This window comes from Pseudomonas sp. TE21394, assembly GCF_054057835.1.
This window is the reverse complement of the sequence record NZ_JBSRZR010000001.1, coordinates 1251721-1309016: the sequence shown is the minus strand read 5'-3', so window position 1 is coordinate 1309016 and position 57296 is coordinate 1251721. Positions and strand designations below refer to the sequence as shown.

At 64.6% G+C, this 57296-nt stretch carries 46 protein-coding genes and 3 pseudogenes (2 of these 49 only partly in view); 16 read left to right on the top strand and 33 right to left on the bottom strand.

Translation table 11 applies throughout. The annotated features are described in order from the left end of the window. Positions 1-680: pseudogene (gene eat / locus ACVWZT_RS06070) on the bottom strand (ethanolamine permease) (it extends 768 nt beyond the left edge of the window). Positions 681-878: 198 nt separating this feature from the next. Further along, on the bottom strand, positions 879-2399 hold the full coding sequence (gene exaC, locus ACVWZT_RS06065; RefSeq protein ID WP_200626194.1) for an acetaldehyde dehydrogenase ExaC: 1521 nt from the start codon (positions 2397-2399) through the stop codon (positions 879-881). 256 nt (positions 2400-2655) lie between these two features. On the opposite strand from exaC, the gene ACVWZT_RS06060 reads away from it, so the two are divergent. The 4 genes from ACVWZT_RS06060 (at position 2656) to ACVWZT_RS06045 (ending at position 6967) form a co-directional block, all read left to right on the top strand. Further along, the gene (locus tag ACVWZT_RS06060) at positions 2656-4641 is read left to right on the top strand and encodes a sigma-54-dependent Fis family transcriptional regulator (protein WP_457468595.1); all 1986 of its coding nucleotides are present in this window, start codon (positions 2656-2658) and stop codon (positions 4639-4641) included. 66 nt (positions 4642-4707) lie between these two features. Next, positions 4708-6057 (top strand): UDP-N-acetylmuramate:L-alanyl-gamma-D-glutamyl-meso-diaminopimelate ligase, encoded by a 1350-nt coding sequence (gene mpl / locus ACVWZT_RS06055; RefSeq protein WP_457468594.1) that lies wholly within the window; start codon positions 4708-4710, stop codon positions 6055-6057. Continuing rightward, positions 6054-6683, top strand: coding sequence for a flavin prenyltransferase UbiX (ubiX, locus tag ACVWZT_RS06050; RefSeq protein ID WP_296235511.1), 630 nt, complete (start codon positions 6054-6056; stop codon positions 6681-6683). Before mpl ends, ubiX begins: the two co-directional genes overlap by 4 nt. Beyond that, positions 6680-6967, top strand: a complete 288-nt coding sequence (locus ACVWZT_RS06045) for a YceK/YidQ family lipoprotein (RefSeq protein WP_296235512.1) — start codon at positions 6680-6682, stop codon at positions 6965-6967. Before ubiX ends, ACVWZT_RS06045 begins: the two co-directional genes overlap by 4 nt. Before the next feature lie 86 nt (positions 6968-7053). Here ACVWZT_RS06045 and ACVWZT_RS06040 read toward each other — a convergent pair whose 3' ends face one another. The 8 genes from ACVWZT_RS06040 to ACVWZT_RS06005 form a co-directional block, all read right to left on the bottom strand. Further along, the gene (locus ACVWZT_RS06040; protein WP_457468592.1) at positions 7054-7698 is read right to left on the bottom strand and encodes an oxidoreductase; all 645 of its coding nucleotides are present in this window, start codon (positions 7696-7698) and stop codon (positions 7054-7056) included. Between the two features lie 27 nt (positions 7699-7725). Continuing rightward, positions 7726-9459 (bottom strand): C13 family peptidase, encoded by a 1734-nt coding sequence (locus tag ACVWZT_RS06035; RefSeq protein ID WP_457468590.1) that lies wholly within the window; start codon positions 9457-9459, stop codon positions 7726-7728. Positions 9460-9598: 139 nt separating this feature from the next. Then, a complete protein-coding gene (locus ACVWZT_RS06030) occupies positions 9599-9865 on the bottom strand; it encodes a hypothetical protein (RefSeq protein WP_457468588.1) in 267 nt (88 codons plus the stop codon). 391 nt (positions 9866-10256) lie between these two features. Then, a complete protein-coding gene (locus tag ACVWZT_RS06025; RefSeq protein WP_457472031.1) occupies positions 10257-11321 on the bottom strand; it encodes a 2,3-butanediol dehydrogenase in 1065 nt (354 codons plus the stop codon). A 54-nt stretch (positions 11322-11375) separates the two neighbouring features. Then, positions 11376-12482, bottom strand: coding sequence for an acetoin dehydrogenase dihydrolipoyllysine-residue acetyltransferase subunit (locus tag ACVWZT_RS06020; RefSeq protein WP_457468587.1), 1107 nt, complete (start codon positions 12480-12482; stop codon positions 11376-11378). Next, on the bottom strand, positions 12479-13501 hold the full coding sequence (locus ACVWZT_RS06015) for an alpha-ketoacid dehydrogenase subunit beta (RefSeq protein WP_296235517.1): 1023 nt from the start codon (positions 13499-13501) through the stop codon (positions 12479-12481). The genes ACVWZT_RS06020 and ACVWZT_RS06015 overlap by 4 nt, the downstream gene beginning before the upstream one ends. Positions 13502-13534: 33 nt before the next feature. Then, on the bottom strand, positions 13535-14512 hold the full coding sequence (locus tag ACVWZT_RS06010; RefSeq protein WP_296235518.1) for a thiamine pyrophosphate-dependent dehydrogenase E1 component subunit alpha: 978 nt from the start codon (positions 14510-14512) through the stop codon (positions 13535-13537). 22 nt (positions 14513-14534) lie between these two features. Continuing rightward, positions 14535-15590 carry an ATP-NAD kinase family protein gene (locus ACVWZT_RS06005; RefSeq protein WP_296235519.1) on the bottom strand — a complete coding sequence of 352 codons (1056 nt, stop codon included), beginning with the start codon at positions 15588-15590 and terminating at the stop codon, positions 14535-14537. 282 nt (positions 15591-15872) lie between these two features. On the opposite strand from ACVWZT_RS06005, the gene ACVWZT_RS06000 reads away from it, so the two are divergent. Next, positions 15873-17732, top strand: coding sequence for a sigma-54-dependent Fis family transcriptional regulator (locus ACVWZT_RS06000; RefSeq protein WP_457468584.1), 1860 nt, complete (start codon positions 15873-15875; stop codon positions 17730-17732). A gap of 107 nt (positions 17733-17839) precedes the next feature. Here ACVWZT_RS06000 and accC read toward each other — a convergent pair whose 3' ends face one another. The 6 genes from accC to ACVWZT_RS05970 all read right to left on the bottom strand — a co-directional run bounded on the left by accC (position 17840) and on the right by ACVWZT_RS05970 (position 25790). Further along, positions 17840-19195 (bottom strand): acetyl-CoA carboxylase biotin carboxylase subunit, encoded by a 1356-nt coding sequence (gene accC, locus ACVWZT_RS05995; RefSeq protein ID WP_296235521.1) that lies wholly within the window; start codon positions 19193-19195, stop codon positions 17840-17842. A gap of 17 nt (positions 19196-19212) precedes the next feature. Next, positions 19213-19677 carry an acetyl-CoA carboxylase biotin carboxyl carrier protein gene (gene accB / locus ACVWZT_RS05990; protein WP_170028096.1) on the bottom strand — a complete coding sequence of 155 codons (465 nt, stop codon included), beginning with the start codon at positions 19675-19677 and terminating at the stop codon, positions 19213-19215. A gap of 99 nt (positions 19678-19776) precedes the next feature. Then, positions 19777-20232 carry a type II 3-dehydroquinate dehydratase gene (gene aroQ, locus ACVWZT_RS05985; RefSeq protein ID WP_003255330.1) on the bottom strand — a complete coding sequence of 152 codons (456 nt, stop codon included), beginning with the start codon at positions 20230-20232 and terminating at the stop codon, positions 19777-19779. A gap of 176 nt (positions 20233-20408) precedes the next feature. Further along, positions 20409-22181 (bottom strand): protein-disulfide reductase DsbD, encoded by a 1773-nt coding sequence (locus ACVWZT_RS05980; RefSeq protein ID WP_457468582.1) that lies wholly within the window; start codon positions 22179-22181, stop codon positions 20409-20411. A gap of 117 nt (positions 22182-22298) precedes the next feature. Further along, positions 22299-23078: a methyl-accepting chemotaxis protein gene (locus tag ACVWZT_RS05975; RefSeq protein WP_457472029.1), complete on the bottom strand. Its 780-nt coding sequence runs from the start codon at positions 23076-23078 to the stop codon at positions 22299-22301. Positions 23079-24431: 1353 nt separating this feature from the next. Next, the gene (locus ACVWZT_RS05970; protein ID WP_296235525.1) at positions 24432-25790 is read right to left on the bottom strand and encodes a diguanylate cyclase; all 1359 of its coding nucleotides are present in this window, start codon (positions 25788-25790) and stop codon (positions 24432-24434) included. A gap of 250 nt (positions 25791-26040) precedes the next feature. Here ACVWZT_RS05970 and ACVWZT_RS05965 point away from each other — a divergent pair, with 250 nt between their 5' ends. The 4 genes from ACVWZT_RS05965 to speA all read left to right on the top strand — a co-directional run bounded on the left by ACVWZT_RS05965 (position 26041) and on the right by speA (position 30293). After that, positions 26041-27108, top strand: coding sequence for a DUF2333 family protein (locus tag ACVWZT_RS05965; protein ID WP_457468581.1), 1068 nt, complete (start codon positions 26041-26043; stop codon positions 27106-27108). 2 nt (positions 27109-27110) lie between these two features. Continuing rightward, entirely contained in the window at positions 27111-27647 is a 537-nt protein-coding gene (locus ACVWZT_RS05960) for an NUDIX hydrolase (protein WP_457468579.1), read from the top strand. 209 nt (positions 27648-27856) lie between these two features. Then, the gene (locus tag ACVWZT_RS05955; RefSeq protein ID WP_457468577.1) at positions 27857-28228 is read left to right on the top strand and encodes a translation initiation factor Sui1; all 372 of its coding nucleotides are present in this window, start codon (positions 27857-27859) and stop codon (positions 28226-28228) included. A 151-nt stretch (positions 28229-28379) separates the two neighbouring features. Continuing rightward, entirely contained in the window at positions 28380-30293 is a 1914-nt protein-coding gene (gene speA / locus ACVWZT_RS05950) for an arginine decarboxylase (RefSeq protein WP_296235529.1), read from the top strand. A 58-nt stretch (positions 30294-30351) separates the two neighbouring features. Here the strand turns inward: speA and bla are convergent. Together bla and ACVWZT_RS05940 are read right to left on the bottom strand one after the other, a co-directional pair. After that, positions 30352-31218, bottom strand: a pseudogene (gene bla / locus ACVWZT_RS05945) (class A beta-lactamase); the annotation flags it as partial. Positions 31219-31320: 102 nt separating this feature from the next. Then, positions 31321-32688: an MATE family efflux transporter gene (locus tag ACVWZT_RS05940; protein ID WP_457468574.1), complete on the bottom strand. Its 1368-nt coding sequence runs from the start codon at positions 32686-32688 to the stop codon at positions 31321-31323. A gap of 182 nt (positions 32689-32870) precedes the next feature. On the opposite strand from ACVWZT_RS05940, the gene ACVWZT_RS05935 reads away from it, so the two are divergent. Then, positions 32871-37772, top strand: a complete 4902-nt coding sequence (locus ACVWZT_RS05935; protein WP_457468572.1) for an alpha-2-macroglobulin family protein — start codon at positions 32871-32873, stop codon at positions 37770-37772. Positions 37773-37936: 164 nt separating this feature from the next. Here the strand turns inward: ACVWZT_RS05935 and ACVWZT_RS05930 are convergent, their stop codons facing one another. Beyond that, the gene (locus ACVWZT_RS05930) at positions 37937-38230 is read right to left on the bottom strand and encodes a hypothetical protein (RefSeq protein WP_186678853.1); all 294 of its coding nucleotides are present in this window, start codon (positions 38228-38230) and stop codon (positions 37937-37939) included. 77 nt (positions 38231-38307) lie between these two features. Here ACVWZT_RS05930 and pbpC point away from each other — a divergent pair, with 77 nt between their 5' ends. Beyond that, entirely contained in the window at positions 38308-40662 is a 2355-nt protein-coding gene (pbpC, locus tag ACVWZT_RS05925) for a peptidoglycan glycosyltransferase PbpC (protein WP_457468570.1), read from the top strand. Positions 40663-40670: 8 nt separating this feature from the next. On the opposite strand, the gene ACVWZT_RS05920 is transcribed toward pbpC, so the two are convergent. The 8 genes from ACVWZT_RS05920 to ACVWZT_RS05885 all read right to left on the bottom strand — a co-directional run bounded on the left by ACVWZT_RS05920 (position 40671) and on the right by ACVWZT_RS05885 (position 46721). Further along, positions 40671-41444 carry a response regulator transcription factor gene (locus ACVWZT_RS05920; RefSeq protein ID WP_296235535.1) on the bottom strand — a complete coding sequence of 258 codons (774 nt, stop codon included), beginning with the start codon at positions 41442-41444 and terminating at the stop codon, positions 40671-40673. 118 nt (positions 41445-41562) lie between these two features. Then, positions 41563-42033, bottom strand: a complete 471-nt coding sequence (locus ACVWZT_RS05915; RefSeq protein WP_296235536.1) for an A24 family peptidase — start codon at positions 42031-42033, stop codon at positions 41563-41565. A 104-nt stretch (positions 42034-42137) separates the two neighbouring features. Continuing rightward, positions 42138-42707, bottom strand: coding sequence for a DUF4136 domain-containing protein (locus ACVWZT_RS05910; RefSeq protein ID WP_457468567.1), 570 nt, complete (start codon positions 42705-42707; stop codon positions 42138-42140). A gap of 19 nt (positions 42708-42726) precedes the next feature. Continuing rightward, complete coding sequence (locus ACVWZT_RS05905) at positions 42727-43362, bottom strand: DUF4136 domain-containing protein (RefSeq protein WP_457468565.1); 636 nt, start codon at positions 43360-43362, stop codon at positions 42727-42729. Positions 43363-43382: 20 nt separating this feature from the next. Beyond that, a complete protein-coding gene (locus ACVWZT_RS05900) occupies positions 43383-44132 on the bottom strand; it encodes a methyltransferase domain-containing protein (protein ID WP_296235539.1) in 750 nt (249 codons plus the stop codon). Beyond that, complete coding sequence (locus ACVWZT_RS05895) at positions 44129-44434, bottom strand: MazG-like family protein (protein ID WP_296235540.1); 306 nt, start codon at positions 44432-44434, stop codon at positions 44129-44131. Before ACVWZT_RS05895 ends, ACVWZT_RS05900 begins: the two co-directional genes overlap by 4 nt. Before the next feature lie 80 nt (positions 44435-44514). Beyond that, positions 44515-45366 (bottom strand): MaoC family dehydratase, encoded by an 852-nt coding sequence (locus ACVWZT_RS05890; RefSeq protein WP_296235541.1) that lies wholly within the window; start codon positions 45364-45366, stop codon positions 44515-44517. 2 nt (positions 45367-45368) lie between these two features. Further along, positions 45369-46721, bottom strand: coding sequence for a 3-oxoacyl-ACP reductase (locus ACVWZT_RS05885; RefSeq protein ID WP_457468562.1), 1353 nt, complete (start codon positions 46719-46721; stop codon positions 45369-45371). A gap of 117 nt (positions 46722-46838) precedes the next feature. Here ACVWZT_RS05885 and ACVWZT_RS05880 point away from each other — a divergent pair, with 117 nt between their 5' ends. Both ACVWZT_RS05880 and ACVWZT_RS05875 read left to right on the top strand, forming a co-directional pair. Beyond that, positions 46839-48116 (top strand): acetyl-CoA C-acetyltransferase, encoded by a 1278-nt coding sequence (locus ACVWZT_RS05880; RefSeq protein WP_457468560.1) that lies wholly within the window; start codon positions 46839-46841, stop codon positions 48114-48116. Between the two features lie 43 nt (positions 48117-48159). Next, positions 48160-48939 carry an AraC family transcriptional regulator gene (locus tag ACVWZT_RS05875; RefSeq protein ID WP_296235544.1) on the top strand — a complete coding sequence of 260 codons (780 nt, stop codon included), beginning with the start codon at positions 48160-48162 and terminating at the stop codon, positions 48937-48939. Positions 48940-49003: 64 nt separating this feature from the next. Here ACVWZT_RS05875 and ACVWZT_RS05870 read toward each other — a convergent pair whose 3' ends face one another. The 5 genes and pseudogenes from ACVWZT_RS05870 to ACVWZT_RS05850 all read right to left on the bottom strand — a co-directional run bounded on the left by ACVWZT_RS05870 (position 49004) and on the right by ACVWZT_RS05850 (position 54355). Next, on the bottom strand, positions 49004-49732 hold the full coding sequence (locus tag ACVWZT_RS05870) for a methyl-accepting chemotaxis protein (protein ID WP_437179865.1): 729 nt from the start codon (positions 49730-49732) through the stop codon (positions 49004-49006). Between the two features lie 129 nt (positions 49733-49861). Beyond that, a pseudogene (locus tag ACVWZT_RS05865) lies at positions 49862-50749 on the bottom strand (cache domain-containing sensor histidine kinase); the annotation flags it as partial. 359 nt (positions 50750-51108) lie between these two features. Beyond that, on the bottom strand, positions 51109-51519 hold the full coding sequence (gene cueR / locus ACVWZT_RS05860) for a Cu(I)-responsive transcriptional regulator (protein WP_296235546.1): 411 nt from the start codon (positions 51517-51519) through the stop codon (positions 51109-51111). Beyond that, positions 51516-53915, bottom strand: a complete 2400-nt coding sequence (locus tag ACVWZT_RS05855) for a heavy metal translocating P-type ATPase (RefSeq protein WP_457468557.1) — start codon at positions 53913-53915, stop codon at positions 51516-51518. Before ACVWZT_RS05855 ends, cueR begins: the two co-directional genes overlap by 4 nt. Positions 53916-53968: 53 nt before the next feature. Then, positions 53969-54355, bottom strand: coding sequence for a hypothetical protein (locus tag ACVWZT_RS05850; RefSeq protein WP_296235548.1), 387 nt, complete (start codon positions 54353-54355; stop codon positions 53969-53971). 143 nt (positions 54356-54498) lie between these two features. Here ACVWZT_RS05850 and ACVWZT_RS05845 point away from each other — a divergent pair, with 143 nt between their 5' ends. Together ACVWZT_RS05845 and ACVWZT_RS05840 are read left to right on the top strand one after the other, a co-directional pair. After that, complete coding sequence (locus ACVWZT_RS05845; RefSeq protein ID WP_296235549.1) at positions 54499-54696, top strand: heavy-metal-associated domain-containing protein; 198 nt, start codon at positions 54499-54501, stop codon at positions 54694-54696. A gap of 155 nt (positions 54697-54851) precedes the next feature. Continuing rightward, the gene (locus ACVWZT_RS05840) at positions 54852-56033 is read left to right on the top strand and encodes a multidrug effflux MFS transporter (protein WP_457468555.1); all 1182 of its coding nucleotides are present in this window, start codon (positions 54852-54854) and stop codon (positions 56031-56033) included. On the opposite strand, the gene ACVWZT_RS05835 is transcribed toward ACVWZT_RS05840, so the two are convergent. Continuing rightward, positions 55984-56181 carry a hypothetical protein gene (locus ACVWZT_RS05835; RefSeq protein ID WP_296235551.1) on the bottom strand — a complete coding sequence of 66 codons (198 nt, stop codon included), beginning with the start codon at positions 56179-56181 and terminating at the stop codon, positions 55984-55986. The two genes, ACVWZT_RS05840 and ACVWZT_RS05835, sit on opposite strands and share 50 nt — an antisense overlap. A 486-nt stretch (positions 56182-56667) precedes the next feature. Here ACVWZT_RS05835 and ACVWZT_RS05830 point away from each other — a divergent pair, with 486 nt between their 5' ends. Beyond that, on the top strand, positions 56668-57296 hold the 5' portion of the coding sequence (locus ACVWZT_RS05830) for an ArsR/SmtB family transcription factor (protein ID WP_296235552.1). The gene runs 85 nt beyond the window's last position; only the first 629 of its 714 coding nucleotides appear in the window; it begins with the start codon at positions 56668-56670; its stop codon lies off the right edge, out of view.

Below are 57296 nucleotides of genomic sequence, written 5' to 3'. Positions count from 1 at the left end.
GTAGGGAATGGCTGCCCACACGCCGACGTAGCCGAACGGCAGGAAGCTGCTGGCGCCCACGGCGTCCGTTTTTGCGATGTCGAACAGATTGGCTGCATCAAAATGGGGCACCATGCTCACCAGGAATACGGCGAGGGCAATGGCGGCGATGGCGGTGATGATGAACATCAGCTTCAGTGCCTCGCCCACGCCGAAGATGTGGATGCCGATGAACACTATGTAGAACGCCAGGTAGATCATCCAGCCGCCGACACCGAACAGTGACTGGCAATACGCGCCATGAACACCGCGATAGCGGCGGGGGCGATGGCGTATTCGATGAGGATTGCCGTGCCGGTCAGGAAGCCGCCCCACGGGCCGAAGGCGCTGCGGGCAAAGCCGTAGCCGCCGCCTGCGGTGGGGATCATCGACGACAGTTCGGCCAGCGAGAAGCACATGCACAGGTACATGGTGGCCATCAGCAGGGTGGCGAGGAACATCCCGCCCCAGCCGCCCTGCGCCAGGCCGAAGTTCCAGCCGGCGTAGTCGCCGGAGATGACATAGGCTACGCCGAGGCCGACCAGCAGCACCCAGCCGGCGGCACCTTTTTTCAGTTCACGTTGCTGGAAATAGTCCGAGCCGACCTTTTCGAAGTCGACGGAAGAACCTGCCGGAGAGCCGGCGGAATGATCGCTTGGCATAGTTTCACCTGTTGTTTTTCTTGGTGGCCGGAAGGGTTCCGGGCCGATGGTGATAGGTATTGCAGGAAGCGAGCCAGAGGCTATGGGGGCCGCTTTGCGGCCCATCGCGATGCAAGGCTGTTCCGCCAAGGGGGGCGGTACCCGCAGGCGCGGCCTCGTGTCGCGATGGACTGCGCAGCAGCCCCCAAATGCGCCGGTTTAGAAGAAGCCCAACGGATTGATGTCGTAGCTCACCAGCAGGTTCTTGGTCTGCTGGTAGTGGTCGAGCATCATCTTGTGGGTTTCACGGCCTACACCGGATTTCTTGTAGCCACCAAACGCCGCATGCGCCGGGTACAGGTGGTAGCAGTTGGTCCACACACGGCCGGCCTTGATCCCACGGCCCACGCGATAGGCACGGTTGATGTCGCGGGTCCACACGCCAGCGCCCAGGCCGAACTCGGTATCGTTGGCGATCGCCAGCGCTTCGGCTTCGTCCTTGAAAGTGGTAACGCTGACCACCGGCCCGAAGATTTCCTCCTGGAACACGCGCATGCGGTTGTTGCCCTTGAGCAGGGTCGGCTGGATGTAGTAACCGGTGGCCAGCGAGCCTTCGAGTTTTTCCACCTTGCCGCCAGTCAGCAGCTCGGCACCTTCCTCCTGGGCTATGTCGAGGTACGACAGGATCTTCTCGAACTGCTGCTGCGAAGCCTGGGCTCCAACCATGGTGTCGGTGTCCAGCGGGTCGCCACGCTTGATCTGCTGCACCTTCTTCATCACCGCTTCCATGAACTGCGGGTAGATCGACTCCTGGACCAGGGCGCGTGACGGGCAGGTGCACACTTCACCCTGGTTGAAGAACGCCAGCACCATGCCTTCGGCGGCCTTCTCGATGAAGCTCGGCTCGGCCTGCATGATGTCTTCGAAGTAGATGTTCGGCGACTTGCCGCCCAGCTCCACGGTGGATGGAATGATGTTCTCGGCGGCACATTTCATGATGTGCGAACCCACCGGGGTCGAGCCGGTGAAGGCGATCTTGGCGATACGCTTGCTGGTGGCCAGCGCCTCGCCGGCTTCGCGGCCATAACCTTGCACCACGTTGAGCACGCCTTTTGGCAACAAGTCACCGATCAGTTCCAGCAGCACGGTGATGCCCAGTGGGGTCTGCTCGGCTGGCTTGAGCACCACGCAGTTGCCAGCGGCCAGGGCCGGGGCGAGCTTCCAGGCGGCCATCAGGATCGGGAAGTTCCACGGGATGATCTGCCCGACCACGCCCAATGGCTCGTGGATGTGGTAGGCCACGGTGCCTTCGTTGATTTCGGCGGCACCGCCTTCCTGGGCACGGATGCAGCCAGCGAAGTAGCGGAAGTGGTCGACCGCCAGCGGGATGTCGGCATTCAGGGTTTCACGCACCGGCTTGCCGTTGTCCCAGGTTTCGGTGATGGCCAGCAGTTCGAGGTTCTGTTCGATACGGTCGGCGATCTTCAGCAGGACGTTGGATCGATCTTGTACCGAGGTGCGGCCCCAGGCATCTGCAGCCGCATGGGCGGCATCCAGGGCTTTTTCGATGTCTTCGGCAGTGGAACGGGGGAATTCGGCGATCGGCTGGCCGTTAACCGGCGACGTGTTGGTGAAGTACTCACCCTTTACCGGAGGAACGAACTCACCACCGATGTAGTTACCGTAGCGGCTCTTGAAAGAAACCTTCGCCCCTTCGGTACCGGGATGTGCATAACGCATGGTGTGTCTCCTTGGTTATTTATTGTTTAGGGAGTTGAAAAGCGTAGAGCAAAGGTTGGGCCAGCGTCTGTAGGAATAGGCAAATCAATGGCTTGGCCTGCTTCCCAGGGCCTGGTCAATGGGCGTTGTGCCAGTGCCGGTACAGGCAGGGGGTGACGCTTTGTGTCACTTGCGATACGTAACCGGAGCGCGCGTTGCAAAGGCTGCCAGGGTGGAGGATGCTGGCGGTACGCTCTATCTGCGGAGAACGACAATAATGCAGAGCAACCATTTCAGCCGTCATGCCCAGCAAGTCCATACCGTCGCCCATGGCCGGGCCGGGGAGGGTGGCAGTGACCCTTCCATCGCCCGCTCATGGCTGCGCTGCCTGGAGGACTACCACCTCGACCCGGCGGTGATCGAGGCGCCGCTGGTGCTCGAGCACGGGCGCCTGCTGGAAAGCCGCGAGCGCCTGCGCCAGGTGCTGCAGATTGCCGACCATGAGATGAACAGCCTGCACCAGCAGCTATCCGGGGCCGGCCATGCGGTGCTGCTGACCGATGCGCGCGGGGTCATCCTCAACTGTGTCAGCGCCCCGAGCGAGCGGCGCAGCTTCGAGCGCGCCGGACTGTGGCTGGGCGCCGACTGGAGCGAAGCACGCGAAGGTACCAACGGCATCGGTACGTGCCTGGTCGAGCGCCAGGCGCTGACCATTCATCAGAACGAGCACTTCCGCAGCCGCCACACCGGCCTGACCTGCTCGGCCAGCCCGGTGTTCGACCCGCATGGTGAGTTGCTGGCGGTGCTGGACGTGTCTTCGGCACGGCCTGATGTTTCGCGGCAGAGCCAGTTCCACACCATGGCTCTGGTCAACCTGTCGGCGAAGATGATCGAAAGCTGTTATTTCCTGCGTCATTTCGAACAGCAGTGGTTGCTGCGTTTTCATCTACAGGCCGAGTCGATTGGCCTGTTCAGCGAAGGCCTGCTGGCCTTCGACGGTGACGGGCACATCTGCGCGGCCAACCAGAGCGCACTGAACCTGTTGGGCACGGTGCGGGGTGGCGTGCTGGGCAAACCGCTGGAGTGCTTCTTCGCCTGCAGTCATGACGAGCTGTTCAGCCGTGCCACGCCCACCGGTAGCATGACCTGGCCACTGCATACCCTGGACGGACGCCAGGTGTTCGCCAGCCTGCGTGGCCAGGCCCGTGCGCCGGTATGGTCGGTGCCCGCCGCGCAGCCGCGGCCGGCGCGGGAGGTCGAGCCGCTTATCTGTCTGCTCGACCCAGCCTTGCAGAACGACTTCCGGCGCAGCGTGCGGGTGTTCGAGCGCGACGTGCCGTTGTTGCTGCGTGGCGAGACCGGTTGCGGCAAGGAGGCGTTCGCCCAGGCCGTGCACCAGGCCAGCGAGCGGCGCGGCAAGCCGTTCGTCGCCATCAACTGTGCGTCGATCCCGGAGAGCCTGATCGAAAGCGAGCTGTTCGGTTATCGCGGCGGCAGTTTTACCGGGGCGCGCAAGGAAGGCATGCGGGGCAAGCTGCTGCAGGCCGACGGTGGCACGTTGCTGCTGGACGAGATCGGCGACATGCCGCTGGCCCTGCAGACCCGGCTGCTGCGGGTTCTTGAAGAGCGCCAGGTGGTGCCGATCGGTGGCGAGCCGCAGGCGGTCGACGTGCGTATTGTCAGTGCTACCCACCGCGACCTGCTGGAGCGGGTGGCGCAGGGCAGTTTCCGCGACGACCTGTATTACCGCCTGAATGGCCTGGAAGTGACGTTGCCGGCGGTGCGCGAGCGCAGTGACAAGGCGCAGTTGCTGGACTTTCTGTTACGCCAGGAAGCGCAGGGGCAACTGATCGACATCGAGCCCAGGGCGCGGCAGGCGCTGCTCGACTTCACCTGGCCGGGGAACGTGCGGCAGATGCGCAACGTGCTGCGCACGCTGGTGGCACTTTGCGAAGATGGCCGGATTACCTTCTCGGATCTCCCCGCCATGGTCCGCAGCACACCGGCCCTTGCAGCAGCAACCTTGTGTCGCGACAGTGCCGTAGAGCGGCCCCAGGATGCGAATCCGGCAGCTCAAGCCGCCAGGGCTGCTGCGCCGCGCGATCGCGACGCAAGGCTGCTACAGGATGCTGAACGCAGTGCCTTGCTGACCACCCTGGAGGCAAAACACTGGCACCTCACCCGGGTCGCCGAGCAATTGGGCATCAGCCGCAATACCTTGTATCGAAAACTGCGCAAACACGGCATCACCAGGGCCGACTGAGCGAAACATCTGGTGCGATTTGTCGCGCCCTGGGCTACCCTGCCTCGATGTTTTGCGAGGTTGACCATGCATATTCACATTCTCGGTATTTGCGGCACTTTCATGGGCTCGCTGGCGGTGCTGGCCAAGGAACTTGGCCACCGTGTCACCGGCTCTGACGCCAACGTCTATCCGCCGATGAGCACCCAGCTCGAAGCCCAGGGCATCGAGCTCACCCAAGGCTATGACCCGGCCCAACTGGAGCCGGCACCGGACCTGGTGGTCATCGGCAATGCCATGTCGCGCGGCAACCCGGCGGTGGAGTACGTGCTGAACAAGGGCCTGCCGTATGTTTCCGGCCCGCAGTGGCTGGCCGACCACGTGCTGCAAGGCCGCTGGGTGCTGGCTGTTGCCGGTACCCATGGCAAGACCACCACCAGCAGCATGCTGGCCTGGGTGCTGGAGCACGCCGGCATGAGCCCGGGCTTCCTGATCGGCGGTGTACCGCAGAACTTCTCGGTGTCGGCGCGCCTGGGCCATACCCCGTTCTTTGTGGTTGAAGCCGATGAATACGACAGCGCCTTTTTCGACAAGCGCTCGAAATTCGTCCACTACCACCCGCGCACCGCGATTCTCAACAACCTCGAATTCGACCACGCGGACATCTTCCCCGACCTGGCTTCGATCGAGCGGCAGTTCCATCACTTGGTACGCACCATCCCCAGTGAAGGTCTGGTGATTCACCCAACCACCGAGCAGGCGCTGGAACGCGTGATCGGCATGGGTTGCTGGACCCCGGTGCAAACCACCGGCGAAGGTGGCCAATGGCAGGCCCGCCTGCTGAGCCCGGACGGTTCGCGTTTCGAAGTGCTGTTCGAAGGCGAAGTGCAAGGTGTTGTGGACTGGGCGCTGACCGGCCAGCACAACGTCGCCAATGCCCTGGCAACCCTGGCAGCGGCCCGCCACGTCGGCGTGGTGCCGACCATGGGCATTGAAGGCCTGAGCGCCTTCAAGAGCGTCAAGCGGCGCATGGAGAAGGTCGCCGAGGTGCAAGGCGTGACCATCTACGATGACTTCGCCCACCACCCGACCGCCATTGCCACCACCCTCGACGGCCTGCGCAAGCGCGTCGGCGAGGCTCCGGTCATCGCCGTGATCGAGCCGCGCTCCAATTCCATGAAGCTCGGCGCCCACCGTGATGGCTTGCCGGAAAGCGTCAGCGACGCCGACCAGGTGATCTGGTACGCCCCGGCCAACCTCGGCTGGGACCTGGCCGCCACGGCCGCGCAGTGCAAGGTGCCGAGCGTGGTGGCCGACAGCCTCGATGCAATCATCGAGCGGGTCAAGGGCCAGGCGCGTCCGGGCACCCATGTGGTGATCATGAGCAACGGCGGTTTCGGTGGCCTGCACGGCAAGCTGGCCGAGGCATTGCAGTGAACGGGCCGGAACGCGTCACACTGGCGATGACCGGGGCATCGGGCGTCCAGTATGGCCTGCGCCTGCTCGATTGCCTGGTGCGCGAAGATCGCGAGGTGCACTTTCTGATCTCCAAGGCCGCGCAACTGGTGACGGCCACCGAGACCGACGTGGTGCTGCCGGCCAAACCTCAGGCAATGCAGGCGTTCCTTACCGAATACACAGGTGCCGCCGACGGGCAGATCCGGGTGTATGGCAAGGAAGACTGGATGTCGCCGGTAGCCTCGGGCTCGGGCGCGCCGGCGGCGATGGTGGTGGTGCCCTGTTCCACCGGCACCCTGTCGGCGATTGCCACCGGCGCCTGCAACAACCTGATCGAGCGTGCCGCCGACGTTACCCTCAAAGAGCGTCGCCAGCTGATCCTGGTGCCGCGCGAAGCGCCGTTTTCCACCATCCACCTGGAGAATATGCTCAAGCTGTCGCAGATGGGCGCAATCATCCTGCCGGCAGCGCCGGGCTTCTATCACCAGCCGCAGACCATCGACGACCTGGTCGACTTTGTCGTGGCACGCATCCTCAACCTGCTGAACATTCCCCAGGACATGTTGCCGCGTTGGGGCGAGCACCACTACGGGGTGGATGATTGAGGCGCACATTGTGCGGCGTGCTGGCGCTGGGGCTGCTGAGTGGTTGCGCCACGGTGCGGACGCTGGATGCCAACAAGCCTGGGGCGCCGGTGGTATATGCCGGTACCCGGTTGGATTTGTATGTCATGAATGGCGGCTGTTGCCCGCGCGATCATTACGGGGCTGATGCGCCGGCGTATCCGCGGCTGGACCTGCCGGGAAGCCTGTTGCTCGATACCTTGTTGTTGCCGTTGTCTCTGCTCACGGCAGCCGGTATAGGCTTCCAGGCTACCGGCGGCCTGTGATGGCCCTTTCGCGGGTGAACCCGTTCTCTGGTCTGTGAAGTGCCTGTGGGAGCGGGTTTACCCGCGAAGAGGCCCTGACAGGAAGCCTATTTCCTGCCCAACCTGCGCAATTCATCCGACTCCACAATCCGCACCCCGTCTTCTTCCTCCAGCGCCAGGCGCCACAACGCCCGGGCCAATGTACAGGCCTCGATGCCTCGATACTTCCCAGGTATCAGCCTGGAGAACGGCGAAATCAGCTGCTCGCCCAGCCGCGGCTCTATGCGCTCGCCCAACAGCAATGACGGCCGCACGATGGTCAACTGCGGCCAGTCCTGGGCCTTGAGCGCCTCTTCCATCTCGCCTTTGACCCGGTTGTAGAAAATCGACGATTTCGGGTCGGCCCCCAGCGCACTGACTACCAGCAGGTGCCGCGCGCCCATCTCCCGGGCACGCTTGCTGAAGGCCACCACCATGTCCAGGTCCACCGCACGGAATGCCGATTCGGAGCCGGCCTGCTTCAGCGTGGTGCCCAGGCAGCAAAACGCGATATCAACGCGCCCGGCCAGCTGCGGAAGAAACATTGCCGGGTCGCCTACCGGGTTTTCCAGGTGCGGGTGCCCGGCCAGTGGCCGGCGGGTTGGCGCCAGGACGCGGGTGATGGTGGGCTCGTTGAGCAGACGGTCGAGCAGGTGCTCACCTGTCAGACCCGTGGCACCGGCAAGCAGGACATGTTGAGGCGTCAAATACATGATGTCTCTCCCTTGTTACACACAAGCTTAGTGGTTGGCAGGCGTTTTTGCCTGTCCCCCCACGTCGGCCTGTGCGGCGTTACGCAATGCTTCTTCGGCCTGTTGCCGACGCAGCTGCTGCCAGCGCGCGAGTACCGCCGGCGGTGCCCACAGCTGCGGTTCGGAGGCCTCGAAACCTTCCCTTTGTTCTCTTTCGGCAACACTGCTGCGGGCCAGTTCAAACGCCTGTTTCAGATCGTCGGTCTGGTTCAGCGCCTCGGCGAACAAGGCGTCGCCAAAATAGGTGAAATCCGCTTCTTCCGAGCAGCCGAAGGACACCCGATCGGCCCGCGCGGCCGTCATGATGAGCGTGCGCTCATCCTTGAGCGGGGCGATGTAGCCCCCTGAATAGCAGGCGGATATGACAATCACTTTGTCGCGGTTCTTCAGCGGTGCCAGGGCGCTGGCCAGCTCGTCGGCGGACAGGTCGGCCAGTTGCAGGCGTGGCTGGTCGAGCACCAGCTGGTGGTCCTGGCTGCCGTGGCTGGTGAGGTAGATGAACACCAGGTCCTCGGGGCCGCTGCGCTCGGCCAGGGTGCGGGCGGCACGGGTGAGGTTCTCACGGGTGGCCATGGGGCGGCTGGCCATCTGGTCGCGGTGATTGACCAGGGTGACCTGGCCCGAAGCCCCAAAACGTACCTTGAGCATGTTGCTGACGTAGTCGGCCTCGCGCAGGAACACGCTCTGCTGGCCATCGCCGGCTACCACCAGGCTGTACAGCTGGACAGGCGGCGCCGAGTGTGGCACCTGGGCCAGCGCCTGCTCCAGCAGCCGACCCTGGTTGAGCAAGGCCAGGTCCAGCGGGTCGGGCAGCAGCTTGCCGTTCTGGTCACGCACCCGCACACCGTTGGCCCAGGTGCCGCTCAGCACCTTGCCGCTGGGCAGGATCAGCCGACCCTGCCCATGGTAGGCATCGTCGAGGAAGCCGCCGATGTACTTGCTGCCATCGGCCAGCTGCAGGCTGCCCTGGCCTGACAGGCGCCACTCGCTGAAAGTGCCCTTGTAGTGGCTGCCATCGCTGCCCAGCAGTTCGCCTTCGCCGACCAGTGCGCCATCCTTGAACTGGCCGATCCACACATCGCCATCGGCATTTTCGTAGCGGCCACGGCCCTCCAGGCGGTTGTCCTTGAATTCGCCGATGTACTGCTCGCCGTCGACGCTGTCGTAGGTGCCGGCGCCTTGCAGCAGGCCGTTGACGAAGCGGCCGCTGAACTGGTTGCCACTGGCATCGCTGCGCACGCCGGCGCCATTGGGCTTGCCTTTGGCGAACAGGCCCTGGTAGCGGCTGCCGTCGGCCAGTTCCAGTTCGCCGGCGCCTTCGTACAGGTCATCCTTGAACTGGCCGCGGTAGGACTGGTCGGCCTGCTTGAGAGTGCCTTCGCCGTCGCGCCGACCATGGCGGAAGGTGCCGGAATAGTGGCTGCCCGGAGTAGTCAGTTCGCCCAGCCCCTGGAACAGCCCGGCGGCGAACTGGCCACGGTACACCTCGCCATTCTGGCCGTGCCATTCGCCCTGGCCGTGCCATTGGCCGTCCTTGAAGCCGCCGGCGTACCAGCTGCCGTTGGGGTAGTCGATACGGCCCTCGCCTTGCAGCAGCCCATCGACTACCTGCCCCCGGTAGCGTCCGCCGTCAGGCAAGCGTGCGTCGGGCGGCAGCAGCGATTCGCCATCGCCACAGGCGGCGAGAAGCAGGACCAGGGAGAGGGGGAGCAGTAGACGCATGGCGAAGACCGGGCAATAGGTCTGCCGAGTATGCCGCAGAATGGGATCCTGAAACAGCGAGCGCATGAGCCGGGGCATTCCTCCGTGGGGCCAACGCTATTGTGTTGCCTGCCATGGCCCCATCGCCGGTCGACCCGGCTCAATGCCAGGTGCTATCGCCGGTCTGTCGGTGCAACAGCATCTCGGCCAGTGCCTTGGTCATCTGCACGTGATGGGCCGCATTGACCAGCATGTTGATGCCAGGCTCACCGGCATTGGCGCAGATGTACTCGTCCAGGGTGTCTTCGATGCCGGTCATCAATTGCAGAGCATGGATCACAGCGTCGAGCGAGGGCATGTCGTGGTTTATGGTGTAGAAGGGGCGGGAAGTCAGGATTCTGGGTGGATCGGGGACGATTTTTTTCATGATCAGGCCTCGTGTGGTTTGCTGTAAGCAACCACCTCATCCTTTCTCACGGGATAAAGGCGGCAGCCGTACGAGGGTGAGAATCCGAGACACGAGCACTCGGCCAGACCGAAGCCTGCCTGCGTACGGCTGCCATAACGTACTGCCGTAAGTCGTGTTTTCGGGTTTCTCACACCCGCTCACCAAACATGGCGACCCCGAGACGGTATCCCTGAGATGTTTCCCCGACAATGGAGCGACTTCCGACAGCCTCGTAGGATGATTCGCGAGATGGTCCAGGCTGAAGCATTTAGTTTCAGGTTCGGAAATGTCTTACATCTTTAAAGCCCTGAGCGGTTCCTGTGGTAGCGACAAAAACCGCTACCACAGGTTTGTGAGCTGCCACTGCGGCTCAGCGCAGGCCTGGCGAAACGATGATTTTCACGTTCTTCTCCTTGTTGTTCACCAGCTCCTCGAAGCCCAGCTCGACGATTTGCTCCAGCCCGATCCGCCCGGTTACCAGCGGGCGGATGTCCAGCCTGCCATCGGCGATGAAGGCAATCACATCAGCGAATTCGCCGTTGTAGGCCAGCGCCCCCAGCACCTGCTTCTCGGTGGACACCAGCTCGAAGAAGTTGAACTCGCTGGGCTCTTCGAAGATGCCCACCATCACGCATTTGCCGGCCTTGCGGATGGTGTCGATGGCCAGTTTGGCGGTGTGCTTGTTGCCGATGCACTCGAAGCTCACATCCGCACCCAGCCCGGCGGTGAGCGCGCGGATCTCTGCCAGGGCGTCGCACTGGCTGGGGTCGAGCACCACGCTGGCGCCGACTTCCTTGGCCTTGGCCTTGCGCGCCGAAGACATTTCCAGGGCGATCACCTGCGCTGCACCGGCCGCCCTGGCGCACATGATGGTGCACAGGCCGATGGTGCCGGCGCCGACCACCACCACCGTCTGGCCCAGCAGGCTGCCGGCCTTTTTCACCGCATGCATGCCCACCGCCAGCGGCTCGATCAGCGCCCCGGCTTCGGCCGGGAAACCCTGCGGCAGCCGGTACAGCAAGTTGGCCGGCACGTTGACCAGCTCGGCAAAGGCGCCGTTGTTCATCAAGCCGGTGAAGGCCAGGCGTTCGCAGATGTTATACAGGCCATGGGTGCAGTAATAGCAGGTACCGCAATGCTGGCAGGCATCCGCCGCCACCGGGTCACCGACGGCAAAGCCTTGCACGCCTTCGCCCAGCTTGGCGATCTGGCCGCAGAACTCGTGGCCGAGGATGCACTGGCCCTGGATGCCGGTCAGTGGGTGCGGTGCCTCGACCGGGATGAACACCGGGCCGGCGACGTACTCATGCAGGTCGGAGCCGCAGATGCCGCACCAGTCCACCTTGATCTGCACCCAACCGGGTGCGGGGTCGGCTGGCAGGGGTACCTGTTCGACGCGGATGTCGTTGCGGCCATGCCAGACGGCCGCGCGCATGTGGGTGTGGCTCAGGTCGTTCATTGTGTTTGTCTCCAGGCTCACGGAATGGGCTCAGTGCTTGCGCAGGAAGGCGAGCAGTTGCTGGTTGACCTGTTCGGCCGCCTCCATCTGCACCATGTGGCCGGCCTCCGGCAGCACCAGCACTTCGGCTTCCAGCCCTTCGGCATGGCTGGCCGGGATGATTGCGTCCTTGCCGCCCCACACCACCAGTGCCGGGTGTTGCCCCAGCACCCCGCGCAGGTCGTGGCGCTGCCGGTCACCGTCAGCGAGTGCCGCTGCCAGCTGCTGCAGGGCCTGGTCCACCCCTTCCAGGCGCTTGAACTTGAGCATGTCTTCGAGCATCTGGCGGGTGACTAGCGCCGGGTCGGCAAACAGCTGCACCATCTGCGGCTTGAGGGCATTGCGGTTGGCTGCCGCGACGAAGCCTTGCAGGTACTGGCCGTTGATCGCTTCGCCCAGGCCGGCACTGGCCACCAGGCTCAGGCTGGCGACCCGCTGCGGTGCCAGGCGCGCCACGTTCAGGCTGACCGCGCCACCCATGGAGTGGCCGGCCAGGTGCGCCTTGGCGATGTCCAGGTGGTCGAGCAGGGCCAGCACGGTTTCGCTCAGCTCATCCAGGTCGCCGCGTTGCAGCGCCTTGGCCGACTCGCCATGCCCTGGCAGGTCGAGGGCGATCACCCGGCGCTCGGCCGCCAGCGCCGGGTGGTTGAACAGCCAGTTGTTGAGGTCGCCGCCAAAGCCGTGCACCAGCACCAGCGGCGTGCCGCCTTCACCCAGCTCGAACCAGCGCAGTTGCCGGCCAGCCACTTCAGCCTTCTGCGGTGCCGGCCCCTGCGCCTGCTCGGCGCCACCGTCGGCGACGAACTCGGCCTGGAAGCGTTGCACCACCGCATCGATCTCGGCTTCCTCGGCTTCGCCTTCCACCACCACCGCCAGCAGTGCGCCGACCGGCAGGGTTTCATCGGGCCTGGCCACCTGGCGACGCAGCACGCCGCTGAACGGGGCTTCGACGCTGCTGCTGATCTTGTCGGTCTCGACGTCCAGCACCTCGTCACCCTTGTTGATCACGTCGCCTTCCTGCTTGAGCCAGGCGTCTACCCGGCCTTCGGTCATCGACAGGCCCCACTTGGGCATGGTCAGGGTATGGATCTGGCTCATGCGGCACTCCTTGCAGCTTCGATCACTTTGCGCACGGCAGCCTCGATCTTCGCCGCATCAGGGATATACAGGTCTTCCAAAGCGTCGGAGAACGGCACGGGAGTGTGCGGCGCGGTGACCATTTCGATCGGCCCCTTGAGGGCGGCGAAGGCCTTCTGCGCGACCAGGGCGCTGATGTCGGTGGCCATGGAGCAGCGGGGGTTGGCTTCGTCGATCACCACCAGGCGGCCAGTCTTTTCCACGCTTTCCAGAATGCTGTCTTCGTCCATCGGGCTGGTGGTGCGCAGGTCCAGCACCTCGCAGTCGATGCCCTGGCGGGCCAGGTTGTTGGCGGCTTCCAGCGCCACGTGCACCATGCGGCCATAGGTGACCAGGGTCACGTCGTCGCCATCGCGCAGGAAGTTGGCCTCACCGAACGGCACGGTATACACCTCTTCCGGCACCTCGCCCTGCATGCCGTAGAGCAGCTTGTGCTCGCAGAAGATCACCGGGTCGTTGTCGCGGATTGCCTGGATCAGCAGGCCCTTGGCATCGTATGGCGAGGACGGGCACACCACCTTCAGGCCAGGGATATGGGTCCACAGCGAGGTGAGCATCTGCGAGTGCTGGGCCGCCGCGCGCAGGCCGGCACCGTACATGGTGCGCATCACCAATGGGGTGACTGCCTTGCCGCCGAACATGTAGCGGAACTTGGCAGCCTGGTTGAGGATCTGGTCCAGGCAGCAGCCGGCGAAGTCGACGAACATCAGTTCGCACACCGGGCGCAGGCCCTGGGTGGCCGCGCCGACGGCGGCACCGACGTAGCCGATTTCCGACAGCGGGGCGTCGAGCACGCGTCCCGGGAACTGGTGATACAGGCCCTTGGTCACGCCCAGCACGCCACCCCAGGCGTCGTCCTCGCCCGGTGCGCCGGCACCGCCGGCCACGTCTTCGCCAATGATGAACACGGTGTCGTCACGACGCATTTCCTGAGCCAGGGCTTCGTTGATTGCCTGCTGGTAGCTGATCTTTCTTGCCATGGTGGTTCTCCTGTTGTTCTTGTAATCCGCAGCTCAGGGGTAGGCGACGTAGACGTCGCTGAGCAGGTCGGCGGGCTGTGGCTTGGGATCGGACTTGGCGCGGCGCACGGCGTCTTCGATCAGGTCCTCGACGCGGGCGTCGATGGCATCCAGCTGGGCAGCCGTGAGCAGGCCGGCGCGAGTAGTCTTGTTGCGGAACTGCAGCAGGCAGTCGCGGGACTCGCGCAGGTTCTTCACCTCATCGGGGGCGCGGTAGGTTTGCGCATCACCCTCGAAGTGGCCGTAGTAGCGGCTGAGCTTGACCTCGATCAGCGATGGGCCTTGCCCGGCACGGGCACGTTCGATGGCGGCACCGGCAGCCTCGTAAACGGCAAAGAAATCGAAGCCGTCGATGGTGACGCCGGGCATGCCGAAACCGGCAGCGCGGTCGGCGATGTGGTCGCAAGCTACCGACCAGGTCGAGGCGGTGGCTTCGGCGTAGCCGTTGTTCTCGGCGACGAAGATGCACGGCAAGTTCATGATCGACGCCATGTTCATGGCCTCGAACACCGCACCTTCGTTGGAGGCGCCATCACCGAAGAAGGCCACCGACACATCGTCGCGGCCCTTGATCTTGGCCGCCAGCGCCGCGCCGGCCACCAGCGGTGCGCCGGCACCGACGATGCCGTTGGCACCGAGCATGCCTTTTTCCAGGTCGGCGATGTGCATCGAGCCGCCCTTGCCGCCGCAGACGCCGGTCTTCTTGCCGTAGATCTCGGCCATCATGCCGTACACGTCCACGCCCTTGGCGATGCAGTGGCCGTGGCCGCGGTGGGTCGAGGCGATGCAATCGCTGTCGCGCAGGTGGGCCATGACCCCGGCGGCGGAAGCCTCTTCGCCAGCGTACAGGTGCACGAAGCCAGGGATCTCGCCGGTGGCGAACTCGACGTGCAAGCGTTCTTCGAAGGCACGGATGGTGCGCATCACTTCATAGGCATGCAGCAGTTGTTCGGTACTGAGTTGATTGGACATCTTGTTGTTCTCCGGGGTTGTCTCAACACGGGTTTGCAGGGTGCAGCCGGTGGCCACGGGGCACGGCCAGCAGGTGATGGCGGGCGGCGTGCGCCAGTACCGCCTCGACATCCACGCTCAACGGGCCTTGGTGGTCGAGGGTGATGGTGGGGCTGTCGTGCTCGGCGAATTCGATCTCGCGCTCGCCGTCCAGGGCCAGGGTGCCGCTGGCCAGGCTCAGGCGATGGGCGACACCGGGGGTCAGGGTGCCGCTGGCGGTGATGCCACAGCCCTGCAGCAGGCCCGGCGCCAACGGTGCCAGCAGTGCCTGGTCGGCACCGGGGTTCAGGCGGACCCAGGCGCCGTGAGGGTCCTGGCGGGAAACCGGGCTCCACAGGCCACACAGCGCCGAGAGGCCGATAGCATGTGGCTCGGCGAAACAGGCGAACACTTCGCTCAGGTCTTCGCTGCGGCTGAGCGCGCGGGCGCCGATGAAACGCTGGGGCGACACCGCCACTTCCACCAGAGCCCATTCGGCAAGCCGTTGCTCGGGCACTTTCACCAGCAGGCGCTTGTTGCGGCGCAGGCCGATGCTGGTGGGTATCCGGCCGCTGGCGAGCAGACCGCCGGCCAAGCCGGCACTGGTGGCTTCGCGCAGCTCGGGGAAAGCATTGTTGGTGCCGGTGGACAGGGTCAGCAGCGGCACGTCGCCTGCCTCGGCGGCGACCGCCTTGTGCGTGCCGTCGCCGCCGAGTACGGCGATCATCGCCACGCCGCGTTCGACCATGCGGCGGGTGGCCAGGCGGGTGTCGGCAACGGTCTGGGTCAGTGGCAGGTCGAGGATCTCGATGGCCGGCCAGTGCTGGTCGAGCGCGACCGGGCCCTGGCTGGCCTTGAGCACGGCAGCGGCGATGCCGGTCATGTCGCTGGGCAGCAGCACCTGGCCGATACCGGTGGCACCGAAAGCGGCGAGCAGGCGCTGGATCGCCGATGCCTTGTCGGTGCTCGAATAGAGCCCGGCATTGGCAGTCAGGCGGCGCAGGTCGCGACCAGAGGCAGGGTTGGCAATGATCCCGACAGTCGGGGCGGGTAGCGGCATGGCGCACCTCGTTTCTTGTTTGCCAGTGCCGGAGCAAGCGCGGTGCCAGTTTTGTCGAAGTCGGCTGGAATGTCCGGGGCAGAGGGGTTTGCTCGCGCCAAGGTCGGCGTGCATGGCCAGGCCGGCGAGACGCCGGGTGCCAGCCGCGCAGTGGCCCGGCCGAGACGCTGAGACGCTGCGTCTCAGGGCGGCCGGTAATCACGCAGTGCTTGTCGGGGCATGCCCGGAGGCGCTTAATGGCCGGACAACGATAAAAACAGCAACGAGAACCGGAGGGCCTGAATGCTTGCCGCGAACTCCCGAGCGCATGTGGATTGCGTCAGCAGGGTGCTGAAGAATGCCGATCGCCTGCCGCAGGCGCCGGTGCCACCGCTGATCCTCGATTCATGGCGCCGTTCCATGGAGCTGTACCGTCTCGACCCCGGTTCCCAGCAGGGGCCGCGTATTCTTTCCCAGAGCCTGCTCAACGAATGCCGCGAACGGGCCGAGCTGTTCCTGCGCATCGCCAGTGATGCCGTTGCGCGCCTGCATGAGCGGGTGCGCGGGGCCGATTATTGCGTACTGCTCACCGACGCCCAGGGGCGCACCATCGACTATCGGGTCGAGTCGGCCATCCGCAACGACTGCCGCAAGGCCGGGTTGTACCTGGGCACTTGCTGGTCCGAGGGCGAGGAGGGTACCTGCGGGGTGGCTGCGGTGCTCACCAGCAAGGCGCCGGTCACGGTGCACAAGCGTGACCATTTCCGCGCTGCGTTCATCGGTCTCACCTGCACCGCGGCGCCGGTGTTCGACCCGCTGGGCGAGTTGCTGGGCGTGGTGGATGTGTCGGCCTTGCAGTCACCGGACGACCGCCGCAGCCAGCACCTGATCCGCCAGTTGGTCGAGCAGACCGCGCGTGAGATCGAAAACGCCTTCTTCATGCACAGTGCCCAGGGCCATTGGGTAATGCGCGCGCATGGCACGCCGGGCTATGTGGAAAGCCAGCCCGACTATCTGCTGGCCTGGGATACCGACGGCCGCCTGCAGGCCATCAACAGCCTGGCGCGGCAGCGCCTGGTGGAGCGCCTGGGGCGGTTGCCCGAACACATTGGCGAGTTGTTCGACATCGACCAGCTGCGCCGGGTCAATGGTGCATCGGCCCAGCCCCTGCCTGGACTGGGCGGGCTGTATGGCCGGGTCAGTGCGCCACAGCAGCGCCAGCGCGCGCAGCCCTTGCGCCAGGCCCAGGATGCCCGCATCGAGCAGCACCTGCGGCTGGCCACGCGGGTCAAGGACTGCAACCTGGCGGTGCTGGTGCAGGGCGAGACCGGGGCCGGCAAGGAGGTGTTCGCCCGCCAGTTGCACCAGCAGAGCCTGCGCCGAGACGGCCCGTTCGTCACCCTCAACTGCGCGGCCATCCCGGAAAGCCTGATCGAGAGCGAACTGTTCGGTTATGTCGCCGGAGCGTTCACCGGGGCTTCCAGCAAAGGCATGCAAGGGCTGTTGCAGCAGGCTGACGGTGGCACCTTGTTTCTCGATGAGATCGGCGACATGCCAGTGAACCTGCAGACCCGCCTGTTGCGCGTGCTGGCCGAAGGCGAAGTGGCACCGCTGGGCGCTGCGCGGCGGCAGCGGGTGGACATCCAGGTGATTTGCGCGACCCACCGTGACCTGGCGGCGATGGTCAAGGAGGGACGTTTCCGTGAGGACCTTTACTTCCGCCTGGCCAACGCCCGCTTCGAGCTGCCCCCGTTGCGTGAGCGCGATGACCGGCTGGGGTTGATCCACCAGCTGCTGGCGGAGGAAGCTGCGGCCTGCGGGGTCGAGGTGGTACTGGCGGATGATGCGCTGCAGGCGCTGTTGCTGTACCGCTGGCCGGGTAACCTGCGCCAGCTGCGGCAGGTGCTGCGTTATGCCTGTGCGGTCAGTGAGGGCGGCCAAGTGTGCCTGGAGAGTCTGCCGCTGGAGGTGCGGGGTGATGCCGTACCGGCGGCTGACGCCGGGGTATCGAGCCCGGCCCGGCAGTTGCTGCTCGATGCCTTGATACGGCATCGCTGGAAACCGGCGGAAGCGGCGCGGGCCTTGGGGATATCGCGGGCCACTTTGTATCGACGGGTGCATGCGCACCGGATCGAGATGCCGAGGATGAAGGGGATTGAGTGAGGGCTGACAGGGGTTCGCCGCGACATCTCACAGGCGCCAAATCACTGAAGACGGACAATAAAAAACCCCGGAACAAGTCCGGGGTCCTGGTGCATCACACTACACGATCACTCCTGGTTGGCCAGTTTGTGCTCGAGGTAGTGAATGTTGACGCCGCCTTTGCAGAAACCTTCATCACGCACCAGGTCGCGGTGCAACGGGATGTTGGTCTTGATGCCGTCGACGACAATCTCGTCCAGGGCATTGCGCATGCGCGCCATGGCTTCGTCGCGGTCCTTGCCGTAGGTGATCAGCTTGCCGATCAGCGAGTCGTAGTTCGGTGGAACCGAGTAACCGCTGTACAGGTGCGAATCGACGCGCACGCCGTTGCCACCCGGGGCGTGGAAGTGCTTCACCTTGCCAGGGCTCGGGATGAACTTCTTCGGGTCCTCGGCGTTGATACGGCATTCCAGCGCGTGGCCACGAATAACCACGTCTTCCTGGCGGAACGACAGCTTGTTGCCAGCGGCGATGCTCAGCATCTCCTTGACGATGTCGATACCGGTCACCATCTCCGACACCGGGTGCTCAACCTGCACACGGGTGTTCATCTCGATGAAGTAGAAACGGCCGTTCTCGTACAGGAACTCGAAGGTACCCGCACCACGGTAGCCGATCTCGATGCACGCATCGACACAGCGCTTGAACACTTCCTGACGGGCTTTCTCGTCGATGCCCGGGGCTGGTGCTTCTTCCAGTACCTTCTGGTGACGGCGCTGCAGCGAGCAGTCACGGTCGCCCAGGTGCACGGCGTTGCCCTGGCCGTCGGACAGGACCTGCACTTCCACGTGACGTGGGTTGGTCAGGAACTTCTCCAGGTAGACCATCGGGTTGCCGAAGGCAGCACCGGCTTCGGTACGGGTGAGCTTGGCCGAGGCAATCAGGTCCTCTTCCTTGTGCACCACGCGCATGCCGCGACCACCACCGCCACCGGCGGCCTTGATGATCACCGGGTAGCCGACATCACGGGCAATCGCCAGGGCGACTTCTTCGTCTTCCGGCAGTGGGCCATCGGAGCCCGGTACGGTCGGTACGCCCGACTTGATCATCGCTTCCTTGGCCGAAACCTTGTCGCCCATCAGGCGAATGGTGTCGGCTTTCGGGCCGATGAAGGCGAAACCGGATTTTTCCACCTGCTCGGCGAAGTCGGCGTTTTCCGCCAGGAAGCCGTAGCCCGGATGAATCGCGGTGGCGCCGGTGACTTCGGCGGCAGCGATGATCGCCGGGATATGCAGGTAGGAATCCTTGGACGATGCAGGGCCGATGCAGACCGACTCGTCTGCCAGGCCCAGGTGCATCAGTTCACGGTCGGCAGTGGAGTGCACGGCGACGGTCTTGATACCCAGCTCTTTGCAGGCACGCAGGATCCGCAGGGCAATTTCCCCGCGGTTGGCGATCAGGACTTTTTCGAGCTTCCCAGACATCGTTGGCTCTCCGCGATTCAAACGATGGTGAACAGCGGCTGGTCGAACTCAACCGGCTGGCCGTCTTCTACCAGGATGGCGTCGATGACACCGCCAACATCGGCTTCGATGTGGTTCATCATCTTCATGGCTTCGACGATGCACAGGGTGTCGCCTTTCTTCACGCTCTGACCCACTTCAGCGAAGTTCGGCGAAGTTGGCGAAGGCTTGCGGTAGAAGGTGCCGACCATCGGCGAGCGGATCACGGTGCCTTTCAGGGCTGGGGCGGCAGCTGCGGCTTCGGCGGCCGGGGCAGCAGCAGCGGCAACCGGGGCAGCGGCAGGCGCAGCGGCAACCGGGGCCGGTGCGAAGTACTGCTGGGCAGCAGGGGTCTTGCTGTGGCGGCTGATACGGACCGACTCTTCGCCTTCCTTGATCTCCAGTTCGTCGATGCCAGACTCTTCCAGCAGCTCGATCAGTTTCTTGACTTTACGGATATCCATTAATCATCAACTCCCAAAGGTTCGGTCAGGGGGCGAAATACAAAAAACGTATCTGAAACGTTTCTCTCGAACCCTGGCCCACCGAGGCCAGGGTTTTCATCATTTGGGCTGTGCGTTGGCAGCCAGCTGTTCCAGTGCAGACTCCAGGGCCAGGCGATAACCGCTGGCGCCCAGGCCGCAGATCACCCCTACGGCAACATCGGAAAAGTAGGAGTGGTGGCGGAACGGTTCGCGTTTGTGCACGTTGGACAGGTGCACTTCGATGAATGGGATGCTCACCGCAAGCAACGCGTCACGTAATGCAACGCTTGTGTGCGTGAAAGCAGCCGGATTGATCAGGATGAAGTCCACACCCTCGTTGCGTGCGGCGTGAATACGGTCGATCAGTTCGTACTCGGCATTGCTCTGCAGGTATTGCAGATGATGGCCGGCGGCGCGGGCACGTTGCTCCAGGTCCTGGTTGATCTGGGCCAGGGTCACGGCGCCGTAGTGGCCAGGCTCGCGGGTACCGAGCAGGTTGAGGTTGGGGCCGTGGAGCACCAGTAGCGTTGCCATCTGCGATTCCTTGGGTTGTAGGGCAATTCGACACAGCGCGGCGAGTGTGCCGTAAAGCGACGGCAAGTGTCCAGTTCCCGGCAATAGGCAGCACGATGACCGAGGTTCGCGCGAAGTATGTGACCAAATGGCTTGATCTGGTCACTGATTTGAGATTTTTAACTGCGCGCGGGAAGTTATAGACCGACTTTGCTGCGTACGCGTGTAAGAATTTGCGCAAATTCACCGGTGTTTATCTCACCGATGACCCGATCAGCGGTAATTTCGCTGCCGTTCGCAGCAAAAAATAGCAGAACAGGCGGGCCGAACAGCTTGTAGCGGTCGAGCAGTGTGCGTTGCTCGGCATTGCTCTCGGTGATATCGAAACGCAGTAGCTTGAAACCGGCCAGCTGGGCTTGCACTTGCGGGGCGGTCAGCACTTCGCGCTCGATCACCTTGCAGCTGATGCACCAGTCGGCGTACCAGTCCAGCAATACCGGTTGGCCGGCTGACCTGGCCTGGGCCAGGGCCGCGTCCAGGGCAGCAGGGGTGGTGACGGTTTGCCAGGCCTGCTCCGGTGTCGCCGAGGTGTTTCCGGTATTTGCAACGGCTGGCGGTGGCAACGGTCGCAGTGGGTCGCCTTGGCCGCTGAGGGCGCCGTACCAGCACGCCAGCGCATACACCAGCAAAGCCAGGCCGAGCAGTTGTGCCAGGCGCTGGCGCGTGGTCTTGACCACGAACTCCAGGGCGCCAAGGAACAGTGCCACCCCCGCTGCCAGGAAACCGACCAGCAGCAAGGTCAACGGGCCCGGCAGCACACGGCTGAGCAGGCCGATGGCCAGGCCCAGCAAGAGCACACCGATCGCATTTTTCACTGTGTTCAGCCAAGGCCCGCTTTTCGGCAGCCAGGCCGCGCCACCGGTGGCTACCAGCAGCAGCGGTGCGCCCATGCCCAGGCCCAGGGCGAACAGCTTGAGGGCGCCGCCCAGGGCGTCGCCGCTGGCGCTGATGTACAGCAACGCACCGGCCAGGGGAGCTGAAACGCACGGCGACACCAGCAGGCTGGAGAGTACGCCCAGAATCGCCGCGCCCAGCAGCGAGCCCCCCCGGGTGTGGTTGGCGACATTATTCAGGCGCTGGTTGAGGGCCTGAGGCAGCTTCAGCTCGAACAGGCCGAACATGGCCAGGGCGAATACCACGAAGAACAGTGCGAAGGGCACCAGCACCCAGGCCGATTGCAAGCGTGCCTGCAGGTTCAGGCCGGCGCCGAACAGGCCCATCAGGGCGCCGAGTACCGCGAAGCTGGCCGCCATCGGCAGCACATAGGCCAGTGACAGGGCCAGCCCGCGCAGGCCGCCGGCCTGGCCGCGCAGCACCACGCCGGAGAGGATCGGCAGCATGGGCAGCACGCAAGGTGTGAAGGTGAGACCGACCCCGGCAAGGAAGAACAGCAGCAGCGACTTCCAGCTCCAGCCCTGTTCGGTGCTGGCCGGTGTGCCCGCGGCGGCTTCGCCATCGATGCTCAGGCGTGCGGTTTCCGGTGGGTAACAAAGGCCTTTGTCGGCACAGCCCTGGTAGCCCACCAGCAAGGTGAAGGCACGTGGGTCGTTGCGCGGCAGTTCGATGTCGAGCACACCGTGGTATACCTCGACGTCGCCGAAGAACTCATCGTGCTTGGCTTCGCCCTTTGGGATGTTCGGTGTGCCCAGGGCGACGTTGGCTGGTTCCGTACGGAACTGGAAGCGGTGGCGGTACAGGTAATAGCCATCGGTGGCGACGAAGCGCAGCTTGATGGTTTGCCCATCGGCCTGGACCAGGTTGAGCTTGAACGCTTCGTGCACCGGCAGGAAGTCGGCATTGTTGGACAACGAAGCGGCGCCGAGGGTGGCGCTGGGACGGTTGTCGAGCAGGCCCGTGGCGAAGGTGGGGCTGGCCAGCAGCAGGAACAGCAGGAAAAACAGGCGGCGCATGGCGGACTCGCGAGGTCGAACGTGCCGGGCATGATAGCGGAGTTGCTGCTGATTGGGGCCATGCGGGTACAGCGGGCGATACATGGCCGCTTCGACAAAGGTACAGCGTAGGTCTGCTCAGACCCTGAACGCCCGTACCGCCCGGTTCAGTTCGCCGCCCAGGCTCAACAACTGCTCGCCTTGCTCGCGCCCCTCACCGATACGCTGCAGGTTGTCCTCGCCCAGCGCGTGAATCCGTTGGCTGTGGTCGCGGATTTCGCTCACTGCGCCACTCTGCTGCGCCGTGACGTCGGCAATCCGCACTGCGGTATCCAAGATGGTGCGAATGGCGCGGACAATCTCGTCCAGCGCGCCGTCTGCGGCCTGGGCCTGGCTGGCGGTGGCCTCGGCATGTTCGAGTTGCGCACGCATCCCGGTCACCGAACTTCTGGCGGCCTGCTGCAGGCGGTCGATCAGCGCCTGTATCTCACCGGTTGCCCCGGTGGTGCGCTGCGCCAGCGAACGCACCTCATCGGCCACCACGGCAAAACCGCGGCCCATCTCGCCGGCACGCGCCGCCTCGATTGCGGCGTTCAGCGCCAGCAGGTTGGTCTGCTCGGCAATCGAGCGTATCACCGTCAGCACGCCACCGATCGTGGCCGACTCTTCTGCCAGTTGCTCGATCATGCGGGCGTTGCCCTGCACTTCATTGACCAGGTCGCGCAAGCCCGCAAGGCTCTGGCCAATCACCGCCTGCCCCTGTTCCACCGCGCGACCGGCATCGCGGCTGGCGTCGGCGGCTGCGCTGGCATCACCGGCCACCTGCTGGATGGTCGCTTCCAGCTCACCCAGGGCATCGCGGATCTGCCCGGTGTCGCCAGCCTGGCGTTCGGCGCCGTCGTGCAGAGCGGCGCTCATGCCGGCAAGGGCGTGGCTGCTGCCGGCCACCTGTTCGGCGTTGTGGCGGATGGTGCCGACCAGCTCAACCAGATACTGGCGCAGGCGGTTGAGCGAATCCTGGATGTCGTGCAGTTCGCGGTTGCTCTTGCCCAGGGCGATGGCCTTGGCGAAGTCGCCTTCGGCCCAGCGCGACAGGGCCGGGGCCAGGCCGGTCAGAGTGCGCGCCAGGCGCCGTTGCAACGTGTCGATCAGCAGCGCGATCAGCAGGATCAGGCCAATCATCAGGCTCTGGATGCTGCGCACTTCGGCGGCTATCGTCGCGTGCTGGCTGCGTACCTCAGGTTCCAGCGCCGCTATGGCCTGCTGCACCGCCTGCAGACGCTGCCCGGTGCTGGCGGCCAGGGCGGCTCGGCGCTCGATCTGGTCGCGGGTGCGTTGCAGTTCGGCCGGGTAGCGGCTGAGCAGGCTTTGCAACTCACGTTTCAGGCCAATGGCGACGTCTTCCTGCTGGGTGCTGGCTTGAGTCTCCAGGCCCATCATCGATGCGAAGTCGTCGGCGCCGGATTCGGCTGCACGGGTTACCCCGAGCAGCGGCAGGCTGTCGATGATCTGGGCCTGGGTGCGAATAAGCTGCAGTTCACGTTCAACTTCATCGGCCAGTTCCGGGCGGCGGCTGCTGACCAGCTTGTCCCGGGCCAATGACAGGCGACCAAGGTGCACGGTGGCATCCAGCAGGGGCAGCAGGTAGCGGTCGGCGTTGGCGTTGCCGCTGTCGCGAGCATAGCCGGCCAGTTGTTCTAAGTTGGCCCCCAGTTCCCGCTCGGCCTGCAGCAGCAACGCCTGGGGGTCGCCAGCCAGCTTGCCGGCGGCCAGCAGTTCCTCGGTGGTGAAGGCTTGCAGGCTGTCCAGGCTAGGGCGCAGTTTGCCGGCCATTTCCTCGGGCCATTCGGCCAGCGCCGCTTGCAGTTGCTGGTTGGCTTGCATGGCCGCAGCGTGGCGCAGCGCATCGCCGCTGGCCAGGTAGGCCTGGATGTTGTCGGCTGCCTGCTGCTGGAACTGCTGGGACAGGCCCAGGTAGCGCTCCATCAATTGATAGGGGCGCTCCAGGGCCCGCTGCGACCACCACAGGGTGGCACCCAGGGCGATACACACGGTTACCAGCAACAGGGTGTTGAAATTGGTCAGCCACTTCAGGCGCATAGCCACGAGCTTCCTGCGGGAGGGGAGTCGGTGGCTGAAGTTATTGCGGTTGTGTGAAGGAGTGATGACGAAAGGGGCCGGTACCAGAGAAAAAGTGGCACAGTGCCTCTGTTCTTTCCCTGGGTCGGCATCTGCCCGGGCTTGTCCGCAGAAGGCCGGTACAGTCAGATCTCAGGGCTCAACACGCACCACGCAATTACGCCCCGCATGCTTGGCACGGTACAGCGCCTCGTCTGCCGCGCTGGCCATGGTCAGTGCATCCAGCCCCTCATCCAGCTGTACCACCCCGGCGCTGAAGGTACACCTCAGATCCTGCGGCTGGGCCGGGTAGAGAATTTCGGCAAAGCGCCGACGGATTTCATCCAGTACCCTGTGCGCCGCATCCAGCGCGGTATTGGGCATGACGATGGCAAATTCTTCACCACCATAGCGGCCAATGAAGTCGGTCTTGCGCAGGCGCTGCTTGAGGAACAAGGCCAGGCTCTTGATCACCCGGTCGCCCATCGGATGGCCGTGGCGGTCGTTGATCTTCTTGAAGTGGTCGATGTCGAGCATGGCGAAGCTCAACGGTTGTTGCTCGCGGCGGGCGCGGAAGCTGCAATCTTCAAGCAGTTGCAGGATGTGCGTGTGGTTGTACAGCCCGGTCAGGCTGTCGCGCACCATGCGCGCCTTCAGGTGCCGGGCACGGGCGGCACGGTTGCGCACGGTGGTAATCAGCTGGCGTGAGCGAAACGGCTTGGTCAGGAAATCATCCCCGCCTTCACTCATGGCATCCAGTTGCTTGTCCAGGTCGTCCTCGGCAGACAGGTAGATGATCGGCACGCTCACATAGCGGTCGCTGTGGCGGATGACCTTGGCCAGCTCGGGGCCGGTGCAGGCGGGCATGTACAGGTCGAGGATGATCAGGTCGGGCTGGAAGTCGGCCAGCTCGGCCATGGTGCGGATCGGATCGGTCAGGCTGCGGGTGAGCATGCCGGCGCTGGCCAGCACGCGCTCGGTATACAGGGCCTGGGTGCGCGAGTCGTCGATGATCAGCACGCGCAGGGGGTCGTGCGGGGCGGCATTGGTCAGTCGCTCGACCTTTTCCAGCAGGCTGGATGCTTCCAGGGTCCCGGTGAGAAAGTCCTGGGCGCCGGCGCGCACGGCGGCCAGGCGGGTCGGGGTGTCGGTCTCGTGGTGGCTGAAGAACAGCAGCGGAATGTGCCGGGCCAGACCTTGCTGCACCTGGGCCGCCAGCAGCAGGCCATGCCCGGGGCCGGTGAAATCGACATCCATGATGATGGCCGACGGTGGGTATTCCTCGATCGAGGCGTGAAAGGCCGCGGCGCTGGCCAGCGCCTGCACCACGAGGCCAAAGAATTCCAGTTGCTGGGCCAGGCGCTGGGCACGTTCGTGGTCCTGCAGCAGGATGTACACCGGCTTGCGCAGCGGCGGCCGCAGCAGTTGGCCAAGTGGGTCATCCTTGCGCAGGCCGCTACGCGTCAGCTGTTGGACGGGGCACTGCGGGCTCGGCTCGACTGCTTGGCTCATGACCTGGCTACTTTGTAGGGTGGGGAGGTGCAGGGGCGATGATGGCTCTATGCTAGCAGTTCTTTCCTGCTGCGCGAGTGCTGTGCATCAACAAAGCGGACAGAACGAATATTCAGTTGCCGACCGATTGGTCGCTTATGCGTAAGGCGGTGTCTGCTTTATAGTGCTGCGACACGGGCTTGCCGTGGCACCCTGGCACAGGCCTGTGGTCCAAGCCCCTGAACCGTCGTGACTGATTAAGGACAAAGCCATGCTGGACTGGAAAAACCGCGAGGCCCAAGCCGAGCCCCGTGAGCGTGTCGACGGCCGTGGTGCCGCCGCCCGTAGCTACCTTGGCGGCCTCTGGAGCCGTGCGCTGGGGACCCTCATCGGGTTGTACCTGCTGGTGTGCATCGGCCTGGGTTGGTACTGGAGCCAGGAGCCGGCCCTATTCCCGGTGCAGCAGAACGCCCAGGCTGCCGCTGAGCGTACCGGCCAGCAGATGGTGGTGGGTTACACCACTCTCGAAACCCTCAAGACCGTAGCTGGTACCCTGCTGAACAAGCCGGGTGGCTACATCTCCAACGACCGCTTCCCGCCAGGGCTGTGGATGGACAACATGCCGAGCTGGGAGTACGGCGTGCTGGTTCAGGTGCGCGACCTGTCCCGTGCCCTGCGCAAGGACTTCGCCCGCTCGCAATCGCAGTCGACCGAAGATGCCGACCTGGCCAAGGCCGAGCCGCGCTTCAACTTCGACAACAAGAGCTGGATCCTGCCATCGAGCGAATCGGAGTTCGAGGAGGGCATCAAGTCGCTCAGCCGCTACCAGGCCCGTCTGGCGGCCGGCGACAAGGGCGCGATCTTCTATACCCGTGCCGACAACCTGAACAACTGGCTGGGTGACGTGGCCACCCGCCTGGGTTCGCTGTCGCAGCGCCTGTCGGCGAGTGTTGGCCGGGTCAAGCTCAACAGCACGCTGAAGACTGAGTCGGTGGTTGCCGGCCAGGCGCCGCAGGTGGACGAGGAGTTGGTGGAAACTCCATGGCTGCAGATCGACAACGTGTTCTACGAGGCCCGTGGCCAGGCCTGGGCGCTGTCGCACCTGCTGCGCGCGATCGAGGTCGACTTCGCCGATGTGCTGGCGAAGAAGAACGCCACGGTCAGCGTGCGCCAGATCATCCGTGAGCTGGAAGCCTCGCAGGAAGCCCTGTGGAGCCCGATGGTGCTCAACGGCAGCGGCTTCGGCATGTGGGCCAACCACTCGCTGGTCATGGCCAACTACATTTCCCGGGCCAACGCCGCAGTGATCGACCTGCGTCAGCTGCTGTCGCAGGGTTGATGATGGCTATCAGCCTTGGCGAGGCCGCCCATCGGGCGGCTTCCGACCGCGAGCTGGTCACCTGGGTAGATGAAGCCGACCAGGTGCTGGGGGCCTTGCCACGTGCCGAGCTCCGCGAGCGCGGCCTGATCGGGCGGTGTACCTTCATTCTGCTGTTCAATAGCGCCGGCCAGCTGTGTGTGCACCGGCGTACCCTGAGCAAGGCACTGTACCCGGGCTATTGGGATGTGGCGGCAGGCGGCATGGTCACGGCCGGGGAGGCCTATGCCGATTCGGCGGCGCGCGAGCTGGCTGAAGAGCTGGGCATCGATGGTGTCGAGTTGCGCTTCCACGAGCGCTTCTACTTCGATCAGCCGGATAACCGCTTGTGGTGTGCGGTGTATTCGGCAGTGTCGGATGCGCCGTTGCGGCTGCAGCCGGAGGAAGTGATCGAGGCACGCTTCATTGGCCTGGAGCAGGTCGAGCAGGAGCGCCAGGCAAAGCCGTATTGCCCGGACTCGCTGGCCGCGTTGCAGCGCTACAAGGCCAGCCAGGGATAGCTGTGTTGGCAGTACCGGCCCGCGGATAGTCGCAAAACTTTCGCAAAATGGCGCAATCCGGTACTTAGCAACGGCCGCATTTATCGTTAAACTGCGCGCCCTTTTCGGGCTGCCGCAGGTCTTGCGGCAGTAGCGCCGCCCCTGCCAGAGTGGGGCTTCGCGGTCGGCTCCCGCCGACCAGTTTTTGTCCTCAGCACAGAGGAACAAAAGTGGCCAAGAAAGCTTCTTCCTTCGCCGCCCTTGGCGGTCTTGTTTACTCCACCGACGCCGGTCGGCACTGCCCCGACTGCAGCCAGCCGGTGGATGCCTGTATCTGCAAGCAGCAGGCTGTCCCCGAAGGGGATGGCATCGCCCGCGTGCGCCGCGAAAGCAAAGGGCGCGGCGGCAAGACCGTGACCACTGTCAGCGGCGTGCCGCTGCCGCTCGAACAGCTCAAGGAGCTGGCCTCCACCCTCAAGCGCCGTTGCGGTACCGGTGGCGCCCTGAAGGATGGGGTCATCGAAATCCAGGGCGACCATGTCGAGCTGTTGATCGGCGAACTGATCAAGCAGGGTTTCAAGGCGAAAAAGTCCGGTGGCTGATGCGGCCACGCACTTTTTTGCCCAGCGCTTTCTAAACTCGTTGCCGTGACCAGGGTCTACCTTGGGCACGGATGAATCGTCATTTTTGGCTTTTACACTGCGCCCGCCTCGTTGCGGGGCAGTGTCTTCGACTTATCTATAGGGGACTTGAATGTCCGTACGACGCACACGCAAAGACGATGGTAGCCAATGGACTGTGGCCGACAGCCGCAGTGTTTATGGCATCCGCCATTGGGGCGCTGGTTATTTCGCCATCAATGAAGCCGGGCGCGTCGAAGTGCGCCCCAATGGCCCGCAAAGCGCACCGATCGACTTGTTCGAACAGGTTGACGAACTGCGCCAGAGTGGCCTGTCGCTGCCATTGCTGGTGCGCTTCCCCGACATTCTGCAGGACCGCGTGCGCCAACTGACCGGTGCCTTCGATGCCAACATCGCGCGCCTGGAATACCAGAGCAAGTACACCGCGCTGTATCCGATCAAGGTCAACCAGCAGGAGGCGGTGGTGGAAAACATCATCGCCACGCAAAACGTTTCCATCGGCCTGGAAGCCGGCTCCAAGCCCGAGCTGCTGGCGGTGCTGGCACTGGCGCCGAAGGGCGGCACCATCGTCTGCAACGGTTACAAGGACCGCGAGTTCATCCGCCTGGCGCTGATGGGCCAGAAGCTTGGCCACAACGTGTTCATCGTCATCGAGAAAGAGTCGGAAGTAGCCCTGGTGATCGACGAGGCCGCCGAGCTCAAGGTCAAGCCACAGGTCGGCTTGCGTGTACGCCTGTCGTCGCTGGCCTCGAGCAAGTGGGCCGACACCGGTGGCGAGAAGTCCAAGTTCGGTTTGTCCGCTGCCCAGCTGATCTCGGTGGTGCAGCGCTTCCGCGATGCTGGCCTGGACCAGGGCATTCGCCTGCTGCACTTCCACATGGGTTCGCAGATCGCCAACCTGGCCGACTACCAGCACGGTTTCAAGGAAGCCATCCGTTACTACGGTGAGCTACGTGCACTGGGCCTGCCGGTGGACCATATCGACGTCGGCGGTGGCCTGGGTGTGGACTACGACGGTACCCACTCGCGCAATGCCAGTTCGATCAACTACGACATGGACGACTATGCCGGCGTGGTGGTGGGCATGCTCAAGGAATTCTGCGATGCGCAAGGCCTGCCGCACCCGCACATCTTCTCCGAGAGTGGCCGCTCGCTGACCGCGCACCACGCCATGCTGGTGATCCAGGTAACGGATGTCGAGAAGCACAACGACGACGTGCCGACCATCGAAAACAAGGAGTCCCTGCCCGAAACCGTGCAGTGGCTGGCCGACCTGCTTGGCCCGACCGACATCGAGATGGTGACCGAAACCTACTGGCGCGCGACCCACTACATGGGTGATGTGGCCGCGCAGTATGCCGATGGCAAGATCAGCCTGGCCGAGAAGGCCTTGGCCGAACAGTGCTACTTCGCCGTGTGCCGCCGCCTGCACAACTCGCTGAAAGCCCGCCAGCGCTCGCACCGCCAGGTGCTGGACGAACTCAACGACAAGCTGGCCGACAAGTACATCTGCAACTTCTCGGTGTTCCAGAGCCTGCCGGACACCTGGGCCATCGGCCAGGTACTGCCAATCATCCCGCTGCATCGCCTGGACGAAGAGCCGATGCGCCGGGCCGTGCTGCAGGACCTGACCTGCGACTCCGACGGCAAGATCAACCAGTACGTCGACGAGCAGAGCATCGAGACCAGCATGCCGGTGCATGCGGTGAAGGAGGGTGAGGACTACCTGCTGGGCGTGTTCCTGGTCGGCGCCTACCAGGAAATTCTCGGCGACATGCACAACCTGTTTGGTGACACCGACTCGGTGAACATCTACCAGAACGCCGACGGCAGCGTGTACCACGCCGGTATCGAGACCCACGACACCATCGAGGACATGCTGCGCTACGTGCACCTGTCGCCCGAGGAGTTGATGACTCACTACCGCGACAAGGTCGCCAGTGCCAGGATCACCGCGCGTGAGCGGACCCAGTACCTGGATGCCCTGCGCCTTGGCCTGACGCGGTCGTCGTACCTGTCGTCGTGATCGACATGCAAGGGGCCGTGGCTGGCCCCTTGCCTGATTTATCGTCAACCGGCTCGCGCATCACTGCAGATGTGATAGCCCGGCCGATGGCGGCAATGGCGGCGTCGCGCTGCTGCAGGGAAGCTGGCGTCTCGGTCAGGTAGACGGCAGCGACAATGGGCGCTCGTCCCGGCGGCCAGATGACCGCAATTGCACCCCGCGTACCAAAGCCCCCGTTACCGGTTCTGTCCGCAATACGCCAGTCGCTCGGAATGCCGGCTCGAAGAAGTGCGCCACTGACCGTGTTGTTTTCCATCCATTCGGTCAGTTGCGCTCTTGCTGTGCAGTCCAGAGCATTGCCCAGCAACAGTGCCTCCAATGTCTGTTGCATGGCCCGCGGAGTGGTCGTATCGCGTAAATCGCCAGGTCGACCTTCGTTCAGCTCAGGTTCGGTGCGGTCGGTGCGTGTGGTCTGGTCGCCGATACTTCGCAGAAAAGCAGTCACGGCCTGCGGCCCGCCCAAGACTTTCAGTACGCCATTCAGTGCCGTGTTGTCGCTGGTCGCAAGGGTTGCGGCACAAAGCTGCGAGGCTGATACATTCTTTCCGACCCAGTTCCTGGTCACCGGTCCGTAGGGCAGGATGTCTTCCTGCTGCAAGAGTACCGTCTGGGTCATTGCAGCCTGCCCTTGCTTGAGCAGGGCGCCACACGCCAAGGTCTTGGCGGTGCTGGCCATCGGAAAGCGTTCGTAGTCCCGATAGCGCCATTCACGGTCATTACCGGTGTCATGGATGGCATAGCCAACTCGTGCCTGAAGTTCGCGCTCGATAAGCTGGGCGGTTTCGAGGACGGGGTCCTGGTGCTGGGCGGCAAGCCGGGGTGATACCGAGAGCGCTGCACTCAGCACGCCGAAAACAAGCGATAGTCTGAATTGGCAAAAGGTCATGGATTTTTCCGAAGGGGTGAGGAATGGCGACAGTGACTCCGTCGGAACAATCGGTCTGTAGGGCTTTGCGCCATGGGTTGTAAGCCGGATCTGATAGACCGGCTATCGCATTTTCGCGCCGGTCGCCTGGGCTTTCGCAATCCATTGGTTCTGTCGGTGCAGCCTCCATCCCACCCAGCCCAAGGTAATTGCGCGCAACGCCATGAACCCGAGAAACGCCAACCACAAGCCATGGTTGCCCAGACCGCCCATGAGCATTCCCGAGGGCAGCGCAATCCCCACCGATACCAGCATTGCATTACGCATCTCGCGCGCTCGGGTCGCGCCTATGAACAATCCGTCCAGCAAATAACTCCACACGGCAATCAATGGCAGCAATGCCAGGTACGGCAAATAGGGATAGGCCGCAGCCCGCACACTCTCGATGTCGGTCTGCAAATCAATGAACAGGTGCCCACCCAGCAGGAACAACCCGGCAAACCCCAGGCTGGTGATAAGCGACCAGCCACAGGCCACCACCAGCGAGCGGCGCAGGGTATCGCGCTCACCGGCGCCTATGGCGTGTCCGCACAAGGCCTCCACCGCATGCGCCAGTCCATCGAGCGCATAGGCAGTCAGCAGCAGGCCATTGAGTAACAGCGCGTTGGCCGCTACGGTCGCTTCACCCAGGCGCGCGCCTTGTACGGTGAGCAGCAGGAACACGAGCTGCAGCGCCAGGCTGCGCAGGAAGATGTCGCGGTTTACCGCCAGTAGCGGGCGCCAGGCCTCCCAGCGCTTGAGCGCCGGCCAGACGATATGCCCCGGGTAGGCCCGCAGGGCTGGACGGGTGAGAGCCAGGCCGAGCAGGGCGGCACTCCATTCGGCGATCACCGAAGCTCGCGCCGAGCCCAGTACGCCCCAGTCCAGACCAAGCACGAACCACAGGTTCAGAGCGATATTCAGCAGGTTGGTGGTCAGCAGGATGGCCAGCGGCGCCCTGGCGTTCTGGGTGCCGAGGAACCAACCAACCAGCGCATAGCTGGCCAATGCCGCCGGCAGGCCGAGCAGGCGGGTGTGGAAGAAGTCCTCGGTGGCTTGCTGCAGGGCTGCGCTGGGCTGCATCGCGTGCAAGGCCAACTGGCTGAAGGGCAGCGCCAGCATGCCGATCAGCAGGGCGAAGGCCACCGCCAGCAACAGCGCTTGCACCAGCACCTGACGTAATGCAACACCATCGCCACGCCCGGCGGCCTGGGCGGCGAAACCGGTGGACCCCATGCGCAGGAAGCCCATCAGGCCGACCATGAAGGTGAACAGCGTGGCGCCTACGGCCACGGCGCCAAGCTGGTGGGCGTGGGGCAGGTGGCCGATGACGGTGCTGTCGACCAGGGCTACCAGCGGGACGGAGACATTGGACAGGATCATCGGCGCAGCCAGCGCCCAGACGTTGTGGTGAGTGGGGCGGTGCTGCCAGTCGGTGGCCAGTTGCGACATTGGAGTCCCTGTTCAGTCTGGGGCGCGAAGAGGCCCCGCTTCAACTAATGGCCATAGTGTAACGATCGGGCCAGTCATTCGCGCGACCCGAGTCACACCTCACGCGCTGCACCGGGTATTACGCAAGCATTTGCGCTATAGTTGCTGCCCTCACGTACACCCTGCCCAAGAGTTTCTACTCCATGCTCAACAAAGGATTGTTGCTGGCCTGTGCGCTGGCCTTGCTCAGTGCTTGTGACTCTTCGACACCGGACAAGCCTGTACCGGCCGAAAAACCTGCAGCCAGCGCACCCGCTGCTGCCCCGGTAGCCCAGCGCGAAGACCCGGCCAAGCTCGCCAAACGCTACGAGGGCCGCGAGCTCACGGTACTGGATGTATCCGAAGTGCAGCTCGATGGCGCTGCAACATTGTCGGTCAGTTTTTCCGTGCCGCTGGACGCCAAGCAGGACTTGGCCACCAAGGTGCAGCTGGTCGATACCGTCAAAGGCAAGCTCGAAGGGGCCTGGGAGCTCTCCGACAACCAGATGGAGCTGCGCCTGCGCCACCTTGAGCCGCAGCGCAAGCTGGTGCTGACCGTCGACAAGGGCCTGCTGGCGGTCAACGGCAAGCAGCTGGAAGAGGAGTCGATCACCCGCCTGGAAACCCGCGACATGCAGCCGACCATCGGCTTCGCCAGCCGCGGTTCGCTGCTGCCCACGCGTCTGGCCGAGGGCCTGCCGGTGATTGCCCTGAACGTGGACAAGGTCGATGTCGAGTTCTTCCGGGTCAAGCCGGAAATGCTCTCGACCTTCCTGGCCAACTGGGGGCGTAACAGCAGCCTGTACTACTACCAGTCCAAGGAGACCCTGGACATGGCCGCACTGGTCTACAGCGGCCGCTTCGATCTCAACCCCACGCGCAACACCCGCGAGACCGTGCTGCTGCCGATCGCCGGCATCAAGCCGCTGCAGGAGCCAGGCGTGTACCTGGCGGTGATGCGGGCCTCGGGCACCTACGATTACTCGCAGCCGGCGACGTTGTTCACGCTCAGCGACATCGGCGTGTCCGCGCACCGTTACCGCGACCGCCTCGATGTGTTCGCCCAGGCCCTGGAAGGCGGCAAGGCGATGAGCGGGGTCAACCTGGAAATCCATGACGACAAGGGCAAGCTGCTGGCACAGGCCAGCACCGATGGCGATGGTCACGCCCAACTGCCAATCACGCCCAAGGCCGACACCCTGATCGCCACCCAGGGCGTGCACACCACCCTGTTGCGCCTGAATACCGCGGCGCTGGACCTGGCCGAGTTCGATATCACCGGGCCCCAGGCCAACCCGCTGCAGTTCTTCATCTTCGGCCCACGTGACCTGTACCGCCCAGGCGAAACCGTGCTGCTCAATGGCCTGCTGCGCGACCAGGACGGCAAGCCGGTCAAAGCCCAGCCGGTAAGCGTGGAAGTGCGCCGACCTGATGAGCAGGTCAGCCGCAAGTTCGTCTGGGAGGCCGACAGCAATGGCCTTTACCAGTATCAGCTACAACTGGCCACCGAGGCCCCGACCGGCCGCTGGCAGCTGTTGCTGGACCTCGGCGGCGGGCGCAAGCAGGTGCATGAATTCCTTGTCGAAGACTTCCTGCCTGAGCGCCTGGCGCTGGAGCTCAAGGGCAGCAGTACACCGCTGTCGCCTGACGAGAATGCGCGCATCCGGGTCAATGGTCGTTATCTCTACGGTGCCCCGGCAGCCGGCAATCGCCTGAGCGGCCAGGCCTATGTCCGCCCGCTGCGCGAGGCGGTACCTGCGTTACCCGGCTACCAGTTCGGCTCGGTCACTGAAACCGAGCTGAACCAGGACCTGGAGCTGGACGAGGTCACCCTCGACCAGGCCGGCAAGGCCGTGGTCGAAATCGAAAGCCGTTGGGCTGAAGCCCGCTCGCCGCTGCAACTGACCGTGCAGGCCAGCCTGCAGGAGTCGGGTGGCCGGCCGATTACCCGGCGCCTGGAACAACCCATCTGGCCGGCCGAGCGCCTGCCAGGGCTGCGTGGCCTGTTCGACGGTGAGGAAACCGACAGTGACGCGCCGGTGGAATTCGAGTTCCTGGTGGCCGACCGCGACGGCAACAAGCTGGCCGCCAAGGACCTCAAGGTGCGGTTGATCCGCGAGCGCCGTGACTATTACTGGAACTACTCGCAAAACGATGGCTGGAGCTACGCCTACAACGAGAAGTTCCTCACCCAGAGCGAAGAGACCGTCAGCGTCAAGGCCGGCTCCACCGCCAAGCTGAGCTTCCCGGTTGAATGGGGGCCGTACCGCGTCGAAGTGGAAGACCCGCAGACCGGCCTGGTGTCGAGCGAGCGCTTCTGGGCTGGCTACCGTGCCCAGGACAACGCCGAAGGCGGCGCGGTGCGCCCGGACCAGGTCAAGCTGGCGCTGGACAAACCATCCTATGCCGACGGCGCGACCGCGAAGGTCACCGTTACCCCGCCGGCCGCCGGCAGTGGCTACCTGATGATCGAGTCGAGCGACGGCCCGCTGTGGTGGCAGGAAATCGACGTGCCCGCCGAAGGCAAGACCTTTGACGTGGAGCTGGACGAGAAGTGGGCGCGCCATGACCTGTACATCAGCGCACTGGTGATCCGCCCCGGTGAGCGCAAGGCCAATGCCACGCCGAAACGTGCGGTGGGCGTGCTGCACCTGCCGCTGGACCGTGCCGAGCGCAAGCTGGCGGTCAGCCTGCAGGCCCCGGAAAAGATGCGCCCGAAACAGCCGCTGACGGTCAAGGTCAAGGCCGCCAACGCCGATGGCAGTATTCCCAAACAGGTGCGTGTGCTGTTGTCGGCGGTGGATGTGGGCATCCTCAACATCACCGACTTCAAGACCCCCGACCCGTTCGCCAGCCTGTTCGGGCGCAAGGCCTATGGTGCCGACCAGCTGGATATCTACGGCCAGTTGATCGAAGCCGGCCAAGGCCGCCTGGCCAGCCTGGCGTTCGGCGGTGACGCGGCGATGGCCAAGGGCGGCAAACGCCCCAATACCACCGTGACCATCGTTGCCCAGCAGAGCCTGCCGGTGACCCTCGACGACAAGGGCGAGGGCCAGGCCACGGTCGATATTCCCGATTTCAACGGCGAGCTGCGGCTGATGGCCCAGGCCTGGACCGAGGAACATTTCGGCATGGCTGAAGGCAAGACGGTGGTCGCCGCGCCACTGATTGCCGAGCTTTCGGCGCCGCGCTTCCTCGCTGGTGGTGACCGCACCAGCCTGGCGCTGGACCTGTCCAACCTGTCTGGCCGTGCCCAGCAGCTGAACGTTGAAATCACTACCGAAGGCCAGCTGAGCCTGGCGGCCAGTGCCCAGCAGAACGTCACCCTGGCCGAGGGCCAGCGCTCGACGCTGATGATCCCGGTACAGGCCCAGGGTGGCTTGGGCCAGGGCAAGGTGCATGTACGGGTCACGGGCCTGCAACTGCCGAACGAGCCGACCGGCGCGTTCGAGCGTGAGTGGACGCTGGGCGTGCGCCCGGCCTACCCGGCGATGCTCAAGCATTACCGTGTGGCCTTGAAGGACCAGCCGTGGAGCCTGCCTGAAGCGGACCTGGCCGCCTTCGAGCCTGCCGGCCTGGAAGCCACCCTGGCTTTGTCGAGCCGGCCGCCGCTGAACCTGGGCGAGCAGATCCGTGCCCTCGAAGCCTACCCGTACGGATGCCTGGAGCAGACCACCAGTGGCCTGTACCCGTCGCTGTACGCGGACGCCGACAGCCTCAAGCGCCTGGGCATCAAGGGCGAACCGGCGGATGTGCGCAAGCGCAAGATCGAAATGGGTATCGAGCACCTGTTGGGCATGCAGCGCTACAACGGTAGCTTCGGCCTGTGGAGCTCGGACAGCGAAGAAGAGTACTGGCTGACCGCCTATGTTACCGACTTCCTGCTGCGTGCCCGTGATCAGGGTTACGGCGTACCGGCTGAAGCACTGAAGAAGGCCAGCGAGCGCCTCCTGCGTTATGTACAGGAGCGCAACCTGATCGAAGTCGACTACAGCGACAACGCCGAGCACACCCGCTTTGCCGTTCAGGCCTACGCCGCATTGGTGTTGGCGCGTAGCCAGCAGGCGCCGTTGGGCGCCCTGCGTGGCCTGTTCGAACGCCGCGCCGATGCTCGCTCTGGCCTGCCGCTGGTGCAGCTGGCGGTGGCACTGGACAAGATGGGCGACAAGCCACGCGCCAACCAAGCCTTGCAGGCTGGCCTGGCCATCAGCCGCAGCAAGGGCTGGATGGCCGATTACGGCAGCTCGCTGCGTGACCAGGCGCTGATCCTGGCATTGCTGCAGGAGAACGACATGGCCAGCAGCAAGGTCGACCAGCGGCTGTTCGCCTTGTCCGACGAGCTGGCAGCCAACCGCTGGTTGTCAACCCAGGAACGCAATGCGCTGTTCCTGGCTGGCCGTGGCCTGCTGGGCAAGCCGGAAGGCCAGTGGCAGGCACGTCTGGACAGCGCTGGTGAGGTGCGTGAGTTCAACAATGCCGAGTCCGGCATGAAGCTGGAAGGCCCGCTGCTGGCCTCGCCGCTGACTGTACAGAACCAGGGCAGCGAGACGCTGTACCAGCAACTGACCCTGTCGGGTTACCCGCGCCAGGCACAGCCAGCGGGTGGCAACGGCATGCAGATCCGTCGTGAGTACCTGGGCATGAATGGCCAGCCGCTGGACCTGCACGGCCTGCGCAGTGGTGATCTGGTGCTGGTGCACCTGGCGCTCAAGGCTGACAGCCCGGTGCCGGATGCGCTGGTAGTGGATTTGCTGCCGGCTGGCCTGGAACTGGAAAACCAGAACCTGGCGCAGAGCGCCGCCAGCCTGGATAACGCCAGCAGCGCGGTGAAGGAGTGGCGCGATTCGATGCAGAACGCCAGCCTGGTGCATCAGGAGTACCGTGATGACCGCTACGTCGCCGCGCTCAAGCTCGATGGCTACGGCACCACCCACCTGCTGTACCTGGCGCGCGCGGTAACTCCGGGTACCTACCGCGTACCCCCGCCGCAGGTCGAGTCGATGTACCGGCCTAACCTGCAGGCCGTGGGCGATGGGCAAGGGGAAATGACCGTCAGAGCCCGCTAGGGCGATGCGGTCTGGTGTAGGAGCGGCCTTGTGCCGCGAAAGGGCCGCAACGCGGCCCCATTGCCTGCGTACGCGAAACGGCAGATAGACCGCGTCGCCAGGTTGTGCGGCCGTTGCGCGCCCGATCGCGACGCAAGGCCGCTCCTACACGATCGGTGCATCAATCAGTGAATCACCCAGCTCATCACCCATAAACCCAAGACCAGCCAGATGATCCCGAGGATGATCGAGGCACGCATGAACGCCCGGATTGCCGAGTACAGCAGCATCAGCCCGATGATCAGGGCGAGAATGCTGAGCAACGAGGTATCCATGCCCAAGGTGCGGGCCAGGCCATCGATGAAATTGCCACCGGCGTTGGCCAGCAGATTGAACAAGCCGCTGAATATGTCGACGATGAAGCGTATCAACGAGCCCAGTGCCTGGCCCAGCCACTCGAAAAAACCTTCTACATGCATAGTTGCTTCCTGATGAACGAATCGGCGAGGTTACCGTCCCCAAGCCTTTGGCCATCACCTGGCCAGGTCGGTTCCCGATGCCAAGCTTAACGCGGCCACGTGGCCGTGCGCGCAGGTTGTTGCGCGTTGCCGTGCCAGGCATGCTGATGGTGCTCGGTCTGTTGTGGCTGGCCGACCGCCTGTGGCCGCTGCCCATGCCTGGCGATGACCTGGCGCGGGTGGTGCTGGCCGAGGATGGCACGCCGTTGTGGCGCTTTGCCGACGCCGATGGCGTGTGGCGTTATCCGGTCAGCCCCGAAGAGGTTTCGCCGTTGTACCTGCAGGCGCTGCTGACCTACGAGGACCGCTGGTTCTACCGCCACCCTGGGGTCAACCCGCTGGCCCTGGCCCGCGCCGCCTGGCTCAACCTGCGCGGCGGGCGGGTGGTGTCGGGCGGCAGCACGCTGTCGATGCAGGTGGCGCGCCTGCTCGACCCGCATGACCGCACCCTGGCTGGCAAGCTGCGCCAGTTGTGGCGTACCGCGCAGCTGGAGTGGCATCTGTCGAAACGCGAGATCCTGCAGATCTACCTCGATCGCGCGCCCTTCGGTGGCACCCTGCAGGGCGTTGCCGCTGCGAGCTGGGCCTACCTGGGCAAGTCGCCCATGCACCTGACCCCGGCAGAAGCGGCGTTGCTGGCCGTGCTGCCGCAGGCACCCAGCCGCCTGCGCCCGGACCGCCACCCCGAACGTGCCCAGCGTGCCCGTGACAAGGTGTTACAACGCCTGGCCGAATACCAGGTATGGCCGGAACGGCAAATCAGCGAGGCAACCGAGGAGCCGTTGGTGCTGGCGCCACGCCAGGAGCCGGCCCTGGCGCCGCTGCTGGCGCGGCGCCTGAACAGCGCCGACAGCCCGCCGCTGATCCGCACCACGCTCGACGCCGCGTTGCAGCGGCGCCTTGAAGACCTGCTGCTGGGCTGGCGCGCCCGGCTGCCGGAGCGGACCTCCGCCGCCATCCTGGTGGTCGAGGCGCAGACCATGGCGGTGCGCGCCTACCTGGGGTCGATAGACCTCGCCGACGAGCGCCGGTTCGGGCATGTCGACATGGTGCGCTCGCTGCGTTCGCCAGGCTCCACGCTCAAGCCATTTCTCTACGGCATGGCGCTGGATGACGGCCTGATCCATTCCGAGTCGCTGCTGCAGGATGTGCCGCGGCGCTATGGCGACTACCGCCCCGGCAACTTCTCCATGGGCTTCAGCGGGCCGGTCTCGGCCAGTTCGGCATTGGCGCTTTCGCTCAATCTGCCGGCCGTGCAGTTGCTCGAAGCCTACGGCCCGAAACGCTTCGCCGCGCAGTTGCGCATGGCGGGCATGCCGCTGACCTTGCCGCCCTTGGCCGAGCCCAACCTGTCGTTGATCCTCGGCGGTGCGGGCAGCCGCCTGGAAGACCTGGTGGGTGGCTATGCCGCGTTGGCACGGGGTGGCAACAGTGCGCGGGTGCGCCTGCAACCGCAGGACCCGTTGCTGGAACGGCGCCTGCTGTCACCCGGGGCGGCCTGGATCATCCGGCGCATCCTCAGCGGGCAGGCGCGTCCCGACCGCGACCCGCATGCCGAGCTGGTGCAACGTCCGCAACTGGCCTGGAAGACCGGCACCAGTTACGGCTTCCGCGATGCCTGGTCGATCGGCGTGGGCCCACGCTACCTGATCGGTGTGTGGATTGGCCGACCCGACGGCACGCCAGTGCCCGGGCAGTTCGGCCTGGCCTCGGCGGCGCCGCTGATGCTGCAGGTGCACGACTTGCTGAGCAACCGCGACAGCCAGCGTGGCATCAGTGTGCCGGTCGAGCGGGTACCGGCGAATGTCGGCGTGGCGGCGATCTGTTGGCCGCTGGGTCAGCCATTGAACAGACATGACCCCAATTGCCGACGTCAGCGCTTCGCCTGGACGCTGGACGGCACTACACCGCCCACCCTGCAGGCGGCCGACCAGCCGCTCGGCCTGGGCCTGCGTGAAAACGTCTGGGTCAATGACCAAGGGCTACGCGTGGACGGTAGTTGCCCGGGCGCCCAGGCCCGCGACATCGCTTTGTGGCCGGCCCCGCTGGAACCTTGGCTGCCTCGTGTCGAGCGGCGTGCGGCGCGCCTGCCTGCCATCGACCCGGCCTGCCCGCCGCAGGTGCCGGCCAGTGCGCCGCCGCTGTCGATCGTGGGGGTGCGTCCAGGCGACAACCTGCGTCGTCCGGCGACCAGCAGCGAGCCGTTGCAGCTGCATGTGTCGGCGCTGGGCGGCGGCGGCCGGCGCTGGTGGTTCCTCAACGGCCAGCCATTGGGCGAGACCCTGGGCCAGGACAGCTTGCTGGTCCGCTTCCAGCAGGTCGGTCAGGCCGAAATCAGCGCGCTGGATGAAAGCGGCGAGACGGCGCGGGTGGCGTTCCAGGTCAGCGAGTAGTGCTGGACTCAATGAGCGGTGAAGCGCTGGTGGATCGGTGATGAACTGGGCGTCAGCGCCAGCGCCAACTGCGTGCGGTTGTGCATGTGGGTCAGGCGCAGCACCTGCGACACATACAGTTTCACGGTATTTTCGGTAATGCCCAGTTCGCAGGCGATCTGGTAATTGGTCTTGCCCGTGCTCACCAGCCGCGCCACTTCCAGCTGGCGCGGTGACAGCTTCTCGAATGCCGCTGGCAGCTCGCTTTCGTTTTCTTCGACATCGTTGGCGCGCCGGTGCACGCCCTGGCCTCGGGCCTTCTCCAGGTCCCGGTACAACTCGTCCACCGATTCGGCCAGCTCCTGCAGGCGTTGGTTCAACCCGCCCAGGTCGCGGAAGCTGCGTTGGCGCTCCAGCACGATCTCTTCCTGCCGGCGCACCCCTTCCAGCAATTCTTCGAAATCCATGGGCTTCTGGTAGTAGTCGGCAAAGCCTTCACGCAGCGCACGGATGACGTCCTGCTTTTCTGCGCGGCCGGTGAGCATGATGGCTTCGAAAATACGTTGCCCGCCCAGTGCCTTCAAGGCACGGACGAGGTCGACACCGTCTCGCCCAGGCATGTGCAGGTCACAGATGACCAGGCCGATGGCCTCGTCGGCCTGATAGTGTTCTATGGCATCATCAGCGCAATGGGCTGGCAGGCAGTGATAACCCTGGGTTTCGAGAAACTCACACAGTTGCTCGACGATCACGGGTTGGTCATCGACCACCAATATTTTCACTTCGCTGAATGCTCTGGACACAATCGACTCCCTGTTGTTATACGGTCCTGCTCCCGGGCCAGACGCTGCGGCAAGGTAAAAATAGACGTGGGGAGCGATTTTGTACAACTTCTGTACAGGTATCGGACCAAGAGATTGCTCATTGGATCCATACAGCAGTCAGAAGAAAACCGCTGAGCACATAGGGGACGAACGCCTGCTTGTCGCCCATTTCCTCGGTCAGGGCCTGCAGGCGCTTTTTCACCTTGGGGTTGAGCAGGGTCCACAGGCGCCGACGGGTGAGCAACCACACCAGCACGCTGACGCCGGCACCGATGAAGGTGCCGAGCACATAGTGCGGGCTGGTGGCCAAGGCCAGGGCACCCATCAGCTTGACGTCATCGGCGCCGAAACGGCCGAGCATGTAGCCGGGCAGGGTCAGCAACATGACGATGGCCAGGGCCCAGCCGGCATCGCTGGGCTCGGCGCCGATCCAGCTGCGGCCAGTGGCGAACAGCCACACCAGGGCGCTGGTTGCCGCGCCCAGGGTCAGCAGGTTGGAGATCTGGCGTTGACGCACATCCTGTTCGGAGCACAAGGCAAGCCACAGCAGGAGAACAATGCTTTGCATTGGCAGGTCGCCTTTCCCAATGTTGAACACAGCTACCCGGTCAGTCAGGTTTCCTTAAGTGAAGATAGACCTGCAGTGGCCGGCTTGCCCGTTCCGGCCATGCATCACTTCCTGCTGGCGGGTGGATAGTTGCCCAGCACCTTGGCCACGGTGCTCCGGATGGCGCTGTTGCGTTCCTCCGGGCTTGGCGGGTAGTTGTTCATGATCTGCTCGGCACTGCCGCGCCAAACCAGCTTGCCGTCACGCCCGTCGAACAGGTCGATCTGGATGGTGGCGACCTTGTAGTCGACGCTGCGGGTTTCGTTGTACATGGGCCCGCCCCAGTAGCCACCCCAGTAGCCGCCCCAGCCACCGCCGTAGTTGGTGGTGATCTGTTGCTGGCGCTGTTCGACGATCAGGTAGGCGCGCACGGCCAGGTCGGGACGCGCGCCACCTTGAACCGGGCGCAGGCCGCGCTGGTCCAGCTGGTCGGCGACCGCCTGGCGAATACGCTGCTCGGTCAGGTCGCTCTTGATTCGTGGGTCGTCGGGGCGATACTGCAGGCCCGGTTCCTGCCATGCCCAGCTGCGGTAGGCGGCAAAATCGCGGCTGGCGTCGAAATCCTGCTGGACGTTATTGCTGGAACAGGCCGCCAGCAGCAACGCGAATGACAGTAGAACGAGACGGCGCAACATGATGGTTCTCCGTTAGGCATTAACTGGGAGGATAGCCGCTGAGCGCCTTGTACACTGAGTTGCGCAAGGCGCTTTCGCGTTCACGCGGCGAGTCCTTGTCGCTGCCGCTTTCGGCGCTGGCACTCCATACCGGCTGGCCGTTGCGGGCGTCGTACAGGTCGATGCGTACCACCATCACCTGCACTTCGTAGGTCCGTACGATGGGCACGCTGGCATAGGCACCATAACCATTGCGGTAACCGCCGTAGCCGACACCGCCGTAGGGGTACGGGCCGTAATAGGGGTCGTAGGCATCGTAGTCCCGCACCTGGCGCAAGCGTTTTTCCAGGCGTATGTCAGCACTCACCAGCAAGTCGCCAGGGCCGCCCCGGGCGGGGCGCAGGCCATGCTGGTCCAGCGCGCCGCTGACGGCATCGGCCAGTTGCGCCGGGTCGGTATCCGCCGAGCCGTTGGGCAACTGGCCGTTGCGCCAGCTCCAACTGCGGTAGTGCCCATAATCACGCGCAGGCGCCGGGTAGGCACTGGCATCGAAGGTAGTGGCCGCCTGGGCCGGGGCAGGGGGTAACGGGCGGCTGCTGGCCACGTACGGGTTGCTGCCCTGGCAGCCAGCCAAGGCAAGCGGCAGCAGTGCCAGGCACAACAGACGGTACGGCATGTGGTCCTCCGACGGGTTAGTCAGCGGGGGCGGCAAACCCAGTGCAGGTAACGGCCAAGCCCGGCGAAACCGGGATGGCGACGATAGGCCAGTTCCATTTCCAGCAGGTCGAGCAACTCGGCCTTGCCCTGGAATTCCCTGGGCATGTAGTCGTGGAACACTCGCACGCCGCTTTCGCTTTCCACCTGCCACTCAGGATCAAGTTGCGCCCTGAGCTGGCGCGGATCAAGTGGTTTTTGTGGCGTAAGGCTCTGTTTTTCACCTTCCAGCCGGTTGCTGCGCAACTTGCGGAAGTGGCCTTTGAGCAGGTTCCGATAGACCAGCGCGTCTCGGTTGTAGAAAGCCAGCGACAGCCACCCGGAAGGAGCCGTGAGCTGGTGCAACACGGGCAGGATGCTTTCCGGCTCGGCCAGCCATTCGAGCACGGCATGGCACAATACCAGGTCGTAGGGTTCGGTGAGCTGGCCGAGCAGGTCTTGCCAAGGGGCCTGGATGAAGGTGGCCGCCTGGCCTGCTTCGGCAAAGCGTGCCCGGGCGCCATCGAGCATCGGCGCTGCGGGTTCGGCCAGGGTCAGCTGGTGGCCGCGCTGTGCCAGCCACAAGGCCATGTGGCCCAGCCCGGCGCCAATGTCGAGGATACGCAGGGGGCGGTCGGGCAAGGCCTCGGCCAGATCGGCCTGGAGCACGGCCAGGCGGATGGCGCCTTTGGCGCCGCCATAGATCTTCTCGGCAAAACGGGTGGCCAGTTCATCGAAGTGACGGTCGTTCATCGGGCGAAGCGCCTCTCGCTGTCGGCCAGCTTGGCCCGCACCACCTGGTCCATGTCCAGGCCAAGCTCGCTGCACAGCAGCAACAGGTAGAGCACCACGTCACCGATTTCCTGGCCGGCATGGGCCAGCTTGTCGGCGGGTAGCTGGCGCGACTGGTCTTCGCTCAGCCACTGGAAGATTTCCACCAGCTCGGCCATTTCGACACTGGCGGCCATGGCCAGGTTCTTCGGGCTGTGGAAGCCGCGCCAGTCGTTGTTGTCGCGGATGTGGTGCAGCCGTTGGGTGAGTTCTTGCAGGTTCATCGGGGTCTCCTAGTGCTGCATAGCTTCAGCGCAGGCCCGAGGCAAAGCAAGCGTTTCCACCAAGGCAGACGAGGCCGCTCCTACAAGGGTTCCCAGCGCCCGACCATATGCAGCACGTTGCCATGTCCGTCCAGCCGCAGCGTGCCCTGCGGCCCCGCCTCACTGGCACCGAGCACCACCTCGGACGGCAACCGCACCGGCTTGCGGAACCCCACCTCGAAGGCATAGCCACTGTGCGGCAGATGACCACGCAAGGCTGCCATGGCCATGGCCTTGCTCCACATGCCATGGGCAATGGCCGTGGGAAAGCCGAACAGTCGCGCGCTGGCGGCACTGAGGTGGATCGGGTTGTAATCCCCGCAGACCTTGGCATAACGCCGGCCGATATCGCTGTCAGCGTACCAGCGGGTCGCCTCCGGCAACCCAGCCGGTTCGTCCTCGACCGGCACATCCGCCTCGCTTTCGAGCTTGAGCCCACGCACCAGCATGCGGCTGCTCTCGCGCCAGAGCAGGCCGATGCCGTCTTCGGCTTCGGTGACCAGGTCGAAGGTGGCGCCCTTGGCGTGGGGTTGCAGGTTGTCCGTATACACCGCAAAGCGCAGCGCTTCGACAGCGCCGAGCGGGCGCAGCACTTCGATGCGATTATGCAGGTGCACCAGGCCCAACAGCGGGAAGGGGAAATCGTCGGCGGTCATCAATTGCAACTGCAAGGTGAACGCCATCACGTGAGGGTAAGCCGCCGGCAGCCGGCCATCGTCGGCGAAATGGCACAGCCGCCGATAGGCCGCCAGGTTGTCCGGCTGGACGTGGATGAGGCTGCGCAGGCCATCGCCCGGCAGGCGGTCACCGCTGATCTTGCGCTTGCTGGCGGCGCGCAGGTACAGGCTGGCGCGCGAAGCCGGGCTGTGCAGGTCGTGCCAGTGTCGGCTCATGTTCAGGCTCCCATCAAAGCCTGGCCGCAAACGCGCAGCACCTGGCCGTTGATCGCCCCGGAGCCGGGCTGGCTGAGCCAGGCGATGGCCTCGGCGACGTCCTGCGGGCGACCGCCCTGGCCCAGCGAACTCAAGCGTCGCCCGGCCTCGCGCAGGCCCATGGGCATGACGGCGGTCATGTGGGTTTCGATGAACCCGGGGGCCACGGCATTGATGCTGCCGCCACGCTCGGCAAGGCGCGGCGCCCAGGCCTGGGCCAGGCCGATCAACCCGGCCTTGCTGGCGGCATAGTTGGCCTGCCCGCGGTTGCCGGCGATGCCGCTGACCGAAGCCAGCAGGGTGATGCGCGCGTTCTCACCCAGGGCGCCGTGCTCATGCAGCGCCTGGGTCAGTACCTGCGGTGCCTTGAGGTTCACTGCCAGCACCGCATCCCAGTACTCCGGGGTCATGTTGGCCAGGGTCTTGTCGCGAGTGATGCCGGCATTGTGCACCACGATGTCGATGCCGTCCGGCAGGGCTGCGAGCAAGCGGCTCGCCGCGTCACCCGCGCAGATATCCAGCGCCAGCGCCTTGCCCCCCAGGCGCGCGGCCAGGGCGTCGAGGTCCTGGCTGCCCTGCGGTACATCCAGCAACAGCACGTCGGCGCCGTCCCGTGCCAGGGTTTCGGCAATCGCAGCGCCGATGCCGCGTGCGGCGCCGGTCACCAGCGCACGGCGGCCCGCCAGCGGCCGGGTCCAGTCCTCGACCTGGCTGGCGCAGGCTTCCAGGCGCAGCACCTGGCCGGAAATGAAGGCGCTTTTCGGCGAGAGGAAAAAACGCAGTGCGCCTTCCAGCTGGTGGTCTGCGCCGGGGGCGACATACAGCAGCTGGGCGGTCGCGCCATTGCGCAGTTCTTTGGCCAGCGAGCGGCTGAAGCCTTCCAGGGCCCGTTGTGCAATGCTGGCCAGCGGGTCATCGAGACTTTCCGGCGCGCGCCCCAGCAACACCACGTGGGCGCAAGGCGCCAGGCTGCGCAGCAGTGGCTGGAAAAACTCGCGCAACTGCTTCAATGCATCGCTGTCGGACAAATGCGTGGCGTCGAACACCACCGCCTTGATTTTCGGCCCCAGGCCGGCCACCCAGGGCTCGGCCTGGAGGGCGTCGGTGTTGAAGCTGTAAAGCGTGTCGGTCAGGCGCGGCGCAAGCGTTTCGACCTGGCTCGCCAGGGGCCCGCCACCCAACACCAGGGCACCCTCGACCGGGCGCAGGCGGCCGGCCTGCCAACGCTCCAGCGGAGCCGGGTGCGGCAGGCCAAGGGCATCCACAAGACGGCGGCCAAGGTTGGAATTGGCAAAGCCGAGGTAGCGATCGCTCATGAGTGGTCTCCCGGAAGGCAAGCTTGAAAGTGTGGACCAAGTTTGTGCCAAGGTCGTTCGAATGCGGTAAAAACACCTAGGCTGTACGGATCAAATTGTTTCAGGAGGAATCAGCGCATGCGTTCACCTCGCCGGGTCGCGATCCTGGGCGGCAACCGAATTCCCTTCGCCCGCTCAAATGGTGCCTACGCCACGGCCAGCAACCAGGCAATGCTGACAGCCACGCTCGAGGGGTTGATCGAGCGCTACCGCCTGCATGGGCTGCGCATGGGCGAAGTGGTCGCTGGTACTGTACTCAAGCACTCGCGCGACATGAACCTGACCCGTGAATGCGTGCTGGGTTCGCGCCTGTCACCGCAAACGCCGGCCTATGACATTCAGCAAGCCTGTGGCACCGGGCTGGAGGCGGCGCTGCTGGTGGCCAACAAGATTGCCCTGGGGCAGATCGACTGCGGCATTGCCGGTGGCGTGGACACTACCTCCGATGCCCCGATTGCGGTCAACGAAGGCTTGCGCCACATCCTGCTGCAGGCCAACCGTGGCAAAAGCCTGGGTGAACGGCTCAAGCCGCTGCTCAAGCTGCGCCCCCACCATCTGAAACCCGAGTTGCCGCGCAATGGCGAGCCGCGTACCGGCTTGTCGATGGGCGAGCACTGCGAACGCATGGCCCAGTCCTGGCACATCGGCCGTGCCGAGCAGGACCAGCTGGCGTTGCTCAGCCACCAGCGGCTGGCCGCTGCATACGCCGAAGGCTGGCAGGATGACCTGCTGACCCCGTTCCTGGCGTTGACCCGCGACAACAACCTGCGCCCCGACCTGAGCCTTGAACAACTGGCCAGGCTCAAGCCGGCCTTCGACCGCAGCGGCCAGGGCACGCTGACGGCCGGTAACTCCACACCGCTCACCGACGGTGCTTCGCTGGTGCTGTTGGGCACTGAGGAGTGGGCGGCGCAGCAAGGGCTGTCGGTGCTGGCGTATCTGGTCGATGGCGAAACGGCTGCGGTGGATTTCGTCACTGGCCGCGAGGGGCTGCTGATGGCGCCGGTGTATGCGGTACCGCGCCTGCTGGCGCGTAACGGGTTGAGCTTGCAGGATTTTGACTATTACGAAATCCACGAAGCCTTTGCAGCCCAGGTGCTGTGTACGCTGAAGGCCTGGGAGGATGCCGATTATTGCCGTCAGCGGTTGGGGCTGGATGCACCGCTCGGGGCAATCGAGCGCAGCAAGCTCAACGTCAAGGGCAGTTCGTTGGCGGCCGGGCATCCGTTCGCGGCGACCGGTGGGCGGATTCTGGCCAACCTGGCGAAGCTGCTGGCGCAGGCGGGTCAAGGACGAGGGCTGATTTCGATCTGTGCCGCGGGCGGGCAGGGGGTGACGGTCATCGTCGAGCGGTGAACGAGCTGTTAGGCTTGTCTGTTCGGAACTACAAGAAACCGCCATGCCGACTATCGGACAACCCCGTGCCATCCCGGCGCTGGCTCGCCTGCCCAGGCCTTTGTATGCCCGCGCCGAAAGCCTTGGCGCTGGCTCCTGGACCACTCGTCACCAGCACGACTGGGTGCAATTTTCCTACGCCATCAGCGGTGTTCTAGGCGTCTATACCCAAGAAGGCAGCTACTTCGCCCCGCCTCAGTGGGGGGTGTGGATACCTGCCGATGCCGAACATGAAGTGGTCACCTCGATGCAGGCCGAAATGCGCAGCCTGTATGTGCGCCGTGACGCCTGCGCGTGGGCACCGGAGCGATGCCGGGTGCTGGAGGTGACACCGTTGGCGCGCGAACTGATCAAGCAGTTCTGTCTGTTCCCGGCAGATTACCCGGAAGGCGACAGCGCCGAAGCGCGGTTGGTGGCGGTGCTGCTCGACCAGTTGCGCACGCTACCCGAGGTGGGCTTCTCACTGCCGTTACCGCGCCATCCGGGGTTGCTGGCATTGTGCAACGGCTTGATCGCTGCCCCGGAGCAGCCGCAGACATTGCAGCAATGGGCGCGCCGCCTGGGCTGTTCGGAAAAGACCCTGATGCGGCTGTTCCAACGGGAAACGGGCTTGAGTTTTCGTAACTGGCGCCAGCGCATGCGGCTGTTGTCATCGCTGGCGTTGCTGGAGGCGGGGGAGAATGTGACCGAGGCGGCGTTGGGCTGTGGCTATGATTCCACTTCAGCCTACATTGCGGCGTTCAAGCAGTTGTTCGGTGCGACACCGGGTGAGTTGAAACTCTGATTGTCGGTCGCCGGTACTGACTGCTCGCGGGTGATTCCGCTAAGCAGCCAGTGCCGGCAAGGCATCAGGTGCGGAACCTGCGCACCAGCGCATCCAGTTCGTTGGACAACCCGGCCAGGCTCTCCGAATCCACCCGCGCCGCCTGGGCCAGTTCGGCGACCAGCTGCGCATCCCCGTGAATCTGGCTGATGTGCCGGTTGATGTCCTCGGCGACCTGATGCTGCTCCTCGGCCGCCGTGGCAATCTGGGTGTTCATGTCACGGATCACGTCCACCGATTCGCGAATCTGCCCGAAGCTGTCACGGGCCATGCCGATGCGGCTTACCGATTGTTGCGACACTTCCAGGCTGGCGTGCATTTGCGCGGCCACTTCGGCGGTGCGGCTGGCCAGGTTGCCAAGCAGGCCGTCGATCTCGGCGGTGGAATCGGCGGTGCGCTTGGCCAGCGCCCGCACTTCGTCGGCGACCACGGCAAAGCCGCGGCCCTGCTCACCGGCGCGGGCCGCCTCGATGGCGGCGTTGAGGGCCAGCAGGTTGGTCTGTTCGGCAATTGAGCGGATGGTACCCAGGATTGACTGGATGGCATTACTGTCGCGCTCCAGTTGCTGGATCGACTGCGCCGACTGCTCGATCTCCTGGCTCAGGCGGTCGACGCTGTGCACCGCTGCGTCGATCTGCTGCTGGCCTTCACGGGCCTGCTGCTGGCCGCTGTCGGCCGATTGTGCCGCCTGGCTGCAGGAGCGCGCCACTTCGTTGGCAGTGGCGACCATTTCGTGGAAAGCGGTAGAGACCATGTCCACGGCTTCGCGTTGGCGGCCCGCTGCTTCGGCCATGTCGCTGGACACACGGGTCGAACTGGTCGATGTGCTGAGAATCTTGCCGGCTGCGGCCCCGATGTGCTGGATGAGGCTGCGAATGGCGCCGAGGAACTGGTTGAACCAGCTGGCCAGTTGTGCGGTTTCGTCGCGGCCGCGAATTTCAAGGTTGCGGGTCAGGTCACCTTCACCTTGGGCAATGTCTTCCAGGCCGCTGGTGACGCTGTTGATCGGCCGCACGATCAGCTTGGCGAAAGTCGCCCCTACCACGGCGAACAGCGCCGCCAGTACCAGCGCGACGATGCCGATCAGCCAGGTCAGGCGGGTGGTGGTCTGCATCACTTCGCTTTGCTCGATCAGGCCGATCAAGGTCCAGCCCAGCTGTTCATCCGGGTAGATGTTGGCCATGTAGCGCACGCCACCAAGCTCCACTTCGGCCAACCCCTTGCCATGCTTGGCCAGCTCGGCGTAGCCGTCGCCAAAACTCGCCAGCTGCTTGAAATTGTGCTTGGCGTCACGCGGGTCGACCAGCACGTTGCCGTTGTTTTCCACCAGCAGCACGTAGCCGCTGTCGCCCAGCTTGATCTGCTGCACGATCTCGGTAAGCCCTTTGAGCGAGACGTCGACGTTGACCACGCCGCCGGGGTTGCCCAGCTGGTTGGCCACGGTACGCACAGTACTGACCAGCACGGCGTCGTCAGGTGCCCAGTAGTAGGCTTCGGTGCGCAGGGTCTTGCCAGGGTTGGCCATGGCCAACTGGTACCAGGGGCGGGTGCGTGGGTCGTAATTGACGAACTTCTGCCCGGCCGGCCAGCCGACGTAACCACCGTCATTCACCCCGTAGGACAGGTAAGCATAGGCGGGGTGCGAGGTAGCCAGGCGGGTCATGAACTCCAACAGTTTGCTGGCCTGGTCGCCCAGTTCATAGGATGGGGTCGCGCTCATGTACTTGTTCAGTTCGCTACCAGTGGCGGCGACCAGTGGCTGCGATGCCATGTACTCGACGTTCTGGTTGATACCCTGGAAGAAGATGTTCATCGCGTTGCTGACCTGGCGGATCTCCCGGCTGCTGCCGTCCAGGAACCCGTCGCGTGCCTCGCCACGCAGGTTGAGGACCACCAAGGTGGCCACCAGGACGATGGGCAAGCCGGCAATGACCGCGAATGCCCAAGTCAGTTTCTGTTTGATGCTCATCGACGCCCCCGGTTTTTATTGTTGCTACTCGAAGCAGGTAATAACTGCATCGGCAGCGTCCGGGTTTAATGTAGGAAAAATACCCGTGTTTATGGGGCTATGTCGCGGTTGGTGTCTATTCGGTCGTGTCTGACGTATATGGCATACCAAAGCGCCGGTAATCAGTGACAACAGCTGCCTGCAGCGCCATTTGCCAGGTCTCTGAGGATCGGACAATCCGGGCGGTCGTCGCCATGGCAGTGCGAAACCAGCTCGCCAAGGGTGTCACGCAGGCTCACCAGCTCCTCGATACGCCGGTTCAGCTCATCGATGTGTTGCAGGGCCAGCGCTTTCACATCGGCGCTGGCGCGCTGGCGGTCCTGCCACAAGGTCAGCAGCTTGCCGACCTCCTCGAGAGAAAAACCCAGGTCGCGGGAGCGCTTGATGAATGCCAGGCTGTGCAAGTCTTCCGCCTGGTACAGGCGGTAGCCGCTGTCGCTGCGCGTGGCGGGCTTGAGCAGGCCGATGGACTCGTAGTAACGGATCATCTTGGTACTGAGCCCGCTGCGCCGGGCGGCCTGGCCGATATTCATGAAGCCTCCTGGGTATCACGGGTGGGTTTCCAGGCCTTCAGCCACAAAGCGTTGCTCACCACGCTGACGCTGGACAGGGCCATGGCGGCGCCCGCCAGTACCGGGTTGAGGTAACCCAGCGCGGCCAGCGGGATGCCGATGAGGTTATAGATGAACGCCCAGAACAGGTTCTGGCGGATCTTCGCGTAGGTCTTGCGGCTGATCTCCAGTGCGGCTGGCACCAGGCGCGGGTCACCACGCATCAGGGTAATGCCGGCGGCCTGCATGGCCACGTCGGTGCCGCCGCCCATGGCAATGCCGATATCGGCGGCGGCCAGCGCCGGCGCATCGTTGATGCCGTCGCCGACCATGGCAACCACGCCGTCGCGCTTCAAGGCAGCCACGGTCGCCGCCTTGTCGGCCGGCAGCACTTCGGCATGCACATCGTCGATGCCCAGCGCGTCGGCCACCACCTTGGCACTACCGCGGTTGTCGCCGGTCAGCAGGTGGCTACTGATGGCTTGTGCATGCAGCTTCTCGATCGCCTGCGCGGCGCCGGGCTTGAGGCTGTCACCAAAGGCGAACAGGCCCAGCACACGGGGCTGCGTGCCACGTTCGATCAACCACGACAGGGTGCGCCCTTCGGCTTCCCAGGCCTGGGCCTGGGTGACCAGGTCACCGGCTGGCAGGGCGCTTTCGTCGAGCAGCCGACGGTTGCCAAGAGCCAGCTCGCGGCCTTCCACGCGCCCGGCGATGCCACGTCCGGCCAGCGCCTGGCTGTCGCTGACGCTGGGTAGCTCCAACCCTTGTTCGGCACAGGCGGCCAGCACCGCCTTGGCCAGCGGGTGTTCGCTGCCACGCTGCAGGGCGCCAGCCAGGCGGTGCAGGTCGGCGCTGCTGCCTGCCTGCGCCTGGCTGTGCACTACCCGAGGGCTGCCGGAGGTGAGGGTGCCGGTCTTGTCGAACACCACGCGGCTGACCGCATGAGCACGCTCCAGGGCTTCAGCGTCCTTGATCAGGATGCCGTGGCGGGCGGCGACCCCGGTGCCGGCCATGATCGCGGCAGGGGTGGCCAGGCCGAGGGCGCAGGGGCAGGCGATGACCAGCACGGCAACAGCATTGATCAATGCTGTTTCCAGTGACGCACCGGCCAGCCACCAGCCGACCAGGGTTATCAGTGCCAGCACCAGCACGGCCGGGACGAACACCTGGCTGACCCGGTCGACCAGCTTCTGGATCGGGGCCTTGGCGGCCTGGGCGTCTTCCACCAGGCGGATGATGCGTGCCAGCACGGTCTCGGTGCCGAGCGCCTGGGTGCGTACCAGTAACCGGCCTTCACCATTGATAGCACCGCCGGTGACGCTGTCGCCAGGCTGCTTGGGTACTGGCAGGCTTTCGCCACTGATCAATGCTTCATCGGCATGGCTGCTGCCGTCCTCGACCCTGCCGTCGACCGGGAAGCGCTCGCCAGGCTTGACCAGCACCAGGTCGCCGAGGCGAAGCTGGGCGATGGCTACCTCTTCTTCCCTGCCATCGACTACGCGCACCGCACGTTCCGGGCGCAGGGCTTCGAGGGCGCGGATGGCGCTGGCGGTCTGGCGTTTGGCACGGCTTTCCAGGTACTTGCCCAGCAGCACCAGGGCAATCACCACGGCCGAGGCTTCGAAATAAAGGTGCGGCGCCATGCCCGCCGGAGCCTGCGCCCATTGGTACAGGCTCAGGCCGTAGCCGGCACTGGTACCCAGCGCCACCAGCAGGTCCATGTTGCCAGCGCCGGCACGCACGGCCTTCCAGGCCGCCACGTAGAAACGGGCGCCGAGCACGAACTGCACAGGCGTGGCCAGCACGAACTGCACCCAGGCAGGTAGCATCCAGTGCACACCAAAAGGTTGCAGCAGCATGGGCAGCACCAGCGGCAATGCCAGCAACAGGGCCGCAGCAACGGCCAGGCGTTCATTGCGCAAGCGCCGTCGGGCGACAGCTTGGTCGTCCCTGGCCGTGTGCGGCAGGCTGGCGCTGTAGCCGGCCTTCTGCACCGCGTCGATCAGCAGGTTGTCGTCGACGGTCGGGAGCACTGCGAGGTGTGCCCGTTCGCTGGCCAGGTTGACACTGACCTGCTCCACACCTGGCAGCTTGGCGAGAGCACGCTCCACACGCCCGACGCAACTGGCGCAGGTCATGCCGCCAATCTGCAGTTCGAGGGCGCGGGTGGGCACGCTGTAGCCGGCGTCGCGTACGGCATTGACCAGGGCCGGCAGGCTGTTGGCCGGGGCCTGGACCCGCGCCTGTTCGGTGGCAAGGTTGACACTGACCTGCTCGGCGCCGGTGACCTTGCGCAGGGCGCGCTCGACCCGACCAACACAGCTGGCGCAGGTCATGCCGGTGATCGGCAGGTCATAAATGGTAGATGCGGGCATGGGCTCTCCTCCTTGGGCATGCCGCCAGCATCAACCTTGCCACGCGGGTAAGGTCAATAGCCCAGGCCGGCTCGTTGCAACTCCAGTCCATGTTGCCCCATGGCGATGCGGTATTTGTTGATCTGGCCCGCTTGCAGGTTCAATCGTGTGCTGCGTTGGTCCTCGATACCCGGCGCGCAGCCCGGCATTTGCCCAGGCAGTACGCGCAGGCGCACGTCCACCGGGCCTGCTGGCAGGTTGAACGAGGTGGACTGCTCCTGGAATACGCGTCCGGAGAGCTGGTCGTTGAGATAGATGCCGATTTCGCAGCTGGTGGCCACTTCCAGGCGCTCGCGGGAAATGATCAGTACGCTGTAGTCCGCGTTGCCCTCGGCGCTGGCCGGTGGCACCGCAGACAGCGTGCTCAACAGCCCGACGACGCCCAATACTGCCCTGAACATGAAGAATCTCCTGCTTGCCTGATCATCAAAGGCGCAGCTTGGCCGACGCGCGCGCGGATTTCCACCCCGGCAGTTGTCGGCAGGACTTGACCTTGCCCCGGTGGCAAGCTTGAGACTGACGAAAACTGAAGGAGGTAACCCCCATGCAAGTGTTCAATGTACAAGGCATGACCTGTGGCCACTGTGTGAAAGCCGTGACTCGGGCCGTGCAGGAGCAGGATGCGGCGGCCGAGGTGGAAGTCGACCTGGTGGCCAGGCAGGTACGGGTGCAGAGCGAGCTGGCGCAGGAGCAGATCCTCAGCGCCATTCGGGAAGAAGGCTATCAAGCCGAAGTGGCGTGATCGGGCCCATGCTGGAGGTTGCGGGAGTGCCTTTCGTCGCGATGGACAGCTCCTGCACGGGCCGCTTTGAACAGGCCAGATTGTTGCAAATGTTTTCGTACTGGGGTGCATAGCAGGTAGAATCAATTACTTGCTTAGCCTGCTATGGATTCCTGATGAACCTGCGAATGGTGCTCATCCTGGGTGCACTCAGTGCGTTCGGGCCGTTGGCGATCGACTTCTACCTGCCCGCCTTCCCGGCCATGGCGCAGGCGTTCGCCACCGATGAAAAACACGTCCAGACCACCTTGGCCGCCTATTTCCTCGGCTTGTCCATCGGCCAACTGGCCTACGGTCCGGTGGCTGACCGCTTTGGTCGGCGTAAACCGCTGATGTTCGGCGTAACCCTGTTCACCCTGGCGTCGCTGGCCTGTGCCTATGCTCCCAACCTCGACACCCTGGTGCTGGCGCGCTTTGTCCAGGCACTGGGCGGTTGCGCCGGCATGGTGCTGTCGCGGGCCATCGTCAGTGACAAGTGCGACCCGGTGGCCTCGGCCAAGGTCTTTTCGCAATTGATGCTGGTCATGGGCTTGGCGCCGATCCTGGCGCCCATGCTGGGCGGTGTGCTGGTCAACATGGCCGGCTGGCAATCGATCTTCCTCGCCCTGAGCCTGTTCAGTGCCGGTTGCCTGCTGGCAGTCGGCCTGGGCCTGCCGGAAAGCTTGCCCGAGCATATGCCGCGCCAGCCACTGTCTGGCGCCCTGCGCCAATACCTGCGCCTGTTCGCTGACCGGGTGTTCCTCGGCCATGCCCTGACCGGTGGGATAGCGATTGCCGGCATGTTTGCCTACATTGCCGGTTCACCTTTCGTGTTCATCAAGCTCTACGGCGTACCGGCCGAGCATTATGGCTGGTTGTTCGGCACCAACGCTGCCGGTTTCATCCTCGTGGCGCAGGTGAATGCCCGTTTGCTGGCCAAACGTGGGCCGGCATTCCTGCTGGCGCGGGCGGTCTGGCTGTACCTGGCGGCTGGCCTAGTGCTGCTGGGCGTGGCGGCGCTGCACCCGGCGCAGTTGTGGCCGCTGCTGGTGCCATTGTTCATCTGCATCGCCAGCCTCGGCTGCATCATCCCCAACGCGTCGGCCTGCGCCATGAGCGGGCAGGGCGCGCGGGCTGGCAGTGCCTCGGCGCTGATGGGCTGTCTGCAGTTCAGTGTCGCTGCCGGCGCGGCGGCGCTGGTCGGCTTGCTGCATGACGGCAGTGCGGTACCGATGGCGTTGGTAATCGGCTTGTGCGGCGCACTGGTCGTCAGTGTCGCGCTGTTGACCCGGCGCTTGCAGGCCACGGCTCCCGCATGAGCGGGTGAGGTGCCTGGAGGCGGGTTTCCAGGGTGGCGACGAAGGCACGCGCTTCGGCCTCGCTGCGGAAACTGACCACGTGCTGATCGAGTTGGACCTGCCACGGGCAGGCCGGGTTTCGGCTCGACGGACTGACGACAATTTTCATCGCGGCATACCTCCACAGGGAAACAGCCGCTGTAGTGTAGCGCTGCCCCTTCCGCCTGCCATGACCTGCAACAGCGTCCTGACTGACGGTTGGGCAGGCTGGTTCGCCAGTCCTTTTTCACCTTGGGGCGCAACGCCCATGAGCCCGTGGAACCTTCGCTTTGGTTTGCGTTATTTGTGGAAGGCAACTGTCGGGCACATCCGAAGTTGTGTCTGGTGTTTCTACCGTGGGAACTCCCTGACCAACAGGGTGTGCAAGCCGGCTGTTTCAGCGCGCGGCTTGGGGTGGATGTGCAGGTTTGTTCACGGTTCGCCATGGGTACCCCTACCCAGTTGTTTTCGGGGGAGGTGCCGCCGCGGCAGGGCTGCCTGAGTGGCGTTTTTTGCGGCTTATACTGGCGAACCAGGCCAGTGCCAGCGAGAGGCGCTTCCCTGCCAGGGTTGGCCATCGCATCCACACAGTGAACTTGCAGGGAGTTACAGGGACATGAACGCAGCCAGCAGTATCAGCCAGATCGCCAGCCTGATGGCCGACCCCAAGCGCAGTGCCATGTTGTGGGCATTGATCGATGGCACACCACGTTTGGCCAAAGAGCTTGCGGTGATGACCGGCCTTACCTCGTCATCGGCCTGCGCGCACCTTTCCCTGTTGTCGTCTGCCGGCTTGCTCCGGCATGAAGCGCGGGGCCGCAAACGCTACTTTCGCTTGGCGACGCCGCAGGTCGGGGCCGCAGTGGAGGCGCTGGCCAGTGTCCAGCTGGAAAGTGCCAAGGGGACGCAGGCCAAGGCACCGGTGGCTACCTTGCCAATGTCGGTACGCCGGGCGCGCCGCTGTGGTGATCATCTGGGCGGGGAGCTGGCCAGTGAGCTGTATCACCGCCTGGTGGTCGCCGGTTGGTTGGAGGGCAGTGGTCGACAGCTGATGGTCAGCGGTGAAGGGCGGGCGCAGTTGGCGCTGGTGGGGGTCTATATCGATGCGCTGGCGCCCCACCAGCAACGTGGCTGTGTAATTTGCCACTGCACCGAGCGCAACGACCAGGGGCCGCATCTGGGTGGCGTGTTGGGGCAGGCCTTGTTCAGGCTGTTCCTTCAATCCGGCTGGATGCGCGAGGCCGA

Coding starts and splice junctions, on each gene's coding strand:
- exaC (WP_200626194.1), bottom strand. CDS start 2,399: ATGCGTTATGCACATCCCGGTACCGAAGGGGCGAAGGTTTCTTTCAAG.
- ACVWZT_RS06060 (WP_457468595.1), top strand. CDS start 2,656: ATGCAGAGCAACCATTTCAGCCGTCATGCCCAGCAAGTCCATACCGTC.
- mpl (WP_457468594.1), top strand. CDS start 4,708: ATGCATATTCACATTCTCGGTATTTGCGGCACTTTCATGGGCTCGCTG.
- ACVWZT_RS06040 (WP_457468592.1), bottom strand. CDS start 7,698: ATGTATTTGACGCCTCAACATGTCCTGCTTGCCGGTGCCACGGGTCTG.
- ACVWZT_RS06035 (WP_457468590.1), bottom strand. CDS start 9,459: ATGCGTCTACTGCTCCCCCTCTCCCTGGTCCTGCTTCTCGCCGCCTGT.
- ACVWZT_RS06030 (WP_457468588.1), bottom strand. CDS start 9,865: ATGAAAAAAATCGTCCCCGATCCACCCAGAATCCTGACTTCCCGCCCC.
- ACVWZT_RS06025 (WP_457472031.1), bottom strand. CDS start 11,321: ATGCGCGCGGCCGTCTGGCATGGCCGCAACGACATCCGCGTCGAACAG.
- ACVWZT_RS06020 (WP_457468587.1), bottom strand. CDS start 12,482: ATGAGCCAGATCCATACCCTGACCATGCCCAAGTGGGGCCTGTCGATG.
- ACVWZT_RS06015 (WP_296235517.1), bottom strand. CDS start 13,501: ATGGCAAGAAAGATCAGCTACCAGCAGGCAATCAACGAAGCCCTGGCT.
- ACVWZT_RS06010 (WP_296235518.1), bottom strand. CDS start 14,512: ATGTCCAATCAACTCAGTACCGAACAACTGCTGCATGCCTATGAAGTG.
- ACVWZT_RS06005 (WP_296235519.1), bottom strand. CDS start 15,590: ATGCCGCTACCCGCCCCGACTGTCGGGATCATTGCCAACCCTGCCTCT.
- ACVWZT_RS06000 (WP_457468584.1), top strand. CDS start 15,873: ATGCTTGCCGCGAACTCCCGAGCGCATGTGGATTGCGTCAGCAGGGTG.
- accC (WP_296235521.1), bottom strand. CDS start 19,195: ATGTCTGGGAAGCTCGAAAAAGTCCTGATCGCCAACCGCGGGGAAATT.
- accB (WP_170028096.1), bottom strand. CDS start 19,677: ATGGATATCCGTAAAGTCAAGAAACTGATCGAGCTGCTGGAAGAGTCT.
- aroQ (WP_003255330.1), bottom strand. CDS start 20,232: ATGGCAACGCTACTGGTGCTCCACGGCCCCAACCTCAACCTGCTCGGT.
- ACVWZT_RS05980 (WP_457468582.1), bottom strand. CDS start 22,181: ATGCGCCGCCTGTTTTTCCTGCTGTTCCTGCTGCTGGCCAGCCCCACC.
- ACVWZT_RS05975 (WP_457472029.1), bottom strand. CDS start 23,078: ATGAGCGCCGCTCTGCACGACGGCGCCGAACGCCAGGCTGGCGACACC.
- ACVWZT_RS05970 (WP_296235525.1), bottom strand. CDS start 25,790: ATGAGCCAAGCAGTCGAGCCGAGCCCGCAGTGCCCCGTCCAACAGCTG.
- ACVWZT_RS05965 (WP_457468581.1), top strand. CDS start 26,041: ATGCTGGACTGGAAAAACCGCGAGGCCCAAGCCGAGCCCCGTGAGCGT.
- ACVWZT_RS05960 (WP_457468579.1), top strand. CDS start 27,111: ATGGCTATCAGCCTTGGCGAGGCCGCCCATCGGGCGGCTTCCGACCGC.
- speA (WP_296235529.1), top strand. CDS start 28,380: ATGTCCGTACGACGCACACGCAAAGACGATGGTAGCCAATGGACTGTG.
- ACVWZT_RS05940 (WP_457468574.1), bottom strand. CDS start 32,688: ATGTCGCAACTGGCCACCGACTGGCAGCACCGCCCCACTCACCACAAC.
- ACVWZT_RS05935 (WP_457468572.1), top strand. CDS start 32,871: ATGCTCAACAAAGGATTGTTGCTGGCCTGTGCGCTGGCCTTGCTCAGT.
- ACVWZT_RS05930 (WP_186678853.1), bottom strand. CDS start 38,230: ATGCATGTAGAAGGTTTTTTCGAGTGGCTGGGCCAGGCACTGGGCTCG.
- pbpC (WP_457468570.1), top strand. CDS start 38,308: ATGCCAAGCTTAACGCGGCCACGTGGCCGTGCGCGCAGGTTGTTGCGC.
- ACVWZT_RS05915 (WP_296235536.1), bottom strand. CDS start 42,033: ATGCAAAGCATTGTTCTCCTGCTGTGGCTTGCCTTGTGCTCCGAACAG.
- ACVWZT_RS05910 (WP_457468567.1), bottom strand. CDS start 42,707: ATGTTGCGCCGTCTCGTTCTACTGTCATTCGCGTTGCTGCTGGCGGCC.
- ACVWZT_RS05905 (WP_457468565.1), bottom strand. CDS start 43,362: ATGCCGTACCGTCTGTTGTGCCTGGCACTGCTGCCGCTTGCCTTGGCT.
- ACVWZT_RS05900 (WP_296235539.1), bottom strand. CDS start 44,132: ATGAACGACCGTCACTTCGATGAACTGGCCACCCGTTTTGCCGAGAAG.
- ACVWZT_RS05895 (WP_296235540.1), bottom strand. CDS start 44,434: ATGAACCTGCAAGAACTCACCCAACGGCTGCACCACATCCGCGACAAC.
- ACVWZT_RS05890 (WP_296235541.1), bottom strand. CDS start 45,366: ATGAGCCGACACTGGCACGACCTGCACAGCCCGGCTTCGCGCGCCAGC.
- ACVWZT_RS05885 (WP_457468562.1), bottom strand. CDS start 46,721: ATGAGCGATCGCTACCTCGGCTTTGCCAATTCCAACCTTGGCCGCCGT.
- ACVWZT_RS05880 (WP_457468560.1), top strand. CDS start 46,839: ATGCGTTCACCTCGCCGGGTCGCGATCCTGGGCGGCAACCGAATTCCC.
- ACVWZT_RS05875 (WP_296235544.1), top strand. CDS start 48,160: ATGCCGACTATCGGACAACCCCGTGCCATCCCGGCGCTGGCTCGCCTG.
- ACVWZT_RS05870 (WP_437179865.1), bottom strand. CDS start 49,732: ATGGTCTCTACCGCTTTCCACGAAATGGTCGCCACTGCCAACGAAGTG.
- cueR (WP_296235546.1), bottom strand. CDS start 51,519: ATGAATATCGGCCAGGCCGCCCGGCGCAGCGGGCTCAGTACCAAGATG.
- ACVWZT_RS05855 (WP_457468557.1), bottom strand. CDS start 53,915: ATGCCCGCATCTACCATTTATGACCTGCCGATCACCGGCATGACCTGC.
- ACVWZT_RS05850 (WP_296235548.1), bottom strand. CDS start 54,355: ATGTTCAGGGCAGTATTGGGCGTCGTCGGGCTGTTGAGCACGCTGTCT.
- ACVWZT_RS05845 (WP_296235549.1), top strand. CDS start 54,499: ATGCAAGTGTTCAATGTACAAGGCATGACCTGTGGCCACTGTGTGAAA.
- ACVWZT_RS05840 (WP_457468555.1), top strand. CDS start 54,852: ATGAACCTGCGAATGGTGCTCATCCTGGGTGCACTCAGTGCGTTCGGG.
- ACVWZT_RS05835 (WP_296235551.1), bottom strand. CDS start 56,181: ATGAAAATTGTCGTCAGTCCGTCGAGCCGAAACCCGGCCTGCCCGTGG.